This is a genomic window from Dendronalium sp. ChiSLP03b (genome assembly GCF_034531165.2).
Taxonomy (GTDB): Bacteria; Cyanobacteriota; Cyanobacteriia; order Cyanobacteriales; family Nostocaceae; genus Dendronalium; species Dendronalium minutum.
The window spans coordinates 1-57,671 of sequence record NZ_JAVRBR020000043.1; the positions used below are offsets into that span (position 1 = coordinate 1).

Consider the following 57,671-nt stretch of genomic DNA (forward strand, 5'->3'; position numbering starts at 1 on the left):
CGTTTTGTTCCTAAAACCCTGGTTTTAGGGTGTAAGGGTGTGGGGGTGTAAGGGTGTAGGGGTAGAAGAAATGATGATTAGAGCGTTAGTTTTATAGTCATTACTCATTGCTTGATTAAAAACCTACACTTGTGAGGGGGAGCCACTGCGGTCTTGGGGTTTCCCCAAGTGGAGTAAGTGGCGTGAGACGCTACGCGACCGAGCGTCGGAGGGTTTCCCTCCGGAGCCACTCTGGTCTTGGGGTTCCCCCCGTTGTAGGCGACAGCCTTCCCGCAGGGTAGAAAGTGGCATCAGGTGACTAGCGTTAGCGCTAAGGAAAGGGGAAGAACTTTGTTTAATTTCTTTTCCCTTCTCCTCTACTTTCCTGCTCCTTTACCTCCTCATTCTCCCATTTCCTACCTTTTCTAGATAGAAGTTGCTAGCTAGTCCCCATTGCATTACCAGCTAAATACGCTGTTGTCCAAGCGCTTTGAAAGTTAAAACCCCCCGTGATGCCATCAATATCTAAAATTTCTCCGGCAAAGTAAAGATCGGGAACTAATTTACTTTCCATCGTCTTGAAGTTGACTTCTTTAAGGTTAATGCCACCACAGGTAACAAATTCTTCCTTGAAAACTCCTTTGCCACTGATTAAATGTTCTCCCTGAGTGAGTTCTTGCACTAACCGATTTAATGTTTTGTTAGATAGTCCTGCCCAACGCTCTTCTAGAGTAATACCTACACGGGCGATCAGATATTGCCAGAGGCGGTGAGGTAGGTCAACTCCACGATGCAATGCGATCGCTTTGTTTGCCCATTCAGTCTTAACTGCTAAGATTTTTTGCCGCACTTGTTCTTGCTGCAAATCAGGCAGCCAATTGATTGATAATGTAGCTTGATAGCGGCTTTCGTGCAAAAATCTTGCACCCCAAGCAGAAAGTTTCAGCACAGCTGGGCCACTCAAACCCCAGTGGGTAATTAGCAACGGGCCTGTTTGTTCTAGTTGGGACTTTTCTGCAACAGACAACCGCAAGCGCACGGGGTTGACGCTAATTCCAGCTAAAGCCCTCAGATGTTGGTCAACAATGTTGAAGGTGAATAGCGAGGGCACAGGCGATTGAATTTGATGACCAAATTCTTGGGCTACTTTATAACCCACAGGATTGCTTCCTGTGGCCAACAGCAAGCGATCGCACTTTATAATCTCTCCCGACTTCAAAATAATCTCAAATTGATTGCTCAGTAGTCGCTTTACTGACACTACAGCTGCTGCCGTCCAAATTTCTATACCAGCAGCCTTAGCAGCATTCATCAGACAATTCACAACCGTTTCTGAACTATCTGTAATCGGAAACATCCGTCCATCAGCCTCAGTTTTTAGCGGTACTCCATGGAGAGCAAACCAAGTGACTGTATCTTTCGCTTGAAAACGAGTGAAGGCACCCTGCAAGGCTTTTCCGCCTCTGGGGTAATTTTGCACCAACCCCGCTGGTTCAAAGCAAGCGTGAGTGACGTTGCAGCGTCCTCCACCAGAAATGCGAACTTTAGCCAGTGGTTGACGACTGGCTTCGAGTAAAATGATTTGGGCGTGAGGATTGATTTCAGCACAAGCGATCGCGCCAAAAAATCCAGCCGCCCCACCCCCAATAACTACAATTTTTAACGGCAGCAAGTTCAAAAATGTCTCTTCTATAGCACCTACTTTCTAGGCTAGCCGTTATCTTTACACTTCTGCTGGTTCAAATTGATCTTTTGTCGCGCCGCAAACTGGACATACCCAATCTTCTGGTATCTCTTCAAAGGGCGTTCCTGGCTCTATCCCACTATCAGGATCGCCTACTTCTGGGTCATAAATATAGCCACAGACAGTACACTCATACTTTTCCATGTTCCTTTCCCCTGGTAAATTGTTGGCGTTACTTCACTACCTACCATATAAGTAGTCATGCAAAATTAAATATGCATTGTCATTGCGAGTGTAGCGAAGCAAAACGAAGCAATCGCAAGGGTTTGTGATTGCTTCGTTTCGTTTGCAATGACATAGATATTTTTGCATACCTACTTAACCTTATAACTATGAGTTAATTAGTTAATGTTTTAAATATGCTATTTCTAACGCTTGCGAAATTAAAAACGCCACCAAGTTCTTTGAGCGTAACTGAGAATCCCTATAGCGATCGCCCCCAATAATAATAGCCAAATCACTCCGCCCGGAACAAATGTGAGAATACCAAAGCCTCTGAGTACCCAAACGGCTATTCCTATGCCCAGAAATACACCAAAAGCCTGGGTTAATATGCGGTTTAAAGAAGATTGTTTCATTTGGTTTCCCTCTTGATTCCCAATTTACTACTTTTTATGTTGATTAGATAAAGTTACTGTCAGACGTTTAATAGTATAAAAAATACAAACAACAGCTAAAAGTTTTTCCCTCCAAAAATAGAATTCTCCAGAACTCCAATATCTATAATTAAATACACCTTGCATATCAGATGATGTTTGTGCCATTCTAGCTGTTACAAATGTAATTTTTCATTTAAAAGTGGTGCTATTTTCAGGACTGCTTAAGTATAAATTCTATTAATTGTTACAATAAATACATATTTTTACAGTAAAAATCTTGAATATTTTTTTAAATAAATCATTGGTTCCGGCGTGTATATTAGACTGGGACTAAAATTTAGTGGGTTGGACTTGCTCCCGTTTAATGGTTTGCACTTTCAACCTTTTCGACCTTAGAAGGTGGATATAAGTGAGGAGTAACTAAAATCAATATGTCTGCGTCTTATATTTCAAACTCAATTATCGTAGGTTCGGATATGACTTTGAGTCATGACAAGCAACGGTTACTCATGCAGGGTGAAATTTTGGTGCAAACGCAATCGCATACAGCTTGGGGTGGCGCTGTTACAGCATGCATGTATTTGCCCCTAGTGCGATCGCAGGTATGGCAGCAACTAACTGATTACCCTCGTTGGGTACAATATTTTCCTGACATCACCAAAAGCGAAGTTTTACATAGAGGTGAAGTCAAACGTCTGTATCAAGCTGCACAAAAAGCCTTTTTATTTTTCACCGCTCAAGTCGAAATTTACCTTAATGTCGTGGAAGTCCTTGGACAACAAATTCAATTTCGGATGGAAAAAGGGACTTTTCTGGATTTTACAGCCAATATAGAGCTACAAGATTATGGTAACGGCACAATGCTTGCTTATAATGTGCAAGCAACGCCTAATATACCGATACCTTCACTTTTCATTCAACAAGCTATGAACTTGGAGTTGCCTACAAATATGCGAAAAATGCGACAAGTTTTGTGTAAGCCTCCGACTAGTACCGAAAAGCGGTAGCTACAAATGAAATAAATAGAGTGTTACTAACTTTCAAGTTAGTAAATCTTAACACTCATACAGTCGTGTTTCTTCAGATTCCATTTTTCTATTAGCTTTGTTGTAATTTGCAACAAGATGCAAAAACCCTGCTCAGTCTTAAGCAAGGTTTTGTAAAGTTTTGTGCTAAAAATTTTCAGTTTTTTTGTTGACTTATCTTAAAAAACGCTCATGATCGTGATGATGCTAAAGCTGGTTATCGCGATCAAAGCACCCATCACTATAGATACGCCCAGTGTATTGGTAGATTTTGAATTGTTCATTTTAGTAAAATTCCTTAATTTTAATGATTCTAATAAACATATCAGTAGCAGTATAAATATCTATAAAAGTAGAGTAAAACTTAAATTAATGTAAATATTCTTAGTAAAGACTGTGGTGTTTGCTTACAAATAGGTTGCAAATATCCTGAAATCAATTAAGACAAAGTCAAGTATTAGTATAATTTAACACTTATTGAGTTACCTAATTTACGTATAGAGTTAAGGACAGCGTCAGGTAAAAGGCAACACCAGGGTCAAGGGGTAAAAGGAAAGGCGAAGAACTTTGTTTAATTCCTTTTTTCCTTGCCACCTGTCCCCTTAATGTAGCGATCGCCGAACAAAATAATTACCTCATATCCGAGCGGAATACGCGCCTTTATAGGGTAAAATCAAGTTTAATCAAGGTAAAAACAATTTGACCGGAAAATTATCATGACAGCTTCCACGGGATCTAGAAACCAAACCACTAGTTTTGACTTAGAACTATTAAATCAACAGTTTGAAACTGCCACTCCGAAAGAAATCCTGGCATGGTCTATAGAGAATATCCCCACAGGACTGGTGCAAACTAGTGCCTTTAATGTGGATGACATGGTAATTACTAATATTCTTTACAGCGAACTCAAGCATCCAGTTCCTGTAATCTTTCTCGACACCTTGCACCACTTTCGTGAAAGCCTAGAACTAGTTGCTAAAGCCAAAGAAATCTATAACTTAGATTTGAAAACTTACAAGGTTCCAGACGTAGATACCCGCGAAGCCTTTACTACTAAATACGGTGAAGCACTCTGGGATAAAGATATTGCTCAATTTCACCAAATTACAAAAATTGAACCACTACTACGGGGTTTAGATGAACTGAACACTGTTGCTTGGATTACCGGTCGTCGCCGCGACCAAGCAGTAACCCGTGCTAATATGCCTATCTTTGAATTAGATAGTCAAGGTCGGTTGAAAATAAATCCCATAGCTACTTGGACGCGCCAAGATAGCTGGCCTTATGTCGCTGAACATAAAGTAATTTACAACCCTTTGCACGACCAAGGTTATCCCAGCATTGGTGATGAACCCATCACCACCAAAGTAGGTGAAGGTGAAGACGAACGCGCCGGACGCTGGCGGGGAAGTAATAAAACAGAATGTGGAATTCACATTTAATTTAGTCAAAAGTGCAAAGTCCAAAGTCAAGAGCGACAATATTAACTATTGACTATTGACTATTAACTCATATGATTAAAATCCTCCACCTCTCCGACATCCATATGGGAAGCAGCTTTTCCCACGGACGAATTAATCCGGCAACAGGATTAAACACACGGTTGGAGGATTTTGTCAATACATTATCTCTGTGTATTGACCGATCGCTGGCAGATGCCGTGGATTTGGTAATATTTGGTGGCGATGCTTTTCCTGATGCAACACCACCTCCTTACGTGCAAGAAGCTTTTGCTAGCCAGTTTCGTCGTCTCGTGGATGCCGATATTCCAACAGTGCTGTTGGTGGGCAACCACGACCAACATTCCCAAGGACTAGGGGGAGCGAGTTTAAATATTTACCGCACCTTGGGAGTGCCGGGCTTTGTAGTAGGTGATAAATTAACCACTCACCACATATCAACTCGCAACGGCAAAGTACAAATTATCACTCTTCCTTGGCTGACGCGTTCGACACTCATGACTCGCCAAGAAACTGAAAGTTTGTCTCTGGCAGAAGTCAATCAGTTGTTAACTGAACGCTTGCAAGTTGTCTTAGAAGGCGAAATTCGCCGTCTTGACCCCGATGTGCCAACTGTGCTTTTGGCTCACTTGATGGCTGACAATGCTACCTTGGGAGCAGAGCGCTTTTTGGCAGTGGGCAAAGGGTTTACGCTACCCCTATCTTTGCTGACGCGACCGTGTTTTGATTATGTAGCGCTGGGACACGTCCACCGCCATCAAAATTTAAATAAATCCAACAACCCACCAGTTATTTATCCAGGAAGCATTGAGCGAGTAGATTTTAGCGAAGAAAAAGAAGACAAAGGCTATGTGATGATAGAACTGGAACGGGGTAGTGTGAAGTGGGAATTTTGTCCCTTACCAGTTCGGACTTTCCGTACAATTGAGGTGGATGTCTCGAAAGCAGACGATCCTCAAGCTGCATTAATGAAAGCGATCGCTAAATATGATATTCAAGATGCTGTAGTGCGGTTAATTTACAAACTCCGCTCCGAACAGTTGGACATCATTGATAACGCTTCTCTACATACTGCTTTAAATTCAGCTCACACCTATACCATTCAGCCAGAATTGATAAGTCAGCTAGCTCGACCCCGTATTCCTGAATTAAGTGCCAGTAGTAGCATTGACCCCATGGAAGCATTGAAAACCTACTTGAATAATCGTGAAGACCTCAAAGACATAGCAGCATCAATGTTAGAAGCAGCAGAAAAGTTACTCACAGATGATGTGGAAATTTGGCTAGAAGCAACAACTCATGAGCAGCACTGAAAAAATCCTGCAATAGGTTCTTAAAAAAATACTGGCTTACCAAAAATGACCAAAAACGCCAATTATTAATAACTGCAATCACAAATTTTGCAGACTATACACTTGTTTCTCGGTTAAACACATAGCAATACCTTTTTCATAATAGGCGGCTTCGTTGATGAAAACAGGATAAACTGTGGATGTGCCTTCATAAGCGATCGCTTTACCATCCAAAGTTAAAAATATTGGCTCGCCAGGGTTGAGTGGTTCATAATCCTGAAACTGAAGCTGAGGATGGATCATCGCTTGAATTTCTCCATGCTCGTTTCTAGGATAATCTATCGCCCCCACATATTGATAGTATGTCAGTGTATTATTGGTTTGTGGAATTGAACCTTGATTGTATCTTTGCAAATAATTCAGAACGCTATAAATTAGTTCCTCTGTTTTTTGAAACCATTCTGCATTCAAGACACCTTGAGCTACAGGCCCAACTTCAATTACCAAACCCAATTCGCACAGAGAACGGAGAAAATTACTTCCTTTTTCGGGTTGTGTGTAACAGACCTTCACCTCAGGATTTATTGAACTCAGATAAGCTGCTAATTGCAGTAGCAATGGATGATGGCTGCCTAGTATAATACTCAGCCCCATGTTTGCCGTTGTACTATGTAAATCAATAATCAAATCTACCTGAGAATTGCTTGTTTGTCCTAGTATTTGGTATATGGCTTTTGCCCGGATATCTTCATAGCTAGAGAGTGTACAATCTAGCAAGTTTTCAATGAAGAAACAACGATTTAAATCCTTGTCAATATAACGTTTACCTGCCGCAAAAGCTAGGGGATTACCCAATAAAGTGAGAGTTTCAAAGCTGGGTCGTTGAATCAGTGCGGGAATCTGTTCAAACTTTTTAATTAGGTATGCTCCTGTAAATTCGTTACCGTGAGTTCCACCAACAATGGCAACTCGATTGATTTTATTCATAATAGCGATTCCTTCTCCTGTAGAGACGGACTATGGCGCGTCTCTACTATTGACTGTGGTTGTCCCCAGAGAATTCGCTCCTGTTTGTAAATGGCAATTCCTGGTTTAGCTCCTTTGGGTTTGTAGACATACTTTGGCTGAGTGTAAACTATTGGTACTCGATCGCTTTGTCGAGCGCGACTGTAGTAGGCGGTAAGATTGGCAACGAATTGCAAATCAGTGGTGTCTGGAACAGCGCCAGGTTCTAAACGTAGTAGCACATGACTGCCAGGAATTTCTTGAGCGTGGAACCATAGGTCATAATCCCCAGCTACACGAAACGTTAATTGGTCATTCTGGCGATTGTTACGACCGATTAAGACTTGAAAGCCATTAGGGGTGCGGTAATTATGAAAGTTGGTGCTAGCAACTTCGTTTGTGCTACGACTGCGGTATTCTGGGTCTTCTAGATATTTTTGTCCAATTAGCTCGTCGCGGATTTCTTCCAAGGCCTGCAAATCTTCTACTGTTTGGTAGTTGTCTATTTGAGCGATCGCAGCTTCTACTTGTTCTAAATACTCGATTTCTGTCTGCACTTCCAAGAGTAAAGGTTCGACAGCAACACGAGCGCGTTTTAGCTTTTGATGTTGTTTGTAAAAGCTTTGAGCATTTTGTACAGCATTTTTATCTGGTTGGAGAGCGATCGCGACTGGCTTGCCTGTTTCAAAATCAGGGAGGATAATCTCCTTCATCCCTGGTTCCCAGTTTTGCAAGTGAGCCATCAACAAATCAGCTTTTTGGCGATAATCATCTGCTCGATCTGATTGCTGCAAACGATCTGCAAAGGTTTGACCCTTATTCCGTAGTTTTACCAGAATATTATTTAATTTCTGACTCAGCTGATGACGTAATTGAGAGAATAACTGTTGATTGAGCCGATCGTTATAATACTTGTTGAGTAATGCTTGGATGTTTTGTGCTGACGCAACTGCACCCCAACCCATGACAGTGTATCCATCTCCAGTCCAAGCTGGTTGAAACTTATTTAAATCCAAAGCTTCCAGCCATTCCTGCCATCGTTCAAACAGCCTTTGCCAGTCGTCAGGGTTGAGGGTGTCGGTGGTGGTTTCTGGTGCTAAATTGGCTGCGAGCAACATGGAGTCTACCAGTGCTGCACTCAAGCCGCTATAACTTTTTAATAACTGACGCTTAATTGCTCCTGGTACTAAGCTTACCCGTTCTTGCCAGCGTTCTTGAGATTCACTCAAACTGGGAACAGGGCCAGTGAGTTTGGGTGGTGTTTCGTAAGGTTGTCCGGTTTGGATGGGACGGACGCTAGACTGTTGCTGACTAACTTGATGGGCAGCCGTGATAATTAGATTGCTGGCATCGGTGAGGATGACATTGCTGTATTTGCCCATAATTTCTACATATATATGATGTAGAGCGCTTTCTCCAGGACGACGGGCAAATTGTAAATCAATAACGCGCTCCCAAGGTGCGATCGCTTCAATTGCCACCAGCGCCAAACCACCCAACTGGTGTACTAGTTGTTGGCTGAAGGTGAAAGTATCTGGCGATCGCGGTGGCGGTTCGCCAATGCAAATGCGTGCAGCTTGAGGATGCCAGGAAATCTCTAGCCAACCCCGTTGTTTCAGGGTACGTAATGCCACAGCAATCGTGTAGCGATCGCGTTGATAAACCTGTTCCAGACGGGACGGTAGCCAGTTAGCGCGTAGTTCGCTACAAGCAGCTTTAAGGGTGGTTAAGTCAACTGGTTGCACAACAATTAGCCATTGGCGTTCAAACTTAGATGCTCAGTATATGCTATCTTGTCTAGCTCCGTCTGGCATAACTTAAAGAAGGCAGAGGGCACAAGGCAGATGGCAGAAGGTAGGCGGACAAGGGAAAGGCTTCGCCTTGGGTAAGGGGAAAAGGAATTAAACAAAGTTCTTCCCTTGCCTTTTAACCTTTACCTCTTTATCTTTTGCCTCCTGCCCTCTGCCCTCTGCCTTTCTTGTTAAAATTTGGGACAAATCGAGTGTATAAAATAAACGATTGTTGATGACTATTTTCACTGTGGAGCTTGTCTCACCGCTCTGGCAAAACTCGCTAGATATGGCCTTGGAAGTCTGGAAAAAATGGCTGGATCTGGGGTTTGCAGTTGTACCAAAAATTATTTGGGCTATTGGTATTCTGTTCTTGACGCGCTTGGCGATGAATTTCATCGGTCGCTTTTTGCGTAAAGCTCTTGCTCGTACTGAGCCAACCCTACGACATTTCCTGATTCAGGCAGCTGAAATTTTAACTTTGTTGAGTGGTGCTGTTGCTGCTCTCAACCAGGTGGGAATTCAGACAACCAGCATCGTCGCAGTTTTAGCAGCAGCGGGTTTGGCGGTTGGTTTAGCGTTGCAGAATACTCTTTCCCATTTTGCTGCTGGGGTAATCATCATCAGTATGCGTCCCTTTGAAGTCGGAGATTATATTGAAGGGGGAGGAGTTGCCGGGGTAGTGGATGGAGTTGGCATTTTCTCCACCACATTGATAACGCGAGACAATGTGCAAATTACAGTGCCGAATGGTCTATTGTTTAGCGGTACGCTGAGAAATACTAGCGCTTTGGGTACACGACGGGTTGATTTAGAAATTGATATTGGCGATCGCCCAATAGAAATGACTATTACTCACTTATTGACGCTGGTGCAATCCCATCCTTTAGTTTTGGATCGACCACCACCAACCTGTGACGTTACCTCTATCTCTCCTACTACTACAGTTTTGTACCTGCGTCCTTGGTGTACTGCTGAAGACTACGATCGCGTGCGATCGCAGGTTTTACAACTTGTTAAAGAAGCGTTGCGGGAAATTCCCGATACTGACAATCCTATGCAGTGAAGAGTAGATAGTTAATCACAAAAAGGAAAAGGAAAAACAACAGATTGCTGCTAAATTCCTTCTTCCTTTTTGCTTTTAACTATTAAAAACCTCTACTACTCCTTACTAGACAGGGTAAGGACGTTACTTAGTCAGCAATAATTTGGCTTCTTTAACTGGTTGCTGCAAAAATTGATTGTAAAGTTCGCTTAGCTGATTTGCCACGCCATCCCAGCTAAACTTGGTAACGACGCGTTTTCTGCCAGCTTTACCCAATTCGTCTCGCCATTCTGGATTGACGAGAATTCGGTCGATGGCAGATGCAAAGGCAGCTATGTCTTGTGGTGGTGCCAATAAACCAGTTTCTTCGGGAACCACGGTAAACTGAAGTCCTCCAACATCACTGGCTACTACTGGTGTGCCACTTGCCATCGCTTCAATCGCCACGAGTCCAAAGGGTTCGTAGTGACTGGGAACAACGCAAACATCAGCAGCCGCGTAATAAGTTGGCAAAATTTCCTGACTCAGACGACCGGGAAGGGTGATAAAGTCACTCATCCCTAATTCAGTAATAATGCTCTCAATGCGATCGCGCTCAATTCCATCGCTATTACCTGGAGTGCTACCACCACCAATAATTAGCCGCAGGTTGTTAGAGGCACGTAACTTAGACTCATTGATTGCACGCACTAAGGTTTCTATACCTTTGCGCGGGTCAAAACGTCCTACATATAATACAAGCTTGGCTTGTTGGTCAATTCCCAACTCCAATCTCGCTGCTTGTCGGTCAATCGAGCCAAATCGCTGAATATCCGTACCGCAAGGAATGATATCAATACTACCTTGGGTGGAAACGAGCGATCGCATGTGTTCTTTTTCTTGCGGACTTGTGGCTACAATCCGTTCTGCCGTTTCCAAAACTTCTTTTTCCACTGCCAATCGCTGACTGGCAATCAGAGGAATATTTTCTATCGTATTATACTTGACTGCTCCTAAAGAGTGGTATGTGTGAACTTGTTTACTTCCTTGGATTTTCTTCAACTGCATACCTACCCAGCTAGAGTGCCAGTAGTTTGTGTGAACCAAATTATATTTAACGTCCTCTTCTTTTTGGAATTTGAGAAGATTTTCGACAAATTCTGGTAAATAGCTAAAAAGATCATCTCGCGGTACAAACTCAAGGGGACCAGCTTTAAAACGAATGGTTCGACAATTTTGACTATGTTGAACAATTGTGTCTTGCTCTGCACTCACTTTGCGGGTAAACATATCAACTTGCCATCCCAGCCGCGCTAGTGCTTCACCCACATGACGCACATAAACATTTTGTCCTCCAGCTTCTTCCTTACCAATTTCGATCGCCGGATCTCCGTGGACGGAAATCAAGGCAATGCGTTTTTCAGTGGTAGAGTTCATAGTTTGTGTGTTGCTGATTGTAACAAGGTATCCGATGGTTCCAAGTGTGCTAGGCGCAAACTTCACCCAATTGTTGAGGAATCTTGAGTAATCTTTATTTTAGTTTAGTATGTTAAACATTTTTATATATCCCCTACAATATTTATACTTTTTATTCAGTATTTATATTTAATCTCTTTATATGTAAATTGCTATATTTGTATCTAATGCTTGTGGTAGATGAACTTCTATTTGATTAATGGTATGTACGTAAATGAGTTTTATGTTTATACAATTTATACATTTGTTCAGATATTTTTAAAGTGAAATTTCTAAGTAATATTACTATTAAAAGTTAAATATAAGTATTTTAAGTAAATTCTCCACGCCTAAATAAAATGCAAATTAAAATAAAATTTCCTGGATTTAGAGCAATTTTATAACTATGGCGATTAACTTTATCTTGTTTAAAAAGTAATTATTTATACTTGAAATCAATAAATGTATTTTGTAGTTTATAATACTTTTGATATATCAGTTACATTTACTTTTCAGTACTAATATTTAATGTAAACAAAGATGAAAATAATAGAAAAGACAACATATAAACATAGAATTGGCTGATGCTCGAAATAGCATTTTGTAAAAAAAGTTACATATAAGGTCGGACTAAAACTAAAATCCCCCTAAGTCTCATAACAAAAAATGCTAGGACTTAGGGGGATTTAGAGGTTGCCTGTTTTTGTGCCCTTTTTTATGCAAAGGACACAAAGGCAGCTTTTAGCGAGAATTGAAGGTTATTGTATTAATAAGTTTTACTTTGCCCTCACCCTGGTGGTTCGGACTCTGGAAGATTTAGACATGCCTAGCTTTGTTGAACAAATGCGATCGCAAATGTAAATGTTGGCATAACTTTGGTCAGCTTCCGCCTGCTTTGCATAAACAAAGTCACTACACTAAGTTTTTTAGTCGCATTGGACTAGCAAGACAAGCTACTGCTAGTTAAACCCACATTCCGTAGCTGCGATCGCATTTACAACAAGGGACATAAACACCCTTTGATAGCTAATTAGATAATTACTGCTAATTAAAAATTAAAAATCAGAATTTTTTGATTTTTAATTTTTAATTGTTCTCTCCACTTAGTTTGTGGCTTGTGCAGCTAGCATCTGCTTCAGCTTTTCTAGTTCAGAAGCCCAACGTGGGTCTGGACGAATAGCATCTGAGTCAGCAGTTGTAGCGCTTTCGCGACCACCGCCGCCACGCCGAGATTTCTTAGAGCCTTTATCTCGACGATTGCTATCTTTATTTGTGTTAGGAGCAGGGTGACTACTACTTTGATTAACAGCTTTGGGGGCTTGCTCCTCGTTCTCATCACCTTTTGTCCGAGGTAATGCCTTCTCTAGTTTGATGGGAGTGTCTTTGAACAATTGACCATTATACTTTTCAATAATCTGATCTGCTTGTTCGTCATTGTTAACTGTGAGAAAACCGAAACCACGGCACTTGCCGGTTTTCCGGTCTTTGATTAGTTTCGTAGTGACAGCATCGCCTTCTTCTGCAAAAACTGCTTGCAGGTCTTGACGATCTATTTCTTCTTTTGGCAAATTGCCTATATATAGGCGAACGGACATGAACTATACCTCCAGAGTTGAATTAACAGGCAAGGCAAGAAAACAATCACTTGGCTTTGGCTTTTAAATAGATGCTATTGACCAAGATTGCCATCAACCAATTTTTTTACTCCAAACTGTTAACCTATACAATACAGTTTTTCGTCGGGATCAAGCTTGTTTAATACAAAAGCGCATACAACGCTCAGCTAATACCACCTTAATTCTAAGAATTGTAAACCTATTAGCCTACTGTCTGCCACAGTAAATATTTTTTTCAATGCTCTTGCCCGCAGAATTAAATACCATTCCTTACATTACCACGGTATTTTCTACGTAGCTAGTTCAGCGCATACATTTCCGACAATAGTATTATCGCATCGTAGCATAAAGTACATTTTTTTCTCAAGAGTGAATATTGGAAACAAAAACCAGCCAATGGCTGGTTAATTTACTGCTGTGTTGGGAGGATACAAAAGATAAACTGGCACGAACACTTGATTGTAAGAACAAAGCTATAGTGCTGAGTTATGCCATTTTTTGAGTATGTAAATAAATGTAACACTTACCAAGAAATTTTGCAACATTTGTTTACATTTTGCTTTGTCAGTTGTCCTGATTTTGCTAATGACTACTGACTAACCCATGAGGAAAATGTATGCACCCCAAGCCTGCGCTGCAACTGCCAAAACAGTAGACCAAATAGGATGAGGGCTATGAATTGTTTTACCACTTTGAGTTTGCAGCGTTTGGATGTCAATCCAGGGTGTAGCTCCTCGGCGGAACCAGCCTGTAACTGTAATCTGCCGACCAATAAAATCTTGGAGATTTCCTGACTGCCCCAGCCAGGAAATATGGTGTAGTTTCACCAAACCTGTATTGGACTGTAGAATTAAGTCTTGTGCTAAAGAATTGCTAGTACCCTGACGACCTAATAACTTGCCGACAAGATGTACCTGAATACTATCAATGGGGATAGTAGCTGGATTAGCTAACAGGTTGGGCAGTAGGTCATTAGTTTGTACGTTGGTAGTTTTGATGTCTGGAAAAAAAGAGTTCATCCGGATCACCATACCAATGCTAAAGCCAATTAGTAGACAACCTGTCACAAATGACCAGTCTTCGTATATCCACTTTAAATTTAAAAACTTGAGTGAGAAAGCAGTTTGCCAAAGCAGCCAAATCAGACCTGCAAACAAAAAACCCAAAGGAACGCCTAAAAAAGGAGCGGTTTGTAATAAGAAGGATTGACGCGTCACCTTTAAGGACTGTTGGCTCAAGGATTGTTGGCTAGTCAGATGTAGTTCGGTGTCTATATGCCAGTGTTGGGCTATTTGACACAGGCGTTGGATGCGATCGCCAATTAAAGGATGGGTATTATTAATCGCTAACCAGCGGCGATAGGGATTGAGATTGTCCCAGGTCAAAATAGATTCAAAGGTCAAATAACCCGCAACGCTACCCAAAGAAAGGCTCTGTTGATAACCTACTGGTGTCAGGAGATTTAAGCTTTCCAACTGCCAACTGGTGTGTTCTGTTTTTTGAACATCACCAGCAATGCCAATGGCGATTTTGAGTAAGGCACGAGTTAAGGCATTGGGATTACCAGTAATTTCGGCTGCAAGGCGATCGCTATAGTAAAGCCGTAACCGCGATAACCATAAAGCCGTACCAGTTAAAAAACACCAAACTCCATAAAAGAGGCTAGCCAAAATAGTGAACGGTCCGCGCCAGATTTTATTTGTCTTGTCTCCCCACTGCGAAACTTGCTGATACAACCTGTAACTTGGCAGCGTTACCAGCAGCACCAAAGACATGACCACAAAATCCAAGTGAGCAATATGCCCTAACTGAGCAGCATAGATTGTCGCAATTTCATCATCTGCCAGTTGTTCTAAGAGTCCTTGACTGACCACAATCCGGGCATTACGGGGTAAATTCCCATAAGTTAAAGCTATTGGCGCTGCTATTGGTAAAATCCGCAGTTTCGGCATCGGCCAATGACGCTGCTGGCAATAGCGGTGTAGTACCCGACCTGTCTCACGACTGTGGTTATTCAATACATCCTTGTGTAGCTCTCGCTGACCATAAGAAGCTAATAGCCAATCTAGTAACCAGGGCGAAAGCACAACCAAGACGAACAAAACTATCAGTAATAAATGAGTAGGGTTGCGGTATAAAAGTTGTACAGGCTCCAGGTATGGTAATTTGACTAAAGTGTAGTTAATTAACCCCATTGCAAACTTAATTATTTCCCGCAGCACCCAAAACAGAGCAATGAATGTTCCTGCCGCCAGTAAACGCAAGGGTATCAAGTTGGGCTTACGCAAAGGCTGCCATACTTTGGCGCGTTTTGCTTGCCGCCAATAAATGCCGAATTCTTTAATTTGTGTGTAGCCTGCACCTAAGAAGCCACCTGGTGGCATGGCAGGTTTTTCAATGAATGTTTTTTGGAAACTTCCAGGTGGTACAGCGGTTGAATTGCGGGGAGTTACGGCTGCTACTTTTGTTTTTTGTGGTTTCGTCTGTGATGCCGCAGCGACTTGGGGATTACCTGAGCGTGAATTATCAAAAGCAACAAATCCAGTTTCTAAATTTTTTGATTCTTTGTTTTTTTTGCGTTTTGTCAAGTGTGTGAGAGCGCGTTCTGCCCACTCTTTAACTTGGGGATTCTGGCTGTCAATGAGACTCTGACACAGGGCGATCGCCTTATCAGCTTTGCCACTGCGCGCATAAGCCATCACTAAACCAACCTTTGCTTGCAAGCTAGCAGTTCCATTGCCCTGGCTAATGGCTATAGGCTCTAGTTGAGCGATCGCTGTTTGGTAATTTCCTTGCTTGAGGGCAATTAAACCAGCCTCCAAAGACGATTCGGCATGTGAAGGCATAGAAATTCTGGCACTCCAATCTCTTTTAATTCATGGTTTTGTAAAAGCGCATTCAGATCCCTGACTGAATAATTCGTAATTGCTAATTCGTAATTCGTAATTGATGGAGAACCACTCAATTTACTTATTGACGGATTAACTGCGCCTCGCCTAACAAGTGAATTATTCTTCCACTGGTTGTTGACCGGATACCGGGGCGATCGCGCTTAACTTTAACTCTGGATGATCTCCCTGTAACTGTTGGCAATTCCATTCGTTGCGGAATAGCAATACTGGGCGACCCATGCTGTCTTTGACTGTGGTGGTGTTAAATATACGTCCCACCTGATTCAAAGCTTCCCAACCACCTTCAACCCAACGAGCAACACTGTAGGGCAATAATTCTAGCAGGGTTTCTACACCATACTCATTTTGTAAGCGAAACTGCACCACTTCAAATTGCAACTGACCCACAGCTGCGAGAATTGGATCGCGCTTGGCTTCATCATTGGAATACATAATTTGCACTGCACCCTCTTCACGCAATTCGGAAATGCCTTTTTGGAATTGCTTAAACTTTGAGGGGTTAGGGTTTCTAAGAGTCGCAAAAAGTTCCGGTGAAAAATACGGAATTCCTTCATATTCCAGCTTTTGCCCCGTGTAAATTGTATCGCCGATTGCAAAAACCCCTGGATTGTTCAAACCGATCACATCACCCGGATAAGCTTCATCAATCGATTCCCGTTCTTGAGCAAAGAGTTTTTGCGGGCGAGACAGACGCACTACTTTGCCAGTTCGGGCGTGATTCACTGTCATATCTTTTTCAAACTTACCAGTGCAGACCCGGACAAATGCCACGCGATCGCGATGTTTGGGATCCATGTTCGCTTGCAGTTTGAAGACAAACCCAGAAAAATCAGGGTAGGTAGGGGGAACTTCGCCAACGCTGCTGTTATGAGAACCGGGTTTAAGGGCGTAATCTAGGAAGTACTTGAGGAACAACTCTACCCCAAAGTTCGTCATGGCGCTACCAAAGAAAACAGGTGTCATTTTTCCTTGATGTACCAATTCCAAATCTAGTTCCGGCCCGACTCCTTCTAAAAGTTCTAAATCATTTTTCAGTTGGTAATATAAATCTTGTTCCAGCAGTTCTTCAATTTGGGCATCACCCAAATCTACTGTGGTATCGCGGGCTTCGCGGCTACCATGAGCGCTGCGTTCAAATAGGTGAATTTGTTGCATGTTCCGATCGAATACACCTTTAAAGCGATCGCCCATGCCAATGGGCCAATTGACTGCATAGGTTTGCAACCCTAATTCTTGCTCAATCTCATCTAACAGTTCTAGAGGTTCTCTTCCCGGACGGTCGAGTTTATTTACAAAGGTAAAAATGGGTAGACCCCGCAACTTACACACTTCAAATAACTTGCGAGTTTGGGGTTCCAAACCTTTAGCAGCATCAATTAACATCACTGCGTTATCAGCGGCAGCAAGAGTGCGATAAGTATCTTCGCTAAAATCTTGGTGTCCGGGTGTGTCTAGTAAATTGATCTGACAGTTTTGGTATTCAAACTGCAACACAGTGGAGGTAATGGAAATTCCCCGTTGTTGTTCCATTGCCATCCAGTCTGAGGTAGCCTTGCGCTGTGCCCTACGTGCCTTGACTGCCCCAGCTTCGTGAATTGCCCCTCCGTAGAGTAATAGCTTTTCTGTGAGTGTCGTTTTACCCGCATCAGGGTGCGAAATAATCGCAAAGTTACGGCGAAGTTCAACAGCTTTATGAAGTTCTGACTGAAGTTCAGTTGACATAACTGTATTTGTTTGCTTGAAAATTAACTTAATTTTTCTACTCTAGCGAGTCTTTTAATCTTAAAACAACGATGCTCGCGATCGGGTTGCGTGCAACCAACAAGCTGACACAGATTTGTACTCAAACAGTGTAACTAAGGCATAAAGAGACAAAAGCAGGAAAAGGTAAATCTCCCAAAATTTCAGTTCAAAGTTGAGATACCATAGCAATTCGTTTTGATTTATAAACTGACTTGTGTAGGTAGGGAGTGGGGAGTAGGGAATCTGTCTTTTCGATTTGTACGGAGTTTTTTCAAAAATCAAATACGAGTTTTATACTAAAATATCGATCCAGTAGTCAAAAAAGTAACCTCTTAGGCTATTTATTTAGAAAGGCTAAACATTAATTCAATATTTCGCAACATTTATGATAGCGATCGCTCATAAAATCTAATTTCTTTATTATTAATTTGCTCGATTTTTAATATAGTTATTTTAGTGTCCACACATGTATGTCAGCCAAGCTGTAGAATACGAAATTGCCCCACAATTTCAGCAAGAGTAGGGCAAGGGACAGTTAAGCACTGTTTGTAGTCTGTCCGACAGCAGCAGCATTTTGCCCTGCTTTTGTGACGCTTTATCTTGTGTCCATAGCGTTGTTTTTCTTTACAAAAATTTATGTTTCCAATACATCGACCCCGCCGTCTACGTACCAATTCCCAACTGCGCCGGATGGTACGTGAAACTGTATTGACAACAAGTGATTTAATCTACCCGCTTTTTGCCGTTCCAGGTGAGGGAATTGCTAAAGAAGTAAAATCCATGCCTGGAGTTTATCAACTGTCGGTGAATAAAATTGTCGAAGAGGCAAAAGCAGTTTATGACCTAGGAATTCCCGCGATTATTTTATTTGGTATTCCTGCTGATAAAGATGTCAATGCCACTGGGGCTTGGCATGATTGCGGTATTGTGCAAAAAGCAGCGACTGCGGTGAAAGAAGCAGTACCAGACTTGATTGTAATTGCTGATACTTGTTTGTGTGAGTATACCAGTCACGGTCACTGTGGTTATCTGGAAGTTGGTGATTTGATGGGACGGGTTCTCAACGACCCAACCCTAGAATTATTGAAGAAAACAGCAGTTTCTCAAGCAAAAGCTGGTGCAGATATCATCGCTCCTTCTGGAATGATGGATGGCTTTGTGCAAGCAATTCGTCAGGGTTTGGATGAAGCTGGATTCCAAGACACGCCGATTTTGTCTTATGCTGCTAAGTATGCTTCAGCTTACTATGGCCCGTTTCGGGATGCAGCAGAATCGACGCCACAATTTGGCGATCGCAGAACTTACCAAATGGACCCAGGTAACGCCCGCGAAGCCATCAAAGAAGTTGAACTGGATATAGCCGAAGGTGCTGATATGCTCATGGTCAAGCCAGCTTTGGCATACATGGATATTATCTGGCGCGTCAAGGAAGCGAGTAATTTACCCGTTGCCGCTTATAACGTTTCTGGTGAGTATTCTATGATTAAAGCTGCTGCTCTCAACGACTGGATTGATGAAAAGCGCGTGGTTCTGGAAACTTTAACTGGGTTTAAACGGGCGGGTGCTGACTTGATTTTGACCTACCACGCGAAAGATGCAGCGCGATGGTTGTCGGAGTAAGCTAGACAGTTGAATAATTTATTAATAAATCTCACGCAGAGACGCGAAGGCACAGAGTTTTTCTTTGTGTTTTGGTGTTTGGGCGTGAGATTAGGGACTTCCAACTAAAAAAATATCCCATCGCTTTGGTGAGCAGGGGAAGCAGGGGAGGAAGAATCTCATAATCGTCTTCGCTCTTACAATTGAATAATTTAATTTCTGGAAGTCCCTTATTATATGTTGGCTATTTTTTCAGCGCAGCTACTAGCTAAGATTCCTAAAATTTTATTGACATCTTTCAGATAATATTCACTTAAGTCAATCTGAATAAATTGCTCTTCTAATTTTAAAAATTGCCAAATAATTCTAGTTGTGACAGTTCCATAAATTGTCAAATTTTCATTACCTACTCGTTGTTAAATATTCTTGCTGCCAGCATTTCTGCTACACATTGTCCTAAACCAGCAGGAATATTTTCTTTTTTAGCTTCCACAATCATAATTACTAGCGCAGTAATTATTAATCTTTCTGGAGAGTAGTTTTGGAGCGATCGGGAGAATTTCAAATATTCCTATTCTGCCATTGTTTAGGGTCGCGTTTGACATGAAACCAGGCAATAATAGTAATTACATCTTCTTCCCAAATATACATCACTCCATAAGGAAATCGACGTATTAAAACTCGTCGTACTTGTCGATACACTTGAGGATAAGCTAAAGGGTTGCGTCCGATTAATGCCAAACTGCTATCGACAGCACGTACAAATTCTGAGCCTAATCCAGAACTACGTTGCTCATACCATTCAAAACCATCTTGGATATCAAGCTCTGTTTCTGGGCTAATAATTAACTGATAAATCATTAAGAAAAACCCAGTCTTTGCTTAACCTCTTCCCAGGTTGAACCCTGGTTTGGGTTTTGACGATGTGTTTCTAAACGTCTATCTAATTCTTGTTTTTGCGCCTCACTTAGATTTACTGCATTAGTATCAGTCAGAATGCTATCCCATAAATCCTCTGCAAGTTGTATTCGCTCGGATACACTTAATTGGGAAATATCAACCTTTAATAGGGGATGCATAGTTATTTGCTATTTTTGACTAACATCTACAATTTTAAGTCGATTTTTTGCTGGTCATCCCCCTCATCCGTCTGTCAGGAAGCGCGAGAACAAGAAAATCAGACTTTGCTGAGTAACTTCACCCTCTCAACTGAGAAGCCAAACCAACACCTTAGACACCTATCGTGCTGCGGCTGAGAAAGCAGACGCAGAAGCCAAAAAGTCAGACACAAAAACAACACTCATTACTCAAGTTATTGCTAAACACGAAGAAGCCCTCAAGTATTGGCGTTTAACAAAAGACCCCCAAAAAGCTTTACAAAGCTATCAAGAACAACTTCCTCTATATCAGGAAATGGGCTTACTTGCTGAACAAGCCCAAAGCCTCTACAACATCGCCAAACTGCAACGCCAAAATAACCAATTGCAAGCAGCCCTCACCGAGATAGATAAAGCGATCGCAATCATCAAAAACATCCGCCAAGAAGTTACAAGTCAAGGCTTACGTACTTCCTACTTCGCCACGGTAGAGGATTATTACAAGTTCTATATCGGCCTGCTAATGCAGTTGCACAAAAAAGACCCATCAAAAGGATACGACGCATTGGCACTGAATATCAGCGAGCGAGCGCGCGCCAGGGGTTTGGTAGAATTGTTGACCGAAGCTCATGCAAATATTCGTAAAGATATTGACCCCAAACTTTTACCTATTATGTCCTCGCTTTGTATTCTGGTTGGAATCGAGTAAATGGACTGAAATTAAACCGTGCAATTAAAATATCTCGTATAGAAGCAGCTGTGCATGAAAATTAGAGAGTAGATGCGTAGTGGAGACGTTGCAATACCACGTCTCTACAAAGGTTATCAGCGGTGCAAAATATCTTAGTCTAAACCGTATTTGGCTATCAATTTTATAAAATCTGGATTGCTGGATAGTTGAACTGCCAACATTGGCAGTGCTAAAACAGTATAACCGTTTATTTGCTGTTCAGATAGCAGATTTTGTCCGTGGTAGTACAGAAATATAAACCTCCCTTGTTTGCCAGAGTGTGAGGCGATCGCTTATAAAAGAAGTATAGTTAATAAATTTTTTGCAATTGACTCTAAATGTCAATTGATTTAATAAACAAACTTAAGTTTTCAAGGGGAGCATGAGATATGGATATGCAAGTCCTGAGAGAGCGTGCGGGGCTTAGCCGTGCAGAGGTTGCCTTCAGGCTTGCAATCAGTGAAACCAGTGTCCGCAACTGGGAAGCTGGGCGTACTGAACCCACAATGACACCGAAAAAATATTTAGACGCTTTGCGTTTATTTAAATGCACACCTGAAGAATTGGCTGCTGCAAGCGAAAAGTCAATCAATCAACGACACAAACGCAAACCAGGCAGACCCAAGCGCTTTCCAGACGATCGGGTAACTCAGGTAACTGATTCTCCAGTTTGCAGCTGATAATATGCTTTGTGAAAGTTAGAGCCATCGATAAAATCAATCAAATCTAAATTTGTGCGCTTTGTGTGCTTGCATCTTCCAGTACGGGTAGTTGCTAGCTGACTAGTACTTGACAGAAATTAATTTTTACCTTGTCAAGAACATTTTTTCCCTCCAACGCCGAGAAACCAGCAAAGTGGCTTAATTAATTAAGTAGTTAACTATATATACGCTTCAGTAAAATTACTATTTTTTTCATTTTGGGAACAGCTTTGAATGTGATTTTGATATAGTTATGTCGGTAATTACTCCCTACTAGCGGCATAACAATTAGATAGACAGAGAAAATAAGGAAGAATCTTTTTACCTTTAATCTTTTGTTTCTCTGTAACTGGAGCAGTTGATTCAGACAACCCAATTTCTAACTAGTGCGATCGCTCACGGTATTGACCGCAGCGGCGCGATAAGATTCTAAAACAATAGTCGTACTAAAGGTCTAAATGGCAGAAACACTATTCTTCAACGCTCTGCGGGAAGCCATTGATGAAGAAATGGCGCGTGATTCCAGTGTGTTCGTTCTTGGTGAAGACGTAGGTCACTATGGCGGTTCCTACAAAGTTACCAAAGACCTATACCAAAAGTATGGCGAACTCCGAGTTCTGGACACTCCCATTGCTGAAAACAGCTTTACAGGCATAGCAGTGGGAGCAGCAATGACTGGATTACGACCGATAATTGAAGGCATGAATATGGGCTTTTTGCTCTTAGCCTTTAACCAAATATCTAATAACGCTGGAATGCTGCGGTACACTTCCGGCGGTAACTTTAAAATACCAATGGTAATTCGAGGTCCCGGAGGTGTAGGAAGACAGCTAGGAGCAGAACATTCCCAGCGACTGGAAGCTTACTTCCAAGCTGTTCCTGGTTTGAAGATTGTTGCCTGCTCTACACCTTACAACGCCAAAGGACTGCTGAAATCGGCTATCCGCGATGATAACCCAGTGTTGTTCTTTGAACACGTTCTGCTTTACAACTTAAAAGAAGATTTACCAGACGAAGAATACCTGCTGCCTTTAAATAAAGCAGAAGTTGTGCGTCAAGGAAAAGATGTCACAATCCTCACCTACTCACGGATGCGCCATCATGTACTGCAAGCCGTGAAAACTTTAGAAAAACAAGGTTATGACCCAGAAGTAATTGACTTGATATCACTCAAGCCACTAGACTTTGACACTATCGGTGCATCTATACGCAAAACCCATCGAGTAATTATCGTAGAAGAAGGCATGAGAACTGGCGGTATCGGAGCGGAATTAATCGCCTCAATTAACGATCGCTTATTTGATGAATTAGATGCGCCAGTGTTGCGGCTTTCTTCCCAAGATATTCCTACACCTTACAACGGCAACCTAGAGCGATTGACAATTGTTCAACCAGAGCAAATAGTCGAAGCTGTGGAAAAAATGGTGGCGATGCGCGTGTAAAAAGAACTGAAGATTAATGGCGTTAAGAGTTATGAGTCAAAACTATTACTCATAACTCTTAATTTTTACCTAAGTAATAGTACGCTATCATATCCTTTAATCAAAAAAAGTTATGGTATGAAAAAACAAGGCTCATTACTAACCTTGATTTTATCTCAGACAATTGCGGCAATCCCTTTGAGTTCTTGTACAGTTGACTCAGACAAAATTTTAATACCCTTACCGAAAATCAAAGAACCAGTCCTAGCCCAACGAATGTTGGAAAGTACAGTACAGTTAGAATTCCGCACTCAAAAGCCGGGTACAGAAACGGAATTGTACGCACTTCAAGTATCAAGAGCAGAATTGAAACTTAAACAACAAACTTTGAGAAATAGTACAGATAAAGCAGCGATCGCCAAAAATCTAGCAGAATTACAAAAAAATAATCAAGCGATCGCTCAATTATTTACTAGTACAAATCCGCCACTCACAAACAGATATATCAAAGATGCTTATGCTCAACCCAATCAAAACAAATATTGGGATATTGCGATTGGGTTCGACCAAAAGGGTAGCGAACTATTTGCCCAAGTCACGAAAAGTCTAGCTGGCACGGGACGTAGCTTAGGTATTTTTCTAAACAACGAACTCATCAGTTCTCCCGTAATCAGTCAAGCATTTGCAGCGACAGGAATTACTGGTGGCCAAGCTGTGATTACAGGCAAGTTTACCGCCCAGCAAGCTAATGACTTAAGCGTACAGCTACGCGGTGGAGGTTACCAGTCCCAGTAAAAAGTAAAGTTCTCCCTCCTAATTGATAATTCATAACTCAATCAAAGAGCGTTATTATAACGTTTGTCAGTTACGAGTTATGGTTATGGTATGCAAAGACAGCGATCGCTATTAGCCTTGATTTTAGTCTTGGTAATCGCCGCCGTTGTGGCGATTGTCAAAATTCCCGTACCCTTGGGACTGGACTTACGCGGAGGATCGCAGCTAACAATTCAGGTCAAACCAACGCCGGAAATTAAGCAAATCACCCAGCGAGAATTGGAAGCCGTGAAAAAAGTCGTCGAAGGTCGAATTAACGGCCTTGGCGTTTCAGAACCAGTCATCCAAACTATTGGTACAGACAAAATTTTAGTACAACTGCCAGGGGTCAACGACCCCGAACAAGCGGAACGCGTACTTGGAGGTACAGCACAGTTAGAATTCCGCACCCAAAAGCCAGGCACAGAAACCCAACTGTTTGCTTTTCAAGCATCACGAGCCGAACTGAAAGCCAAGCAGCAAGAGTTAAGAAGCAGCAAAGACCAAGCTGCAATTGCCAAAAATCAAGAAGAGTTGCAGAAAAATAATCAAGCGATCGCTGAATTATTTGAAAGCACCAACCCACCTCTATCTGGTAAATTTCTCAAAGATGCCTACGGCGAACCCACCCAAGGCAACAACTGGAATGTTGCCATTCGCTTCGATCAAAAGGGTGGTGAACTGTTTGCTCAATTGACAAAAAATCTTGCAGGTACTGGACGCAGCATTGGTATTTTTCTAGACAATGAACTAATCAGCGCTCCTGTAGTAGGGCCAGAATTTGCCGCTACTGGGATTACTGGTGGTGCAGCCGTGATTACAGGTAGGTTTACGGCACAACAAGCTAATGACTTAGGTGTGCAGCTACGGGGTGGTGCATTACCTGTACCAGTAGAAATAGCAGAGATCCGTACTGTTGGCGCAACCTTGGGTAAAGATAGTATCACTAGCAGTATCTATGCTGGGGCCGGAGGTCTAGCTTTGGTATTAATATTTATGGTGGTGTACTATAGACTACCAGGACTGATTGCCGACATCGCGTTATTGATCTATTCTTTGCTGACTTGGGCAAGCTTTGCTTTATTAGGTGTAACTTTGACCTTGCCAGGAATTGCCGGTTTTATCCTGAGTATTGGCATGGCAGTAGATGCGAATGTGCTAATTTTTGAGCGTACCCGAGAAGAATTACAGGCGGGCAAATCCCTGTATCGTTCTGTAGAATCAGGCTTTTACCGTGCTTTTTCCAGTATTTTAGATGGCAACGTTACCACAGTTATTGCCTGTGCTGCACTATTCTGGCTGGGGGCTGGTTTGGTGAAAGGCTTTGCCCTCACTTTGGCTTTGGGCGTAGCAGTGAGTATGTTTACCGCAATTACCTGTAGTCGCACTCTCATGTTTTTAGCAATTTCAATTCCCGCACTGCGAAAACCAGAACTTTTCTCTCCAAACGTGCCAGCCTCAAATAAGGCAGAGGTGGCTCGATGAAACTAAGTATTAACAAATCGCGATCGCTTTGGTGGACTGTTTCTGTTGCCATCACCCTCGCTGGTATCATCTCAATGGTGATTTCTTGGCAAAACCCCAGCATCAAAGCACCACTACGTCCCAGCTTGGATTTTGTCGGTGGTTCAAGATTGCAGTTTGAACGAGATTGTACCAAACCAGGTAACTGCGACAAGCCAATTGATATTAATGTCGTTCGGGAAGTAGCAAAAGCAGAAGGATTAGGCGATAGCAGCATCCAAATTGTTGCTGATAAAGACACAAAAGCAGAAAACGGCATATTGATTCGCACAAAAAATTTGGATCGCGACCAGCGTACCAAGTTGCAAAATGCCCTAAGCGAAAAAATCGGTGCTTTTGACGAGCAAAAAAACCAAATTGACACTGTTGGCCCTACTTTAGGGCAAGAGTTGTTTACCTCTGGTATCATCGCCTTAATCGTTTCCTTCGCAGGCATTGTTATTTACTTAACCTTCCGCTTCCAGCTAGACTATGCCGTATTTGCTGTTGTCGCTCTGTTTCATGATGTGTTGATTACGGCCGGAATATTCTCTATTTTGGGTTTGGTACTGGGGATTGAAGTAGATAGTCTCTTCATCGTTGCCCTACTAACAATTACAGGTTTTTCGGTCAACGATACAGTGGTGATTTACGATCGCATTCGAGAGACACTACAAACAAATCCCAACCGCCCGATTGCTGACATTGTAGATAATGCCGTCAACCAAACTTTAGCTAGGTCAATCAACACGACCTTAACAACCTTACTGACATTGTTTGCTATCTTTCTGTTTGGGGGCGAAACTTTGAAAAACTTTGCCTTAGCTCTAATTATTGGCTTCACAGCCGGAGCTTACTCGAGTATTTTCATCGCCAGTACGCTTCTAACTTTATGGCGAGAACGCACGGGCCAACCTACAGTAGTAGCAAGCGCTGAGTCCATTGATACATCTACTACTTCCCAGGATAGTTAAGCTACCTTTGTATTACATAATTGCGTGAAAGCATCGTGTAAATTCCTGACCCAGACGTTGTAGTTTTCTTTCGCTATGGATCGACCCGAACAACCGTCAATCTCTAACAAGACTGAGAATACTGACCCATCTTTTGCCCAACAAGTACAAAAGCTACATCAGCTGACAGTATACGGCAGATGGTTGTTCGTCATTTGTTTATGGCTCACCATTGCGCCTATTTGCTTGTGGAATTTACGCTCAGAAATCACGCTTTGGCGGCAATACTTCACTTGGGTGGCAGTACGCTACGGACTCTTCTATCATCCACTGTCTACTCTAGGTTTAGCATTTTGTATCGGTATGACAGTTGCTGTTTTAGTTTGGCAGAGTCGAAATATTCTACTTGGGTTACCACCCGAAGAACAGCAGCGTTTAGAAAAACAAGTTTGTCGAATACGCCAGCAGGGATCGACTCATCCTCTGTGGAAGTGGGTTTGTCATGAAATCAAGACTTAATGAAGAAATTCTCAAATAGTTGTATATAGATATACGCATTCAGTATTTTATTAGCAAGATATGACTTAATATGACTTAACAATAATAAAGATACTGCCAAAATTGGGTGTCTACAAATGAACTATTCTCAAATTCAATTTCGCGATCGCCACTCTGAAATTGACCTTTACCAACTCCAAGAATTATTCAATATTTCAGCTTTCTGGGCAAAAGGGCGTAGTATCGAAGATTTGGGCATAGCTATTGCTAACAGCGACCCAGTAATTTCTGTCTGGGATGGAGACAAACTCATTGGCTTTGCCAGAGCTACTTCTGATGGCATCTATCGTGCCACTATCTGGGATGTTGTGATTCACCCAGACTATCGTGGTATTGGGCTGGGAAGCAAATTAGTGGAAGCTGTCTTGAGTCATACTCGTATGAAGTGGGTTGAGCGCGTGTACTTGATGACAACTCACCAACAGGAATTCTACAAAAAAATTGGTTTCCAGCCCAATAGTAGTACCACAATGGTGTTATGTAACCAATCTAAATTTAGTTCCCTTTCAGCTACAGAGATTCAGCTTCAGGAAACGCTAGGGGGATAGACATTTGCAGCCTAGTATAATTATTGGTCTGTTCATTAGTAGCTAGAGGCATGATTTCTAGCTTTCCTCCCATGACTTCCAAGAGAGTTTGATTGAGTAATAGCTTCATTCCTGCTGAAAAAGCGGGGTTCTCATCATTATTGTGAGGAAGCATCTCTTCAGATTTGATAATGTCAATCGACTCACTATCGGGTAAAGCGTCAACTGGCACATCCAAGCAAATGCGAACAGTCTTATTTGTAGGTGAAAGGCTACTGGAAATATGGATACTGCCTTCCTCCATTTGAGCAATGGCAGTGTCTACTAAACTGACTAATACTTGTCGCAGCCAGCGGTGGTCTGCCAAAACATAAATTCCTGGGTCGGGAAGTAACACCCGCAAAGGAAAATTTCGATTTGCCGCCAGCATATAAGTTAACTGATTAACTTCCTGCAAAACTTCAGCTAGGGATCGCGGCTGAATATCTAATTTGTTAGTACCGTGTTCTGTTCTAGCAATACTGAGAATTTCATCGATCAGATGTAGCAATTTTAGTGCCTTCTCGTGAGCTTGGGTAATAAATTCTCGCTCTTCAGCCGGATCTTCACACAGATCCGACAAAATTAACTGATGTAAGCCAATTAGACTATTGAGGGGCGATCGCAATTCATGAGTCGTCCGCGCTAAAAAACCTGCTTTAAATTGGCCCATTTCCTGTGCCATTTGGTACGCTAGCTGCGTTTGCTCGATCTGTTGCAGGAGTTGTGGCATGTGCTGTTGCTCTGCTGGTGCTACTGGGGACGAGCTAGAAGCGGCATTTGACGACCGCGCAAATAACCAACGAACACCCATCCCCACTACCAATCCTGCTCCTAGGTATACCCAGTTGCTCCAATTCATAATTTGGCGATTATTAACTTGTTAATTAACCACAAGGGAACAAAACAAAGTTCCGGATTTTTCAATTTATCTGTTTCTAGCCTTAGTTGATGATTTTTTTGTTTCTTGCCTACGATCGAGAAAACAAAATTATAACTACGATTTGTCTTTATTAGTCTAAAAATATAATACTCATTCAATTAACGTGAGTTCAACGAACTCACGTTAACTGTATTATGCAATTGACTAAAATTCAACGATGTCGTTTCATTTTTGCTTGTTGTTCTGGGGTTAAAATTGCCTGCATTTGTTGTCTTTGAGCGCTGAGAAGTTCCTGAACTTTTTGTTTTTGATCTGCTGAGAGATCGAGCGATCGCAATGACCTCAATGGCGATCCACGACCATCTTTGTTCGCAGCTTTAAATTTTTCTTGTTGCTCGGCAGATAACATAGCGAGTATTTTCGCTTGAGTTTGCTCTCTTATCTGTTTCATTTGTGCTTTTTGATTGTCAGTTAAATTGATATCCGATCTTTTCCCTGGAGACGCACCAGTGGGAGACGATAATTGACAACCAGCAGTAAAAATTGCGATTATAGCAGCACCCAATAGCAGTTTTAAATTAAATTTATACTTCATGAATACATCTCCTAAATATAATTAGCTGTTGGCTGTTGACTGTCAACGACCACTGCAACATTTATGCAAATTAACCGCGCTTTCGCTGATTAAGGCTGATTGATATTTATTATTAATGCTCACTTTTGGACAAATTAATTCAGACAAAAGTCATACTAAACACATGACTTTTGTCATGAATTTAAACTGTAATTACTTCGGTAAATAGAGTATTAACATTCCTATCGATGCTAACTAAGAGCGTTGGCTCCTTTGCTTTTTGACTTAATGATTGTGACAAATCCCTTGGTAGAAACGCGCCATGAAGCGTCTATGGGTATAATTGGACCGCGCCTTGACGCAAAATTTGCCAATTCATTCCTGTCCATTTAGCAACAGTCGATGGTACGCTAATCCCTGATACACCTTGAAATTCTGTAGCTACCACCAAAACTTCAGGAAACTGAGCTTCAATTTCTGCCATCGTTGATAAAGGCGGTTGACCTGAAAAATTAGCACTAGTGGTAGCAAGAGCGCCTGTTTGCGCCAAAATAGTTTGAGCGATCGCACTATCAGGGACTCGGATACCAATTGTTGTTGGATCGGTAGGGTTCATTTCTTGGGGTACGCGTTGGCGCAGCCCGTCGGAGACATCGCTTGCTGGCAAAACTAACGTCAGCGCTCCAGGCCAATATTTGCTTACTGTTTCTTGCCAAATTTTATACTCATTCTCGCTACCTTTGACATAAGGCCACAAATCCTCTGCGCTAGCTGCCATCAAAATCAAAGGTTTATCCTGACTGCGTTTTTTCGCAGTAAAGATTAATCCTGCCTTTTCTGGTAAAGTTGCAAGTGCAGGAACGGTATCTGTGGGAAAGCTCACCAATAAGCCAGCGCGTGCGCCAGCTATCAGAGCTTCTAAAGAAACTTGAGTCATATTTAAGAAGTTAGAAGTTAGGAATTTACAATTATTTCACAACTCCTCACTCAGCACCGAACAGAGAGCAAAGCGTTCAATTCCAGCTAAATCAGCATGAATTTGAATATTGCCATAGGTTCCTTGCTTTTGCAAAAGTTCGTGGACTGCATCCGCCTGTCCCGCCATCATCTCAATCAGCCACACGCCACCAGGTCGTATGTAACTGGGAGAGATTTCTATCAAATGGCGGATGCAATCTAAACCGTCAGTACCACCATCCAGAGCTAAGTGTGGTTCATGGTTAACTACTTCTGGTTGCAGGGTAGGCACGGTATTGGTGGGAATATAAGGCGGGTTAGACACCATGCCACTGAATTGGCCTTTTAAGCAGACCAATGGTTCCCACCAAGAACCTTGATAAAAACGCATCCGTTCGGCAAGACCCAAATTATGGGCATTGATCTGGGCGATCGCTAAAGCTTCAAGACTGCGATCGACTGCATGAATTGTCGCTTCTGGCAATGCGTCTGCTAGTCCCAAAGCGATCGCCCCACTTCCCGTACCCAAATCTGCCCAGTATCCCGATCGTAAAGGCGGATTTGCCTCATTGTTGGCTGCGGCGATCGCAGCTAAATCAATCAAGCACTCTGTTTCTGGTCTAGGTATCAAAACCGCACTCGAAACAGCGATTTTAAATTGTCGCCAAGGTGTGACTCCAGCAATGTACTGCACTGGCAAACGCTCATACAATCGCTTCTGCCATAGATGGTATAAATCTTCTAAAGGCAACTTCATTTGAATTTGAGGTCTTTGTTTAAAAGACTCCAAACGTATTGCCAAACGATCTAACCCAGCAACCTCTAAAAGCAGCCAATCTACTTCAGATGGCGGGACATCATGAGCGATCGCGGCTTGGAGTGCGTGATTACGCCACTGCCAAAGTTGTAAACCGGAAACTACCCTTGGCTGTTGTGTCATGTCTTAACGTTGTTGCAGCTTCTGTGGCTGTGAATTTACATTCAAGGCATTATCCCTAGGCAGGGTCTTAATATATTCTCTAGACTCTGGGGATGGTACTAAAACAACCTGACTCAGCAAGACATCATTTTTATCCTGGAAGGTTTTAATAACTCCATCTATATCTGTCACATGAATATCAGCTTTGGGATAATTTCGCTTCACTTGGTTTAACAAATTTTGTGCGTCTTGCTTACTGAAAAATAGAGGAATTACTTTTTGTGTTTGAGATGTCGATTTAACTGTTAAATACCCTCTATTCGATGACAATCTAATCACAAAAAGAGGTACGCTTTTGAATCGATCTACTTTTTTACCGTTTTGACGGAGTAATTCTATTGCTTCTTGAATTTCTCGGTCTACAGCTTTAAAGGCGAATACAAGACGGTTTGGCTGATTTTCTGTTTTTTGTTGTTGCTGATAAATAGCTCCTAGTGGTACAGCTGTTATCTGTAGGCTTTTTACCAATTCTTCCATCTTTGGATCTTTATTTTTAGCATTCCGCAGTTCATTGATAAAAGTCTGAGCGTCTTGGCGACTTAAATAAACACCAGTCACCGAACCACCTTTTTTACCATCTTGACGCTCTGGCAAGGAACGAGTCAATGGGAATCTTTTTTCGTTAGTAATAATATATACAGGTACTGAATCTAACTTTTGTTTTATTAATTGTTCCCGAACAAACAAGTCATCTGGTTGAAGTTTTGTCACTTTTGGTGCAGACAAACTAATACCCATATCGACATTGACTTTCGCCGATAGCCTGACAAAAATATTGATGGGAATACCTGCATTTCTACCCGACTTAACAGTAGCAACAGTGGGATTTATTTCATCAAAATTAACATCAATTGCTGGTTCAGCTCTACCATGAATGCCTATTACCTCACCTTTTTCATTAAGTACTGCACCACCACTCATGCCTGGAAGTGTGGCATTGTCATAAAATAAGGTGTAGCCACCATCAACAGATATCTGAGTAGCATTGGCAAGAATTTGCCCATCGCGGCAATCATAAAAAGGTAATTGAATTCCGGCGTTACTTTTTGGGAACCCAGTAATATAAATATTTGTCCGTCTTTTTGCCTCATCAGAATTACCCATTTTTGCAACTTGGTAATCTTTGTTGCTATTAAACTGCAAAACGGCTAAATCTACATTTTCTGACAACGCTTTCACGGTACTGTATTTAAGTTGATAACGCTGGTTATCTGGAGTGACAATTTCATATTTTAAGCTAGGGTTATTAACAACATGATGGGCAGTGAGGACAGTATAAGTATTACCTTCTCGCTTAATAATTACCCCAGAACCAGGTGTTTTACTATCAATTAATACTGTGATTTTTTCGCCAATGGTATCTACTTCTTGTTTACAGGATATTGCCTGTGCTGAGGGAGGTTGTATGAAGGCGATTGATGTCCCTATGAAGAGTGACGGGAGGATGTATTTATACTTCATAGGACTTACGTATTATATAAAAGTCTGTACATAGTGAAGATTTTCAGGCAATGAGCGATCGCTACTTATTTAATATTAATGGCCACAAGTCTGAAACCATCGGATGCCGTTAATACACATGACGTCCCATTTATACAGTGCGTAAGTCCTAAACCCATTATTTTTTAGGTGTAGCTGGAGGACGTGAATTGTTGGGATTGGCTGCTGGGGTCTTGGGTGCGTTATTTCCAGGTAGCGTCCTGATATACTCTCTTGACTCTTGAGATGGCACTAAAACCACTTGTTTCAGCCATTCATCGTTTTTCTTTTGTAAAGTATCGATAACTCCGTCTACGTCTATAACCTGAATATCAGCTTTGGGATTTTTTTGCTTCACTTGACTCAATAAACCTTGTGCGTCTTGCTTACTCAAAAATAGAGGAATCATCTGCTGATTATTAGCTGTCAGCTTAATTGGTACATATCCCTGATCTGGTGCAAATCTGACAGCAAAAAGAGGCACGCTCTTAAATTGCTCTACCTTCTGACCGCTTTGGCGCAGCAAGTCCATCGCCCCCTTGATTTCTTGGTCTACAGGTTTAAAGGCAAATACAAGACGGTTGGGCTGATTTTTAGTTTGTTGCAGTTGTTGATAAATAACTCCTAAAGGCAATGCTGTCACCTGTAGGTTTTTCACTAATTCTTCCATCTTTGGATCTTTGCCTTTGGCATTTCGCAATTCAGTAATAAAAGCCTGAGCATCTTGGCGACTTAAATAAACACCTGTTACCGAACCACCCGCTTTTTGACCGTTTTGACCATCTGGCAGAGGACGACTCAATGGTAAACCTTTGTCATTGGTAATCAAATATACTGGTACAGCGTCCAATTTTTCTTTTATTTGTTGTTCTGGCAATGCCAACACTGGGACATTTCCGATAAAAACTGTTCCCAGCAGAGTACTTCCGACTAAACCCAATGTTGCGCCCCAGCGAACTAATGCTTTCATGACTGATCCTCGCATCGATATCTACTAATTCAAACAAATTGTTGGATTTGCATAGCACCAACTAGCTTTAGTTATATAGCAATCTATTGAAGATGTGAAAAAGTCGCGATCGCCGTTAAATGCTAGCAATTAACTCTTAAAACCTGATATTTCCAAATCTTGGAGAATTGCTATAGTTAACTCTGTGATGAGATTGTGTTTTTCTCAATTTTGGCTTGCTATGCACTGCGTAATACTGTAGATGCCTATTATAGGTTGCTCTCAAGGAGGCAAAAATTTTCCCGACTGTTGAAGCGGTCAATGCCATTTTATTTGTCAATATTGGGTGACGCTACTACATAATCAATCGTTCCACTCACCACTGGTTTAATAGCTGCCATGTATGAAACCCAAGTAGAGGATTTCCTGACTGACGCGTCTAAGAGTAGAACAGCCAAAATGTACTTTCGGGTAAAATTCACAATTTAAACGTAGATTGTACCAAAAAAGTTCCAGTTAATCTTGGTTTATGTAGATAGCAAATTTTGATTTTTTTATTGGAGATATAAGAAAACCCCATATTTTTCAGTATGTCTGGGGTGTATGAATCATAAATTCTAAATCGGGATGACAGGATTTGAACCTGCGGCATCCTGCTCCCAAAGCAGGCGCGCTACCAAGCTGCGCTACATCCCGGATATATTCACTTTGGATTTTGCTGGTTTTGAGCTTAACCTAACAGCTATAGGATTTATAGCTCAAGGTATGATTACAAAACTTCGGCAAAACAGTTGAATTCTAATTTACGACGGCAGTAATGTCATCATATCAGATTTATAGAATATTGACTAACCACTTTTTACCATTCGTCTAGATAATATAAATTTTTACCCACCAGCGCTCCAAGTTTTAGTACCAACTTAGCTTTATAAATAAAGACATTTGGTTGCTTGTGGTCTGTTATGGTTTAAACCAAACCATGGTTATAGAATTTCCTTACTATAGCTGAGTTTTGTGGGGCGAGTTGCTTTGATTTGCTCTTAAAGATTAGTGCGGATACCAGAACATACCTTTAATACCTTCTGGGTCTGTCATAAAGCCCATACCGCGATAGAAATCTACAACATGAGGGTCAGCAAAGAGAGTAACGTTGCTAATTTCTTCACTCCTCAGTTTTTTGAGTACGTATTTCATCAATGCCTTGCCCAGTCCTTTACCTTGAAAGTCTGGGTGAACCACCACATCCCAAATAGTGGCATTAAATGCATGATCTGAGGTAGCACGGGCAAAACCAATGAGCCGTCTTTGGTTTCCTCGGACTTGCCACATAGAGGCTACGAGAAAACTATGCTCAATGGCTTTTTTTACTTTTCTCAAGGGACGACGCGACCAACCGACAGCATCACAGAGTTCTTCTAGTTCATACAGGTCAATATCTCGCTCCGTACTGAAAACGATGCGATCGCTATTGGCGTTAGGGTCGCCCGCAGCTGCCGCTGTATGCTCTTCAAAGCCAGTTGTCTTTGTTGCCGATACAGATTCAGGAGTACTAAACCAAGTTTTCCAAAAACCCATGCCAACGTGGTTCGGGTAGTATAACTGAATTGGTTACCACTCTCTACGAGTGTTGATTCACGTTTCACAAAGCTGATACCATCTCAATACCCATCACACTTAAATTTTTTCAGGTGTTTTCGGGATTCTCAATGGCAACAGTTTTTCACAGCGTATTTCACACCAATCATTTTCAACTTTAGCATTTTGTTGTAAAGCCTAGGAGAAATTCCCCAAAAGACGAGGATATGAGAGTGAATTATGTAAAGGATTGAGGAATGGGAATTAGGGATTGGGGATTAGAGAATAATTTGTCACAAGCCCTTATCTTTAAGAAGATATGGATATGAAAAAGAAACAATTGTGTGTAGCACTACGTGTCGATACCCAAGACGTAACGATCTATAGCTAGCGAATTTATAGTAGAGTTTCCCAGTCCCTAATCCCCAGTCCCCAATCACCAATTCCCAGGTGACAAAAGCAAGCGAGTCTTAACCAACGATGGCTTCTGGTTTAAAATCTTCCACTCTAGAACTCCTAAAGCGCTTCAACCGAGCGTTTCCCCAGTTTTATGAGCAATTTGTTAGCAGTGAAATTCAACTGCAAAATTTGCGGCTAGCCTACCGTCTCTATAAAACCAGACGCGCCGTTATAGAGTTAAAACCGGAAGGTAGCAAAAGTGCCCTGCATTTTGCCTACCGCAACCAGTCGTTTCTCCTCAGCGATATTTTTGGTGTACTGGCGGCTTATGGGCTGACTATCCACGGTCTAAGTTTATATGGTCAAATCCGACCACCGATGTTAGTTTTTATCAAATTGTTGGTATCTCGTGGCAGCAAAGCCTTGACTGAGAAAACCGCAGAAAACGTCTGCCGCGCCATTCGCGAGGCTTTGGGAGGGCGGTTTGAGGTAGAAGAGATGCTGGCAGTGGAATTCAACTTAGACACTGGCTTAGAACAAGTACAGACCGAGTTTTACGTCGATCCGGTATTTCATCTTCCTGCCCTAGTGATTGAAGCTGATAATCAACCGGGATTATTTTATAAAGTGATGTACGCCATCTGGCAGGAAGACCTGCTGGTAGTCAATGCCAATTTACTAGTTTGGCGTGGACGTACAAGGCTGATTCTGTACTTGTTGGGGCCGAATGAAAGCCTGATTCCTGAATATCTGGGTCACAAAATTGCCGAAGGCGTGCGGCAGAGATTGTTGGGTAAGTGAGTGTGCAATTAAAAATTAAAAATGTAAAATTAAAAACTTTTAATTTTTAATTTGTGTGTGTCATTCCTTATTTAGCCTTACCCCTGCTTAGGAGTACGATATAAGTATGGCAACCATTGAAATCTTGGGCGTTCCACACGCATACGAACTAACGGCTCCTACATCCTGCCCCTATGCTTTAGTGTTTATCCACGGTTGGCTAAATAGCCGTGGATACTGGCAACCTGTGATTTCTCGCTTGTCAGTAGATTTGCAGTGCCTGTCGTATGATTTGAGAGGTTTTGGTGAATCTCAATCCATGCCAGAAACTGATTTTAGTAGGGCACAAACTTCTTTAAATCTGACTCCTAACTCTAGTAGTACGCTCAACTCTTCATTTGATTCTCTTTATACTCCGGCTGCTTATGCTCGCGATTTAGTAATCCTTTTGCAACAGCTAAATATTACTAATGCTTGGCTGATTGGACATTCATTGGGCGGTACGATCGCTCTGTGGGCAGCTGCTCAAATGCCTGAGTGTATTAAAGGGGTCATCTGTATCAACGCAGGCGGCGGTATTTATCTCAAAGAAGCCTTTGAGCAGTTTCGTTCCGCAGGTCAGCGATTTTTGCAAGTCCGTCCGCGCTGGCTCTCTCAGTTACCTTTAATTGATTTGTTGTTTACTAGAACGAGTGTAGCCCGTCCCTTAGAGCGTTATTGGGCACGCCAACGAGTGATTGATTTCGTTGTGGCTGACCCAGAGGCTTCGTTGGGAACGCTATTAGACTCTACAACAGAGGAAGAGATCAATCGTCTACCCCAGCTAGTATCTCAACTTAAGCAGCCAGTATATTTTTTGGCTGGTGCTAACGACAAAGTTATGGAACCCAAGTATGTTCGCCATTTAGCTAGCTTTCATCGGCTTTTCCAATACTGTGGAGACAATGTCATTGAAATTCCCGACTGTGGACACTTAGCAATGTTAGAGCAGCCAGATGCGGTTGCTTCTCACATCCAGTCAATAGTCAATGCTCAAGAATCAGTGGTCAACAGTCATTAGTCAACGAGCAAAAGTCAAAAATCTTTATACTATTAACTCTGGACTATTGACTATCAAGCAGACTGATACAACTTCATCACTTGGGTAAGCGCTAATCTAGACTCAACGCCTAGGGTAATTGGAGATGTATGACCACGGGATAAATGGTCAGCTGCTGCACAGGCAATCATGGCGGCGTTATCGGTACAAAATTTCATCGGAGGGAACAAGACACGTAGGTTATGCTTGGCGGCAGCTGCTTGTAAAATTGTTCTCAGCCCGCTATTAGCTGCCACCCCTCCACCAACAGCAATCGTATTTAGACCGTAGTCGAGGGCACAAGCGATCGCTCTTTTGGTTAGCGATCGTGCTACGGTTTGTTGAAAGCTAGCCGCTACGTCCGCTACTGGTACTTGTCCGCCGTCTTTCTCTAATTGCTGCACTAAACGCAGTACTGCTGTCTTTAACCCACTAAAACTTCCATCATAGGGATGATATCCCCCACTGGGTAGAGAAACTTTCCCTTCTGGTAAGGCAAAGGCTTGGGGATCGCCCTCTTGTGCCAGTTTGTCAATTATCGGGCCACCCGGATAACCCAGCTTTAATAACCGCGCTACTTTATCAAAAGCTTCACCTGCGGCATCATCACGGGTCTCGCCTAAAGCTTCGTAAGTACCACAATCTTTGACATAAATTAAGCTTGTATGTCCGCCAGAAACGAGTAAGCTAAGAAAAGGAGGCTCTAAACTTGGCTCGCTCAAATAAGTGGCGTAAATGTGACCTTCAAGGTGGTGAACACCTAAAAATGGCTTTTTATATATTATTGCTAAGGTTTTGGCAGCAGTTAAGCCTACCAATAGCGCTCCTACCAGTCCAGGGGCACAGGTCGCAGCGATTCCATCAATTTGCCCCCAATCTAGTTTGGCTTGCTCCATTGCTTGAGTGATCGCTCCATTTATTGTTTGCAAGTGCTGGCGAGATGCCACTTCTGGCACTACCCCGCCATACTCCTGATGAACTGAGATTTGCGAGGCGATGATACTGCTGCAAACTTGACGATTGTTAACAATTGCAACGGCAGTTTCATCACAGCTAGATTCTATTGCTAAAACGATTGCCATTCTAGGGTCGTGCCAAATAACAACTTGTTTGAGAAGCTTTAACTTTTATTTACTTAAACTTTACTCGGTTACCGCGCAAGAGTATGATGACATGCTAGTTATACAAATAAAGACTGTACAAGCCGCTTCGTTTTGTACATAAAACTTTTTCTTTTGTAATAAAAGGAAACACTTCATGCGACGATTGTTTGCTTTGATTTTAGTGATTTGTCTTTCGTTCAGTTTTGCCCAGCCAGCGAAAGCTCTAGGGGCTAATCTTGTACCCTGTAAAGACTCTCCTGCTTTTCAAGAACTGGCAAAAAATGCCCGTAACACCACGGCTGACCCTGAATCAGGGCAAAAGCGCTTTGAGCGTTATTCTCAGGCGCTATGTGGTCCTGAGGGTTACCCCCACTTGATTGTTGATGGCCGTCTTGACCGCGCTGGTGACTTTTTGATTCCTAGCATTCTCTTTCTTTATATTGCTGGTTGGATTGGTTGGGTAGGTCGTGCCTACATACAAGCTATCAAAAAGGATTCCAATCCTGAGCTAAAAGAGATCCAAATCGACCTTGGCTTGGCACTGCCTATCATATTGTCAGGCTTTGCTTGGCCAGCAGCAGCACTCCAAGAATTTCTCTCTGGCAAATTAACAGCCAAAGATTCAGAAATTCCAGTTTCTCCCCGCTAATTCAGCATAATTCATTCATTTGTTTTGGAGACTAAACTCATGGCGGACAAAGGCGACCAATCATCCTATTTGATTAAATTTATTTCCACAGCGCCGGTGGCAACTGCTATCTGGCTGACAATCACAGCAGGTATTTTGATTGAATTCAACCGCTTTTTCCCCGATTTACTTTTCCACCCACTGCCATAAGTGGAAAATAGATTAAAGTCAGTTGAATGTGTTGTCTTTTGCCTAATATTATGTGATTGGCTTGTTCAGCCTAATTAGGTTAAATTATCAGCAAAATTAGGCTGTGAAAATATCTTTTTGAAACTCGTAAAGCTATATACAGCTTGCGAGTTTCATGCTTTGAAAGCAACTAAATTAATTTTTTTTAACTTTGCAATCAAAAAGCATCTTTGGCTACGAATATTATTAATATAAAAATGCCACCATTCTAATTTAGAGGCGAACATAAAATATGGCGCAAGCAGTAGATGCATCAAAAAATCTCCCTAGCGATCCGAGAAACCGGGAAGTAGTTTTTCCAGCAGGGCGCGATCCTCAGCAAGGCAACCTAGAAACACCAATTAATTCTTCTCCCTTGGTGAAGTGGTTCATTAATAACTTGCCTGCCTATCGTCCAGGTCTTAGTGTTGGTAGACGAGCTATAGAAATTGGAGCGGCTCATGGTTACTGGATATTTGGCCCCTTTGCCAAGTTGGGTCCTCTGCGGAATTCAGACAATGCTAACTTAGCTGGATTACTATCAGCTATAGGCTTGATTGTGCTTCTCACCGGTGCCCTATCTTTATATGCCAATAGCAATCCTCCCAAAGCACTTGCTAGTGTTACCGTACCCAACCCACCAGCAGATGCTTTTAACTCCAAAGAAAGCTGGAACAACTTTGCCAGCAGTTTCTTAATTGGTGGTATTGGTGGTGCAGTAGTCGCTTACTTTTTGACTAGCAATCTAGGACTAATTCAAGGTTTATTTGGTTAATTGAATTTTTGGTAATTGGAACTTTGTTAGTGGTTAGGGGTCAGTGAAAAAATAAACAACTGACAACTAACAACTTAAATTACTGATTACCAATCTAATTGTTGGCAAAAAAACAGAAATAACAAATGTCTGAAGGACACAAAGAAAAAGCATAGCTATTTCAGTGTGTCCTTTACTGTTTAGTCTTAAAAATGCTTGGTTGTGGTTCTCAAGAATCTTAATTATTTAAACAAAGCTGCTTCAATCGCATTGAGAGCGGTTTCAAAATCATTATTGACGATTTGAACATCAAACTCGTCGGCAGCTTTAATTTCTACTTTGGCACGGCACAGACGACGAGCGATCGCTTCTTCAGAGTCCTGTCCGCGTCCGCGTATCCGTTTCTCTAATTCCTCAAAAGAAGGCGGCAAAATAAAAATGCTGAGGGCGCTAGGAAAGGAAGTACGAATTTGTCTTGCCCCTTCTAGTTCAATTTCTAGCACCACCAACTTACCAGACAGAACCTGGTTAAGTACAGCTTCACGGGGAGTGCCGTAATAATTACCAGCAAATTCCGCCCACTCTAAGAATTGACCTTGAGCAACCAGTTGTTCAAACTTTCTGCGGCTAATAAAGTAATAGTTTTTGCCGTTGATTTCTCCAGGACGTGGAGAACGAGTCGTCACCGATACGGAATAATATAATTCGGGATGACGCTGTAATAGCGATCGCATTAAAGTGCCTTTGCCAACCCCACTAGGGCCAGTTAGAACAATCAGTTTGCCTGGAGACTGACCTTCTTTGGTAGTAGCACAACTCTGGATGGGTAAAACTTGCATCATCCGTTTAACCTGTGAATTAATCAATAAATATTATTCCTTAGTCATTAGCCTTGTGTTCGTTGCTAAAGCGAACTTTGACTAACAAATTTGTAGCACGAGTGACAGAAATGCCTAATTCACATGGTACTGCCGATGTGGTGCAAACAGGAGTGGGGCTATTGACCCACCCCCATTAATTATCTACAACATGATGCTCGCGAGAAATCACAAAGCGATTTGCTACCGTTTCTGGTTGAATCGCCGAAAGAATTACGTGGCTGGAATCAGTGATAATTACAGCCCTAGTCCGCCGACCATAAGTTGCATCAACTAGCTGACCTCTGTCCCGTGCATCGGTAATTATCCGCTTAATTGGAGCAGATTCTGGACTAACAATGGCAACTACTCGGTTAGCAGATACGATATTGCCAAAACCGATGTTAATTAACTGTATTTCCATAAAAGAACTGACACCAGATGTGGTGTACGAAGATAGGAATTTATTCCCATGTTATCCTCAAAAAATCGGAGTTACAACGCTTTAGGTCTAGCCAGCCTGAGTTTTTAAATAACCAATGCTTTTTTTAGCTATTTATCAGTAAAATCACCTTAAAATCTTCCTAAAGACACATGCAAAACCAAAAAAAGCTACTAATAAATTAAAAATGTTAGCTTCATCATGTAACTTAACGTAAGGCATGTATACTACAATTTGTAGGAGTTCATCAGTGATAGTTGCCATCGAACTAGAAAATTTATGTGAGAAGTTTACTTACAGTAAAGGTTAGGGACTCAACAGCACCCAAATAGAGATTGTCGCCGCCTTAAGGTAATTAATGAGACAATACACGATCTAGCGTTTCAGAACAGAGCAAACACTCCTAATCTCTGAAACCCTTACTAGACAAGGATATTTATTAAAAAATAGCCTAAATTATGAAACGCCCAAACCCTTAAAATTAAGGATTCTGATACTTTAGATGCGTTTGTCCTGCTAGAACCCACCATTTGTATGTAAGTGACAGATATAGCAAAATGCTGAGTAAAAACCCAGTTTCTTCAAGGCTTTGAGCAATAACTACTGTCCTAAAGGGCGTGACTACGGCTATAAATTATTTATAAGTCTTTTTCAATTCATGCCATCTTTGTTGCAGTCGCTTCAAGTCGGGAGTATGACCACCATAACGCCAGCCAACATAGGCTTGAGAAATTTCATCTATTACTTCAGCAGTTGCTGGGGCATGATGCTGGTATGAAACTTTAGCATACTCTAGCGGTGTTTGTGCTGGATGCTTGCCTAAACCTTTTTGCGCTGTCCATTGCAGCATTTTTTGATAAAGGTTTTCCATTGCTGGTAATTTCTTTAACCAACGACGATTTAACCACTCTCGCCACTGCACCCAACCAAACCAACCAAAGAAAGCTATGGTAGTAGCCAAGATTGAGCCAGTTAATAAACCTAGCCAACCTTGAGTGAATAAAGCGAAAAACCAAGCGATCGCTCTACTCACCCAACTAAATATTGTCCCAAAAATATTGTTCAACAAACCAGTTACCGGAGAAGGCAACCACCCTGCAACCCACTGCCAAAACTGGCGCAGCACGCTAAATGTTTGAGTATCTTCAATTGAGGGTGGAATCAGAGGATGGCCGGGAATTGGATCGAAGGTAAACCAGCCATACTTGGGGAAGTAGACTTCTGTCATGGCGTATGCGTCTGTATTTTTGACAACATACATTCCTGTAAACGGATTAAATTCTCCAGGACTAAAGCCTGCTACCAACCGCGCTGGGATACCAACGGAACGCAGCATTACTGTGAGAACTGTCGAGAAGTGGTCTGGATAACCGCCTTTATACTTAAACAAAAAAGCTTCTACGAGGTCGTCTTTTTCTCCCAAGTAAGGCAAATCTAAGGGATTTTCAGGAATTGAGTAGTGTTGTTTAAGGTACTGAGCTAGGTAGAGAACCTTTTCATAGGTTGAATCCAGACTTTTTGTAGATTTTCCGACCTGTTCTCTGTTGTAATTAGTTAGAAGAATTTCTTCGGTGCGTTGCTTGACTTTTTCAGCAATTTCGGGTGGTATTTGTAAATAATGATTTTTAATCTGCTGCGGATAGTTATTAGCAGCTTCTCCTAACAAAGTCCGATCGCGGTATGGTACTTCCGAAATCACAGTGTAAGTAAGGTCTTCAGATAGTCCCACAGGCGATCGCAACCCATTCTCTTTATCAACAGCAAGCATCGGTGTAGGAAAATAAATTTCTTTGGGATTAGCCATCGCTGGAATCAGGTTAGGCAAATCCGACACCATTGTGTAAGTCTGCACTACCTCTTGGGTTTTAACAGATATAGCTGGTAGAGGTAGATAAATTTGGTAAGACCAAGGCGATCGCTTGAGAGTGGTAACATCCTCATTGCGGGAAACTTCCCATCCTTTACCGGTATAGCGATCAAATGCCAGTACTCGCCAAAATCCCTCAGCCTGCGATCGTACCCGCATTACTACCTTGGGTTTCATCTCTCCCCGCAGGTTTTGGTTAATCTGGCTATTAAAACCGTAATAAAAACCGTTATCCAAACGTCCTGCTTGACCATTTTGGCTTTGTCCATTACCACTGCCTTGATTATTCGCATTGCCTTGACGGACATAACCGGGATTAATAATGCTACGACCTGTAAAACTGCCTTTAACTTCAATGGGAGAACTTACAGGAAACGTCCGCAATTGATAGCCAGGAAATCGGGGTAAAACAGCAAAAATTGCTAGTCCCAGCCCGACAATTATCATAAAACTTAAAACTAAAAATTTAAAATCAAAAATTGCAGAATTCTTCTTATTTAATTTGTCATTTTTTATTTTTAATTGTTGCAAGCCGAGTTGCGAACGGTAATTTAATACTAAAGTCGGCAATGCGATCGCTAAAAATAACAGTAGCACTGGAGCGAATGCTAAAGTTTGGCTCAATGTTGCTGCGATACCTAATAAAATCAACCCTATAACTATTGAATAACCCAAGTCCTTGCGGCGGGGCGTATCAAAACTGTGGAGTATTTGAAGTTGAATTAATAACTCTGCCAACGCCAGCCGCGTATCATTCAGTTCTCCTAGCAATCGCCCAAAGAAAGCACCCAGTGCTATTAACATTCCTATGGCGATACAGAATTTAACTGGAACATTGGCATTGCGACGACGGTAATAACTCCAAACCGCACCTACTACACTCAGTGGCACTGCCCAAAGACTAAATGTAGTCTCAGCAGCAATATCCGTCGCCACAATTCCAATAATTACCAACGCTAGCACTAGCACTCGCAAGGGAATCGAATCTTCCACTTCCGAAAAAGGCGACTTTTGCATATTTTGCCGCCAGCGATCGCTCAAAGGTAGAGGCCAAAACTGATTAATCCTGGTTAAGTTAAACATTTAGTGTAAGCAAAGCGATGTAGTAGATGCTATGAACACAATGTTTGGCACGTAAACTGACCCTGCTTACATCTGTTATTTTTCGGGAAGTCCTTCTAATACCAATATTGGAGTTGAGATTTGGGATTAAAAGTCTATTTTAGAAATCTCAAACAAAACTATCTTTGCTCATTTGGTATAAGAAAACAGGAACTCCCCGAAGGAAGCCTTTGGGAGTCTCAATGTCTTGTACATGTGTCTTTACGATTACTGGTTATCGTCGAAACCGCTAACGATCTTTTGTTAATAAAGTAGAAACCCTAACGATCGGTTATTAAAAAACGATAGGTTCAAACCACAACCATCATCTTATTTATTGGTGTCGGTTGACCTGGAATGTTAGCGGTGAAAATTTCGCTTAAATCGTGGGATTAATCACAAACAACAACGGCTTTCGATCTAGTTCTGGAAACTCGACTTCCAAAGTATAAATCGGGTTTGGGTGCGGACAGTGTAATTCTACACTCAAGCATCCTGGAGTCGAAGACTTCGCTGTTGCTCGATTACCACTTCCTTTGAGCTTTAAAGTACCTTTAGCGGGTAACTCAGCGTGAACATGCAGTTGTGTCACCTGACCCTGAGACTGATATTCTACTCTCAACGTCAGAGGACCCGCGCTGGTTAACCATTGTTTTTCAACCACTGGCTGGGATGGTGACACTGGTAGAGTCAGACTTTCTAGCAGCTGTTTAGCCGCCAGCAGCGACAATGCCATCTGTTGACGCGGTTTTAGATCGGAGTAATCGCTCTGAATATTGGGCATTGTACCCAAGGCATCTACAGACCGATAGGTACTTCTCAGTACCAATCCAGCGATGTCGTTGAGTGTCTGGGACTCGTTAGGGAAAAAGCCCTCAACTACTTGAACTAATTTCGCCCCTAGCGGCAGTGAAGATGTGAGCAAAGCTTGGCACTGTTCTAGCAATTCCCGGAAAACTCTCTCCGGTAGGGGAATGGGCAGACTCAGCTTTGATTGCTGCGCCATCCACCCCCAAGCAGGGCCTAATGCTAGCGATCGCTCTTCTACGCAATCTGGGTACTCTACTAATTGTGATTCCCAAGGGAATAACGGTGGGTGGTTCTCGATTTGGATTTGTAACCGACGCTTGAGGACGGCCTGGAAACGTTCTTGCACAGTAGGAATTTCTCCCAATTGAAAGGTTTGGGGGGTTCCTTCCAAGTCTTGCTCGCCATTTTTTGACATAGCTGCTTCCTTGGTTGGGTTGTCCGCCCCTTCAATGCCCTCACTTTGTACCAAGTTTTGCTCGTGGGTATCGACATTATCTGCCAGTACCCAAGCGAGTAAATGGTTTTGTAAGGATTCTGAGTCACTATTCATGAGTAGATGCACCCGATCCGGACACTAAGGAGTTACGAATTTCCCAAGCTTGTTCTAGGATCTTAAACCACCGTTTCTGAAGTTGTGCTGTTGATATCCCCAAAGTTTTGGCAATTTTTTCGTCAGGTTGCCCTTGTTGCTTCAACTCTAGTAAAGCCCGTTGTTTATCGTCCAACTGTGCTGTGTATACTTGCCATTGCTGGGGAGTTAAGCCCAAATTGGTATGCAAAGAGGCTTCCAGCCACTCATGAACTAATTCCCAACGATGCAATAAGGCAAACCGAATTAAATGATATTTAAAGCGCTGCTGTAAGTAATCTCTCTGACGAGGGGTTAAACCTAAAACCGCCTCGATTTCCTGTGTGGACAGGTCTTGGAGGCGGAGGGCGAAGTAATCAGCGCAATCGGATTGTTGCCGTTGTTCGAGATAATCCATTAATTCGGTAACTACAACGGAACGCAAAGTGTCTTCTTCTGGTTCAGGTGCTGCTTGCGTCGCCATTGTTGAGCGCAATTGCTGTACTGCTGGCTCTTCCCAAGAACCGTCGGCTTCGTTGCTGCTACCTTCTGCGGCTTGTTCTATGTCTACGCTGCTTTCTGGGGGTTGCTGTTGGGAGAAAGTTTGCGCGCGCAGAATAATCAACTGCTGCTGACGGCCTGGTAACGGAATCCGCCGCTTGCCATAGCGCTCCGTAAATGCCATGTATTCTGCTAATTCCAACAGAGTCTGGGGACGATAGGTGGGACCAAGTTGATTCTCCCGCCGAAAAGCGTTCAACGCCTCCAGATAAAAACCCTGTAGGAAATCTTCAATAATAGTCAACCGCCCTTGATAGCTCAGTTGTCTTTGAGGAGGATTAATGTAACGATAAATAATTGCACTCAAAGTACTGTGCAATTCCACCCTGCCCCGATTAGAACCCAACTGATAGTACCTCAGACACTGTTGCAGCCGATGTTTGGCTAAGGTCATTGCTGAGTTTTCGATAGCACCGGAAGCTTGGATACGTTTACTCTCACTGCAAATCCGGTATACTTCGGTAGTAATTCGTGTAGCCACATCGTGGCAATTCTGGGCTGAAGCTTTGGTTGACTGTTGAAGCTCCTGGGATAGGAGTTGAAAGATCGCCTCCACGCCGATAGAAATTTCTCCCTGAATTGTTACGGTTGGAATTGTTGCGGTTGGAATTGTTGCGGTTGCGGCTGAATTCATAGTCTCGGTTTTCAAAAGACCCTAACATGCTTAAATACAACCTGTACGACCGTGGGTATTGGCTTTTTGGGTTTTGCGTATAAGCTAAACGCAGAGGCCAATCCTGCGTTTAGGATGTGGCTTATTTTATTGTTCCCAAATCTGATGGGATTTTTCACATTTTGATAGATGTTATTGCCATTACCCAGGAGTCATTTACAAGTCATTATGGATTTAGAAAAACAAATTCAATTGCTTATTGACAATGCACCCCACGATGGTATAACACCACATTTTGTCGCAGCAATTGCCCCTGCACTAAGCGCGATCGCCCAAAAATTACGCCACTCCCAGTACTATATTCTCCAAAGTTTGGAGGGCAACTGGGTTTTAACTACATTGAGCAACCGTGCAAATCCAGGATTGGAAAAGCGCGTGATTTACGCTTTTTCTACCATACAGGATGTTTCCCTAATTCCATCTGCTGGGCTTGACCCTCAAATCCTAGCGAAAGCTCTTCCTGTAACCCATATTTTGTTCCAATTGGTAGCATTAGAACCCGTAGATAGTATCGTTTTTTTGGAAACGCCGGGTACGACCACTCATACTGTAGAAGTTCAGCGAGATGAATTGCAAAAACTCATGCAACAACAGATAAAAGCACAGCTTAAGCCTAGACAGATACCCCCTGATATTGCATAAATAAATTTTGGAGTTTGGATTTATTAGATACAGTCCTAAATCCAAACTCCAAAATTTGAAATATCAAATCTAAAATTTAAAATTGTTTAGTAAAGCCGACTCAATACATAGTCAGTCATGTTAATCAATGCTTGGAGAGATTCGGAGGGTGGAAGAGTTGCCAGATGTTCTGCTGCTAACTTGCCATGGTGAGAAGCTAGTTCCCGTGCCTGTTGTATACCTTGACTATCTTGAATTAGTACCAATGCTTGCTCTAAATCACCTTCTTGGGCAAACTCTCTATCAATCAGAACTTCCAAATACGGTTTTTCCCCTAAAGCGAATAAAACGGGTGCAGTCAGATTACCACTTTTGAGGTCAGATCCTGCTGGTTTACCCAAGGTATCAGTTGTACTGGTGAAATCTAAAATATCATCCACAATCTGAAATGCTAGACCAAGATGACGACCATAACCATATAAATGTTCAGCGGTTTCTTTTGAAACTTCACTCAGTAACCCTGCGGCTTTGGAACTGTTGGCAATTAATGAGGCTGTTTTGTAATAGCTCTTTTTTAAGTAAGTTTCAATCGAGATGTTAGCGTCAAACCGATTCAATCCCTGCTGTATCTCCCCAGTAGCCAAATCCATAATGACTTCTGAAAGCAGTTTCACCACCTCCAAGTTGTCCAGATTTGCCAAGTACCAAGATGATTGGGCAAAGAGAAAATCTCCTGCTAGTACGGCAATGCGGTTACCAAACAAACTATGAACAGTAGGTACACCACGTCGCATCTCTGATTCATCTACCACATCGTCATGCACTAAGCTGGCGGTGTGAATCATTTCCGTGATTTCTGCTAGACGGCGGTGACGCGGCGTAATATCTTGTTCTAACATTGTTGCCCGCGATATCAGCAGAACAATGGCTGGTCTGATACGCTTTCCCCCAGCTCCGAATAGATGTTCGGCTGCTGCAAAGAGAATGGGGTGGCGATTTCCAACTAGCTGTTTTAAGTTATCTGCTAGTAGTAGCAAGTCTGCTTCCACAGGGGTAAACAGGGAGGTGGCTGGGGTCATGGACGGGCGGATTCTGGCTTAGGTTACGAAATTTTACATATCCTATATTCATTTTAAGATAACGCTGTGCCAGCGCAAAATTTTGATTAGAGAATACTCGCTCATACTAATTTTAGATTTTACGAAAAGTTGAGCCAGCCTCTCATAGGAGAAACCACGCCAGATGCGACCCTGTAAGAAGCCCTGACGTTTGTTGAGTTAAGAGTTAGGAGAAAACGCAAAGAGAGGAAGACGCGGTGAGGAAGTCGCAGTCTTAGATGCCAGTTTGGTTCCTGTCGAGTCCGTTAGCGCAGCGAAGCGCGAGTCTTCTCCCAAGGGGAGACGCTACGCGAACGAGCGTCAAGGCTGTGCCGACTTGAGAGAACTGGCATGGGGTTCCCCTGGTTGTAGCAACTGCCGTCAAGTAGTATAAGACCTAGAGCGTTAGCGAGTTCTCTAGCGTCACAAGTGTCACTTGCAAACTCGTGCAGCTAAAGCAGAACCCAAAGAGTAGGTAGACATGGGGAAAGAACTTTCATGTCCCCTTGTCCCCAGTCCCTAGATATTTAGTGTTTTGTAATCTGTTTTTTCCAAACTTAGAAAAATAAAACTTACTTAAGTATTTCCCGAACTACGATTGTCGAATGTATTCTAAAATACTTTATATAAATTAATTCAAACCATTTATTATGAAGCTAGATGTATGTTCTTGTCAGCAATTTATTTTGAGCAATAAGCATTAAAATTTACATTAAGTACGATACATTAACATTTATTTTTTGTCTTAACGATTACATATTACACATTGGCTATTTTGAAGGTAAGACTAAGTTCTCTCAGCCTTGTGTTTAGCCATTTAGAAAATTTGAAATTTAGTCTCCAGGTAGGCTTAAAATTCGGTGTCGTTATGTTACGCTAAAATATAGGAATTTTAAATTTTTCAACTACTAATCTGCCAACAGTAAATCGCTATTTAGTGAAAATACTTAGGTAGTGTTACTAGCTAGAATAACTTGTCGCTGTAAGTTGGAGTTAAAAAATTGCTTTTTTAACTTTTGTTTATGGCACAATAACCTCTATGGATAGAGTCATGGGGTATCCTTTAAAGGATTCGCTACACGCTTTTAGTATGCGTTGAGCGACTAAACATACCCTAATCTATAGAGGTGAGTTTAAAAATAATGCAGACTAGGTAGACTGCTGAGGAGTGCAGTTTAAAATTGTCGTTTGGCAATCTAACTGCTGTCGGATGTGTGGTCTGCACGAAACTCAAACTATTAATAATTTCAATGACCGAAGAGAATATACCTCTACGGGAAAGTTTGTTATAACAATCCACCGGCCATCAAGAATGTACTTGATTTGGTTGAGGTTTCATTAATTTTACGAAATTTTATATCTTTCTGAGAAAGGTGGTGGTAAAAAATGATTTACGGGAATATGCCTATGATGATTTTTATTTTAGCTACTGGATATTTGTTCACTGTCTATCTATTATTAGCACTGGCAAAACGAACTAGGCAAAAAACTGTCCCTAGGAATTTCCCTACGGCATCCCAAAAGAAACACCAGCAAGAGTTAGCAGTAACGCCAAAGGTGAGCGAGGTAGTCAATAGTCAATAGTTAGGAGTTATGAGTTATTAATTTAAAACTCCTAACTCCTAAACAGCAGTTACTATCGTGCGGGAAGCCCCCAAGACCACTCTGGCTCACCACGCAAAGCGCGTCTACAAGTCGGCAAGCTAACGACAGTCGCACGCCACTTGCACGGCTGCCGGGAAACCAGTCCAATGTAGTGTCTCTTCAAGTCGGGCAACCCTTTCGGTTGTTCCTTATGGGGGAAAGCCCCAAGATCGGACTGCCTCACCACGGCGCTATCTTTCCAACACACTAACTCCTCCTAACTTTTTAAATAGTCTTGTTGAAGTTGGGATGCGGTATCAGGAAAACCCACGACTTCAACCATTGGGGTATGCCCTAGCCACTGTACTCCAGACTGAGCGAACTGTTGTGGGCAACCACTGACGACAAAGCGAGTTGGTAATGGGGGATAAGTATTATTTAATCCGAGCAAGTCTAACTCTTGGGCACAAGCTACTACGGTTTGAACGGCTGGGTCAACGAGTTTAACTTGAGGAGGCAGAAGCGATCGCAGTACTGGAGCCAGCAGGGGATAATGGGTACAGCCATAGACTAAAGTGTCAATTTCTTGCTGTAGTAAAGGCTCTAGATAAGAGCGTGCCACCTCAATAGTATAGGGGTCGTCAATGCGATTTTGCTCAACGAGTGGCACAAACTCCGGACAGCTGACTTGCCAGACTTGGACATTGCGATCGATTTCAACAATTGCATTTTTGTAGGCATTACTTTTGGCAGTTGCTGGAGTAGCAATCACACCAATACGCTTGCCTTGCTGCACTGCTGCTCTAGCACCTGGAAGGATGACACCCAAAACAGGCATGTTAAATTCCTGTCGCACTATTTCTAGAGCTAGAGCAGAACTAGTGTTGCAAGCCATAATCACCATTTTGACGCGTTGCTGTTGCATCCAACTGAGGATTTCGCGCGCAAACTGTAAAATTTCGGCTTTGGAACGAATTCCATAAGGAAGTCGAGCTGTATCTCCAAAGTAAACTATTGATTCATTGGGTAATTGCCGATAGAGTTGTCGCAGTACCGTTAACCCACCCACACCACTGTCAAAAACGCCGATTGGGGCACGTTGAGGTTCTTTATCCGAAAAATCGTAAAGATTACCGTCAAAGATGGAAGATGAATACACAGGCAGATATTGATTGAGGTTTTTGGAGTTTAAAATACAGAATTTAGCAGACAATTTGCTAACTTACCACTAAATTCTGTACGCCAAAGAAGTCTATATATCACCTCTTTAATTAGCAATTTGTACTACATTTTTACTTTAGCTGCACTTTTATCTTTGCTTTAAGTATTTGAGGATACCATAAGCGATCGCCTCTGCCATTCGATTTTGGTACTCCCGTGTTGCCAACCGGGGATTATCTTCCCGACCAGTCATATACCCTGTTTCCACTAAAATCGACGGCATAGAACTTTTCCTCAGAACGTAGAATCTAGCTTTGCGCGTTCCTCTGTCCTTGATAGTGTCAATACTCTGGAGAATGTTATTGCGAACCACTTCAGCTAAAGCATATCCACTATCGTAATAATAAACTTCTAATCCGTTGACATCAGGACGGTTATCAACCGAATTGGCGTGAACGCTGATAAACAAAGTCGCATTCGCTCGCTCGGCAATGTCTACCCGTCCCTGAAGTTCTACGAAAAAGTCCGAATCCCGCGTTAGCACTGCTTGTACGCCATTTTGCTCTAAAATTGACGCTATTCTTTGACCAATAGGTAAGACTACATCCTTTTCTAATAGTCCACCCAAACCAGGCGCTCCGGAGTCTTTACCTCCATGTCCGGGGTCAATGACTACTACCACTTTCCCTGTTGGAACTGAGGTACGCGGTCTTGGTTGGGATACAGGAGGATTGCTGGCGATCGGATTTGGTGATGTTAGGGGCGGTAAACCAACTGGTGGTGTTATTTGACGAGAGCGCTGTAATTGTAGAGCCAATAATTGGTCGCCGACTTGATTAAGTTCACCAATTTGCACTCCCGCTGCTGGTTGGACAAAAATAATTACTGTATCAGGCGCTTGCGATTGCAGGCGTACCCGCAGGATAGGGCTATTGGCATTAAGAGCAGGGCCTGCAACTCTGGGAGCTAACTTAGCATTGGCAATAGCGATGCGGAACAAACCATTAGATCTATCCCAGCCACCAGTAGCCGATAGAGTTTGGTCAGTTCTAATCAGCAGTTGCGTACCATTACCAGTCAGTTCCACAGACTCAATGGTTGCTGGTGAGTCAGTATTAGATGATATGGGGCTGGGGTTATTATCCCTAGGCAAGCTGACAACACGACTGTTGGGCAGAACCACAAATCCACCAACACTACTAGTGGTTGCCCGCCAGTCTGGACTATTTTTTTCCACCTGCAACGTCATCCGAACAGTTGGTTGTCTGCTTTGCAGTTGGGTGAATTGGATGCGGCTAACACCAAAACGATTAACAGATAAATCCTGTTGCTCCAAACTTGGCGACAAAGAAGCACCAGAAATATCAATATTTATTATCTTCTTATCCTGAGTACGATTTACCTGAATTTGCGGACTACCACCGTTAGTACGAACGAAAAAGCCATCACCTGTAACTCGTAAGTTCTCAATTTGAGTTACTGCTGCTACAGTGTTGACCATTGGTGGCTTGTTAGTTGACCTGTCCGAGCCTGTTGTCACCACATTGTAAATATTTCTTGGGGAGAGTGCTGGAATAGATGTTCTTCCAGTTTCTGGAGATGTGGTAGGTGTTGGCTGTACTGCTGTTTCTGTTGACGAGGCTACTCCCTCAGTTTCTGGAGTTGGTAATTGTACAGTCCAGCGACTGGCAGTTGAGCCTACAAATTGAACCTTATTCGGGTCTAGGGTATAGCCAGGATTGAGTTCAACGACGATGCGCGTTGTTTGGGGGTCGAACTGCCCGACACGGATAGCCCGAATTGCTCCACTTTGCTGTTGTGTTAATTGTGGACGGCCAAATGTAGTCCCTGGCAAATCAATTACTAGACGTGTAGGGCTGAAAACAAGTTGTGCTTGAGGTTGAACACCCTCGGAAGTATTAATCTCCAAACGGTTTTGATTGGCATCAAAACGCCAAGATTCCAGTCTTCCTGCCAAAGCCGGCGACGATAGTAAAAAGATAGTTCCAATAGTACTCGGTAGTAACCAGTGTAATTTCACAGTCTTTGCTCCTGATTCGCGTTCATAGGAATCGTTAATATCTCGACATATTGGTAAATCCTCACACCGTCACTGCCCTAACTTTAGCTTTGATAGGAAGTTCGTAGATGCAGTTGCAACTATCCGCAGGGGCGGTGGCTGTCACCAATCAAAACTTCCTTTGCAGCAAAAGAATTTTGTGCTGGTATTAAAGACACAGCTAATGGCGTAAAATTTTAGCACGCCCCTTTGATTTTGCCATGCTGTTATGGCACAAAAATTCTACCCACACAGCATTAGATCGCATTAAACAAGAGCTAATCAGAATTAACCGCACATAGTCAATCCCAGTCAATGACATTGAGAATCAAGCAGGGATTGGTGCTAGTTTGTTTGATTGCTTGTAATTGATATACCGATCGCAAAATTATCACTCTTGTCAACTTTTGTAGTTAAGCTGGCGACACCCAACCATGAATATTGTTCCCAATATTTATGGGTGGGTATACCTAGTGGTAAAAGATATTTAGGATTATGGATTTTTATGAGTCTGAATGATGTCAATTCTCTCCATGGCAGCAATAGTCGTGTAATTACCGTAATCAACGACGACTAAGTTGGATAAAAGTGGCACAATTTAGGTGTCTTTTGCGAACTCTTTAAACCAAAATTACTTATTTTCGTCCTAGGTACTGGAGGACACCGCGAGCGATCGCCTGGGCCATTTGATTTTGGTAAGCAGAGGTTTTTAGCTTCGCAACATCCTCCCTACCAGTTAAATAACCTGTCTCTACAAGAATAGAGGGCATGGAACTTTTTCTGAGAACATAAAATCTTGCTCGCCGCACTCCTCTATCTCTAATATTTAGACTTTGGAGAATGTTCTTATGGACAATACGAGCTAAATTCAGACCACTGTCGTAATAATATGTTTCCAAACCACTAACATCCGGACGACCGAGACCTAACGAATTGGCGTGGATGCTAACAAATACATCAGCATTGACTCTCTCTGCCATCGCTACTCTTCCTTGAAGACTGACGAAATAGTCAGAATCCCGTGTCATCACTACTTGCACGCCGTTTTGCTGCAAAATCTGTGCCACCCTTGCGCCAATAGGCAGGATGATATCCTTCTCGCGCACTCCGCCAATACCAACTGCACCAGAGTCTTTGCCACCATGTCCGGGGTCAATGATTACTACTACTTTTCCTCTGGGAATTGGGCGCGTTCCTGGCTGGGTTATGGGCTGGGGTCTATCCGTCGGGTTTGGTAATTGTCCTTGGAGTGGGGGTAAAGGCAGTGTTCCGGGGATTGTGCTCAATCGACGAGAGCCTTGTAACTGTAGAGCCAAAAGCTGATTGCCTTGGTTGAGTCGCCCAATTTGTACTCCCGCTGCTGGTTGAACCAAGATAACCACAGTATTAGGTTGTTGCGTTTGTAGGCGCACCCGGAGAATGGGACTATTGGCATTCAAAGTAGGGCCTGTAACTCTCGGATCTAACTTCGCATTGGCAATAGCAATCCGAAATAAACCAGAGGATCTATCCCAGCCACTGGTAGCAGATAAAGATTGGTCGGCTCTAATCAACAGTTGCGTACCATTACCAGCCAGTTCTACAGACTGAATTGTTGCTGCTGAGTTGTTAGGAGAAACGGGTTGTGGCTGATTATTTTCTGAGTTGTCTGAATTATTGTTGCCGGGCAATGTGACAACACGACTGGGCAGAACCACCAAACCACCAGCACCACTGTTAGTTGCCCGCCAGTCTGGACTATTTTTGTCTACCCGCAAAGTCATGCGGACAGCTGGTGGTCGGGTTTGCAGTTGGGTGAACTCGGCGCGGCTAACACCGTATTTGTTAATAGGTACATTATTTCCCTGCGCTAGTTGTGGTGCTAAAGTTGCGCCAGAGATGTCCATAAAAATAGTAGAGCGATCGCGGCTGCGAATTACGCGTACCGGAGGATTACCGCCATTGGTATGGATGAAAAATCCATCTCCTGTTACTTGTAATCTCTCAATTTGAGTTGTCGTTGTAGCGCTGACAGTATTTCTAGAGGACTCTGGTTTGGCATCAGAGCCGATAGTCACCACATTGTAAACATTTTCAGGGCGGGACTCTACTCGTTCTGCTTGTGGTTTTGGTAATTGTACAGTCCAGCGACTGGCAGTTTTGCCTACAAATTGCACCCTCTTCGGGTCTAGGGTATAGCCAGGATTGAGTTCAACAACGATGCGTGTTGTTTGGGGGTCGAACTGCCCAACACGGATAGCCCGCAATCCACCACTTAGCGGTTGTGTTAACTGTGGACGGCCAAATATAGTTCCTGGCAAATCAATTACCAGACGTGTAGGGTTGAAGACAAGTTGTGCTTGAGGTTGAACAGCCCCCGAAGTATTAATCTCCAAGCGGTTTTGATTGGCATCAAAACGCCAAGATTCAAGTTGTCCTGCCAAAGTCGGCGACGATAGCAAGACGATAGTTCCAATAGTACTGGGTAGTAACCAGTGTAATTTCACAGTCTTTTCTCCTGATTCGCGTTCATGGGGCCGCCAATATTTCAACATCTCAAAATATTGGTAAATCGTCACACCTTCACCACTTAAATCTTTAGCTTTGATATTTTCTTTGATTTTTATGCTGGTATCAAGATGCAATTAGTTGCATAAATTTTTAGTATGGCCTCTAAAATTCTGCTTTACTATCAGCGCATAAAAATTCTACCTGCACAGCATCAAATGCAACAAAAATATCATCATAATTAATCGTATTCAGTCAATCTCAGGTAATGATACTTGACTTAAGTCAATGATTAGTGTTGAGTTGTTTGATTGTCGGCGAGCAACATCCTGCATAAAAAATTTCAACTACTTCCAAGATGATGGGACAATTGCAGGTATTATTTCCTAATTACCGAAAAAATGTCTAAAAATGTCTAAATTGGAACTGAAAGATGGGATATGACTGGCAACAAACATTGCAAATACTAGTAGTAATTAAACAAAAACTAATTCAGGGACGCAGAGTTGCAGATAGAAGTTTCCATTAACAATTGCAAAATCTCTTAAGTGGGATGAAGAGTAAAGGGAGTAGGGAAAGCTTCGCTGGTAAAAGGGGAACGGGAAAAGGGAAAAGGAGAATATCCGTCCTTTTGCCTTTGCCCTTTAACCTTTTCCCTTTGACTCCTAACTTACTGAAGAAGTACCCTGCAAAGATTTGTCAGACTCACGTTTGATTAATTATCTGTAGAATCTGGTATGGCTTCTCGACTTCCTCCATCATTTGAGGTCGACAATATCGACTGAGGTGGTTCTATTGCCACCGATGTCCCAGACACACCGTCTAAAATCAATTTCTCTGAGTCTTGTACCACGTTGTTTGATTCTGGAAATACGAAACGTAACAAGGGGGGAGCTAAAAAGGTTGTAAGGATAACCATCATGATAATTGCTGCCCCTAATGGTTTAGAGAGAACGCCGCTGGCAGCACCAACACCAGCAAATACTAATCCAACTTCACCCCTAGGAATCATCCCCACGCCAATCGCTAACCTGTTAATTTCAGGTTGACCAAATACACTCAAACCTGTGATTACTTTACCGATAATGGCTACTGTAATCAGGAAAATTGCCATAATCAGTCCTTCTCGATTCTCAGGAATTGCTGGGTTCAATACTCCCAAATCGGTTTTTGCCCCAACAGTTACAAAGAAAATCGGCACTAACATGTCGGCAATGGGAATAACTTGCTTTTGCAGTTCCTTGCGCTTATCGGTTTCCTCTAGGACTAAACCCGCTGCAAAAGCTCCCAGAATCGCTTCTAACTGGATAACAGCAGCAAGGTATGCCATCACAAAAGCGAAGATAAACGCTGGTATCACTAGTTCGCCACGTGTCTTGAGTTTATCAGCGATCGCCACAAAGGATTTATTGAAAACATTGCCTAGCACGATCGCACCCAACAGAAAGCCACTAGCACTGATAATCAGATAAATGACTTTGCCTACGTCTACAGCACCTTCTTTAGCTAAACTGGCGACTACTGCTAAGACGATAATTCCTAAAACATCGTCAATCACAGCAGCACCCAGAATAATTTGCCCTTCTTTAGAATTGAGCTTTCCTATTTCTGACAAAACCTTGGAAGTAATACCAATGCTGGTGGCAGTCAAAGCCGCACCAGCAAAAATTGCAGGTACAGCACCGATACCAAACAAAGTCATCAAACCTACAGTTCCCGCAGCAAAAGGTACTGTCACTCCCACCACTGCTACAACCGTTGCTTGAATACCAACTGCCATCAGTTCTTTGAGATTCGACTCTAAACCAATCTCAAATAGCAGGATGATCACA

The 57,671-nt window shown here is 42.4% G+C and carries 53 protein-coding genes, 1 tRNA gene and 1 pseudogene (1 of these 55 running past the window's edge); 22 read left to right on the forward strand and 33 right to left on the reverse strand.

The annotated features are described in order from the left end of the window. Window positions 1-123: 123 nt before the first annotated feature. From RMY31_RS10670 to RMY31_RS10685, 4 genes are all read right to left on the reverse strand, one after another. The gene (locus RMY31_RS10670) at window positions 124-291 is read right to left on the reverse strand and encodes a hypothetical protein (RefSeq protein WP_322660154.1); all 168 of its coding nucleotides are present in this window, start codon (window positions 289-291) and stop codon (window positions 124-126) included. 127 nt (window positions 292-418) lie between these two features. Then, window positions 419-1,651: an NAD(P)/FAD-dependent oxidoreductase gene (locus RMY31_RS10675; protein WP_322660192.1), complete on the reverse strand. Its 1,233-nt coding sequence runs from the start codon at window positions 1,649-1,651 to the stop codon at window positions 419-421. 51 nt (window positions 1,652-1,702) lie between these two features. After that, window positions 1,703-1,867: a rubredoxin gene (rd, locus tag RMY31_RS10680; RefSeq protein WP_322660152.1), complete on the reverse strand. Its 165-nt coding sequence runs from the start codon at window positions 1,865-1,867 to the stop codon at window positions 1,703-1,705. A gap of 239 nt (window positions 1,868-2,106) precedes the next feature. Beyond that, window positions 2,107-2,301, reverse strand: a complete 195-nt coding sequence (locus tag RMY31_RS10685) for a hypothetical protein (protein ID WP_322660150.1) — start codon at window positions 2,299-2,301, stop codon at window positions 2,107-2,109. Between the two features lie 452 nt (window positions 2,302-2,753). Between RMY31_RS10685 and RMY31_RS10690 the strand changes: the two genes are divergently transcribed. From RMY31_RS10690 to RMY31_RS10700, 3 genes are all read left to right on the forward strand, one after another. Further along, window positions 2,754-3,329: an SRPBCC family protein gene (locus tag RMY31_RS10690; protein ID WP_322660148.1), complete on the forward strand. Its 576-nt coding sequence runs from the start codon at window positions 2,754-2,756 to the stop codon at window positions 3,327-3,329. 734 nt (window positions 3,330-4,063) lie between these two features. Beyond that, on the forward strand, window positions 4,064-4,789 hold the full coding sequence (cysH, locus tag RMY31_RS10695) for a phosphoadenosine phosphosulfate reductase (protein ID WP_322660146.1): 726 nt from the start codon (window positions 4,064-4,066) through the stop codon (window positions 4,787-4,789). A gap of 71 nt (window positions 4,790-4,860) precedes the next feature. Further along, on the forward strand, window positions 4,861-6,120 hold the full coding sequence (locus RMY31_RS10700) for an exonuclease SbcCD subunit D (protein ID WP_322660144.1): 1,260 nt from the start codon (window positions 4,861-4,863) through the stop codon (window positions 6,118-6,120). Between the two features lie 78 nt (window positions 6,121-6,198). On the opposite strand, the gene RMY31_RS10705 is transcribed toward RMY31_RS10700, so the two are convergent. Next, the gene (locus tag RMY31_RS10705) at window positions 6,199-7,086 is read right to left on the reverse strand and encodes an aspartoacylase (RefSeq protein ID WP_322660142.1); all 888 of its coding nucleotides are present in this window, start codon (window positions 7,084-7,086) and stop codon (window positions 6,199-6,201) included. Continuing rightward, window positions 7,083-8,849, reverse strand: a complete 1,767-nt coding sequence (locus tag RMY31_RS10710) for an NFACT family protein (RefSeq protein WP_322660140.1) — start codon at window positions 8,847-8,849, stop codon at window positions 7,083-7,085. The genes RMY31_RS10705 and RMY31_RS10710 overlap by 4 nt, the downstream gene beginning before the upstream one ends. Before the next feature lie 280 nt (window positions 8,850-9,129). Between RMY31_RS10710 and RMY31_RS10715 the strand changes: the two genes are divergently transcribed. Then, window positions 9,130-9,960 (forward strand): mechanosensitive ion channel family protein, encoded by an 831-nt coding sequence (locus RMY31_RS10715; RefSeq protein ID WP_322660137.1) that lies wholly within the window; start codon window positions 9,130-9,132, stop codon window positions 9,958-9,960. Between the two features lie 123 nt (window positions 9,961-10,083). Here the strand turns inward: RMY31_RS10715 and RMY31_RS10720 are convergent, their stop codons facing one another. Next, window positions 10,084-11,355, reverse strand: a complete 1,272-nt coding sequence (locus RMY31_RS10720) for a glycosyltransferase family 1 protein (RefSeq protein ID WP_322660134.1) — start codon at window positions 11,353-11,355, stop codon at window positions 10,084-10,086. A 735-nt stretch (window positions 11,356-12,090) separates the two neighbouring features. Between RMY31_RS10720 and RMY31_RS10725 the strand changes: the two genes are divergently transcribed. After that, on the forward strand, window positions 12,091-12,234 hold the full coding sequence (locus tag RMY31_RS10725) for a hypothetical protein (RefSeq protein ID WP_322660132.1): 144 nt from the start codon (window positions 12,091-12,093) through the stop codon (window positions 12,232-12,234). A gap of 242 nt (window positions 12,235-12,476) precedes the next feature. Here RMY31_RS10725 and RMY31_RS10730 read toward each other — a convergent pair whose 3' ends face one another. The 3 genes from RMY31_RS10730 to prfC form a co-directional block, all read right to left on the reverse strand. Continuing rightward, complete coding sequence (locus RMY31_RS10730) at window positions 12,477-12,968, reverse strand: RNA recognition motif domain-containing protein (RefSeq protein WP_322660130.1); 492 nt, start codon at window positions 12,966-12,968, stop codon at window positions 12,477-12,479. Between the two features lie 617 nt (window positions 12,969-13,585). After that, the gene (locus RMY31_RS10735; RefSeq protein WP_322660128.1) at window positions 13,586-15,835 is read right to left on the reverse strand and encodes a M48 family metalloprotease; all 2,250 of its coding nucleotides are present in this window, start codon (window positions 15,833-15,835) and stop codon (window positions 13,586-13,588) included. Window positions 15,836-15,997: 162 nt separating this feature from the next. Beyond that, a complete protein-coding gene (gene prfC, locus RMY31_RS10740; RefSeq protein ID WP_322660125.1) occupies window positions 15,998-17,623 on the reverse strand; it encodes a peptide chain release factor 3 in 1,626 nt (541 codons plus the stop codon). Window positions 17,624-18,280: 657 nt separating this feature from the next. Between prfC and hemB the strand changes: the two genes are divergently transcribed. Then, window positions 18,281-19,264, forward strand: a complete 984-nt coding sequence (gene hemB / locus RMY31_RS10745; protein ID WP_322660123.1) for a porphobilinogen synthase — start codon at window positions 18,281-18,283, stop codon at window positions 19,262-19,264. Window positions 19,265-19,649: 385 nt separating this feature from the next. Here hemB and RMY31_RS10750 read toward each other — a convergent pair whose 3' ends face one another. The 3 genes from RMY31_RS10750 to RMY31_RS10760 are packed head-to-tail and all read right to left on the reverse strand — an operon-like array spanning window position 19,650 to window position 20,322. Next, window positions 19,650-19,808: a hypothetical protein gene (locus tag RMY31_RS10750; protein ID WP_322660121.1), complete on the reverse strand. Its 159-nt coding sequence runs from the start codon at window positions 19,806-19,808 to the stop codon at window positions 19,650-19,652. After that, window positions 19,805-20,104, reverse strand: coding sequence for a type II toxin-antitoxin system RelE/ParE family toxin (locus RMY31_RS10755; protein WP_322660119.1), 300 nt, complete (start codon window positions 20,102-20,104; stop codon window positions 19,805-19,807). Before RMY31_RS10755 ends, RMY31_RS10750 begins: the two co-directional genes overlap by 4 nt. Beyond that, the gene (locus RMY31_RS10760) at window positions 20,104-20,322 is read right to left on the reverse strand and encodes an addiction module protein (protein ID WP_322660117.1); all 219 of its coding nucleotides are present in this window, start codon (window positions 20,320-20,322) and stop codon (window positions 20,104-20,106) included. Before RMY31_RS10760 ends, RMY31_RS10755 begins: the two co-directional genes overlap by 1 nt. Before the next feature lie 334 nt (window positions 20,323-20,656). Between RMY31_RS10760 and RMY31_RS10765 the strand changes: the two genes are divergently transcribed. The 8 genes and pseudogenes from RMY31_RS10765 to RMY31_RS10800 all read left to right on the forward strand — a co-directional run bounded on the left by RMY31_RS10765 (window position 20,657) and on the right by RMY31_RS10800 (window position 27,567). Next, window positions 20,657-21,049, forward strand: a complete 393-nt coding sequence (locus RMY31_RS10765) for a hypothetical protein (RefSeq protein ID WP_322660115.1) — start codon at window positions 20,657-20,659, stop codon at window positions 21,047-21,049. 410 nt (window positions 21,050-21,459) lie between these two features. Then, window positions 21,460-21,750 carry a helix-turn-helix domain-containing protein gene (locus RMY31_RS10770; RefSeq protein WP_322660113.1) on the forward strand — a complete coding sequence of 97 codons (291 nt, stop codon included), beginning with the start codon at window positions 21,460-21,462 and terminating at the stop codon, window positions 21,748-21,750. A gap of 479 nt (window positions 21,751-22,229) precedes the next feature. Next, a complete protein-coding gene (locus tag RMY31_RS10775; protein ID WP_322660111.1) occupies window positions 22,230-23,213 on the forward strand; it encodes an alpha-ketoacid dehydrogenase subunit beta in 984 nt (327 codons plus the stop codon). Window positions 23,214-23,402: 189 nt separating this feature from the next. Then, window positions 23,403-23,989: pseudogene (locus RMY31_RS10780) on the forward strand (SecDF P1 head subdomain-containing protein); the annotation flags it as partial. 88 nt (window positions 23,990-24,077) lie between these two features. Next, entirely contained in the window at window positions 24,078-25,490 is a 1,413-nt protein-coding gene (gene secD / locus RMY31_RS10785; RefSeq protein WP_322660190.1) for a protein translocase subunit SecD, read from the forward strand. Then, a complete protein-coding gene (gene secF, locus RMY31_RS10790; RefSeq protein ID WP_322660107.1) occupies window positions 25,487-26,482 on the forward strand; it encodes a protein translocase subunit SecF in 996 nt (331 codons plus the stop codon). The genes secD and secF overlap by 4 nt, the downstream gene beginning before the upstream one ends. 75 nt (window positions 26,483-26,557) lie before the next feature. Beyond that, a complete protein-coding gene (locus RMY31_RS10795; RefSeq protein ID WP_322660105.1) occupies window positions 26,558-26,980 on the forward strand; it encodes a hypothetical protein in 423 nt (140 codons plus the stop codon). 116 nt (window positions 26,981-27,096) lie between these two features. Then, window positions 27,097-27,567 (forward strand): GNAT family N-acetyltransferase, encoded by a 471-nt coding sequence (locus tag RMY31_RS10800; RefSeq protein WP_322660103.1) that lies wholly within the window; start codon window positions 27,097-27,099, stop codon window positions 27,565-27,567. Here RMY31_RS10800 and RMY31_RS10805 read toward each other — a convergent pair. The 9 genes from RMY31_RS10805 to RMY31_RS10845 all read right to left on the reverse strand — a co-directional run bounded on the left by RMY31_RS10805 (window position 27,530) and on the right by RMY31_RS10845 (window position 34,981). Beyond that, a complete protein-coding gene (locus RMY31_RS10805; protein WP_322660101.1) occupies window positions 27,530-28,447 on the reverse strand; it encodes a HAMP domain-containing sensor histidine kinase in 918 nt (305 codons plus the stop codon). The two genes, RMY31_RS10800 and RMY31_RS10805, sit on opposite strands and share 38 nt — an antisense overlap. A gap of 232 nt (window positions 28,448-28,679) precedes the next feature. After that, on the reverse strand, window positions 28,680-29,063 hold the full coding sequence (locus tag RMY31_RS10810) for a Spy/CpxP family protein refolding chaperone (RefSeq protein ID WP_322660098.1): 384 nt from the start codon (window positions 29,061-29,063) through the stop codon (window positions 28,680-28,682). A gap of 310 nt (window positions 29,064-29,373) precedes the next feature. After that, window positions 29,374-29,979, reverse strand: a complete 606-nt coding sequence (locus tag RMY31_RS10815; RefSeq protein WP_322660096.1) for an L-threonylcarbamoyladenylate synthase — start codon at window positions 29,977-29,979, stop codon at window positions 29,374-29,376. Window positions 29,980-30,015: 36 nt separating this feature from the next. Then, the gene (gene prmC / locus RMY31_RS10820; RefSeq protein WP_322660094.1) at window positions 30,016-30,939 is read right to left on the reverse strand and encodes a peptide chain release factor N(5)-glutamine methyltransferase; all 924 of its coding nucleotides are present in this window, start codon (window positions 30,937-30,939) and stop codon (window positions 30,016-30,018) included. Between the two features lie 3 nt (window positions 30,940-30,942). Next, window positions 30,943-32,439 carry a trypsin-like peptidase domain-containing protein gene (locus RMY31_RS10825; RefSeq protein WP_322660091.1) on the reverse strand — a complete coding sequence of 499 codons (1,497 nt, stop codon included), beginning with the start codon at window positions 32,437-32,439 and terminating at the stop codon, window positions 30,943-30,945. A gap of 157 nt (window positions 32,440-32,596) precedes the next feature. Beyond that, window positions 32,597-33,427: a Tic22 family protein gene (locus tag RMY31_RS10830; protein ID WP_322660088.1), complete on the reverse strand. Its 831-nt coding sequence runs from the start codon at window positions 33,425-33,427 to the stop codon at window positions 32,597-32,599. Between the two features lie 308 nt (window positions 33,428-33,735). Then, window positions 33,736-33,888 carry a hypothetical protein gene (locus RMY31_RS10835; RefSeq protein WP_409877833.1) on the reverse strand — a complete coding sequence of 51 codons (153 nt, stop codon included), beginning with the start codon at window positions 33,886-33,888 and terminating at the stop codon, window positions 33,736-33,738. A gap of 140 nt (window positions 33,889-34,028) precedes the next feature. Then, window positions 34,029-34,102 (reverse strand) — tRNA-Pro (locus RMY31_RS10840). 351 nt (window positions 34,103-34,453) lie between these two features. Beyond that, complete coding sequence (locus tag RMY31_RS10845; RefSeq protein WP_322660086.1) at window positions 34,454-34,981, reverse strand: GNAT family N-acetyltransferase; 528 nt, start codon at window positions 34,979-34,981, stop codon at window positions 34,454-34,456. A 480-nt stretch (window positions 34,982-35,461) separates the two neighbouring features. Between RMY31_RS10845 and RMY31_RS10850 the strand changes: the two genes are divergently transcribed. Together RMY31_RS10850 and RMY31_RS10855 are read left to right on the forward strand one after the other, a co-directional pair. Further along, window positions 35,462-36,181, forward strand: a complete 720-nt coding sequence (locus RMY31_RS10850; RefSeq protein ID WP_012410214.1) for a hypothetical protein — start codon at window positions 35,462-35,464, stop codon at window positions 36,179-36,181. A gap of 106 nt (window positions 36,182-36,287) precedes the next feature. Continuing rightward, window positions 36,288-37,220 (forward strand): alpha/beta fold hydrolase, encoded by a 933-nt coding sequence (locus RMY31_RS10855; protein ID WP_322660084.1) that lies wholly within the window; start codon window positions 36,288-36,290, stop codon window positions 37,218-37,220. A 53-nt stretch (window positions 37,221-37,273) separates the two neighbouring features. Here the strand turns inward: RMY31_RS10855 and tsaD are convergent, their stop codons facing one another. After that, window positions 37,274-38,320, reverse strand: a complete 1,047-nt coding sequence (tsaD, locus tag RMY31_RS10860; RefSeq protein WP_322660082.1) for a tRNA (adenosine(37)-N6)-threonylcarbamoyltransferase complex transferase subunit TsaD — start codon at window positions 38,318-38,320, stop codon at window positions 37,274-37,276. A gap of 175 nt (window positions 38,321-38,495) precedes the next feature. Between tsaD and RMY31_RS10865 the strand changes: the two genes are divergently transcribed. From RMY31_RS10865 to RMY31_RS10875, 3 genes are all read left to right on the forward strand, one after another. Beyond that, a complete protein-coding gene (locus RMY31_RS10865; RefSeq protein ID WP_322660080.1) occupies window positions 38,496-38,990 on the forward strand; it encodes a Photosystem I reaction center subunit III in 495 nt (164 codons plus the stop codon). A 39-nt stretch (window positions 38,991-39,029) separates the two neighbouring features. Continuing rightward, complete coding sequence (psaJ, locus tag RMY31_RS10870; RefSeq protein ID WP_322660078.1) at window positions 39,030-39,179, forward strand: photosystem I reaction center subunit IX; 150 nt, start codon at window positions 39,030-39,032, stop codon at window positions 39,177-39,179. Window positions 39,180-39,450: 271 nt separating this feature from the next. Beyond that, window positions 39,451-39,972 carry a photosystem I reaction center protein subunit XI gene (locus RMY31_RS10875; RefSeq protein ID WP_322660076.1) on the forward strand — a complete coding sequence of 174 codons (522 nt, stop codon included), beginning with the start codon at window positions 39,451-39,453 and terminating at the stop codon, window positions 39,970-39,972. Window positions 39,973-40,193: 221 nt separating this feature from the next. On the opposite strand, the gene gmk is transcribed toward RMY31_RS10875, so the two are convergent. From gmk to hetZ, 5 genes are all read right to left on the reverse strand, one after another. Then, a complete protein-coding gene (gmk, locus tag RMY31_RS10880; RefSeq protein ID WP_322660188.1) occupies window positions 40,194-40,793 on the reverse strand; it encodes a guanylate kinase in 600 nt (199 codons plus the stop codon). A 172-nt stretch (window positions 40,794-40,965) separates the two neighbouring features. Then, window positions 40,966-41,232, reverse strand: coding sequence for an extracellular matrix/biofilm regulator RemA (remA, locus tag RMY31_RS10885; protein ID WP_214436168.1), 267 nt, complete (start codon window positions 41,230-41,232; stop codon window positions 40,966-40,968). A 652-nt stretch (window positions 41,233-41,884) separates the two neighbouring features. After that, window positions 41,885-44,200 (reverse strand): DUF3488 and DUF4129 domain-containing transglutaminase family protein, encoded by a 2,316-nt coding sequence (locus RMY31_RS10890; RefSeq protein WP_322660073.1) that lies wholly within the window; start codon window positions 44,198-44,200, stop codon window positions 41,885-41,887. A gap of 397 nt (window positions 44,201-44,597) precedes the next feature. Beyond that, window positions 44,598-45,578: a PatU gene (locus RMY31_RS10895; RefSeq protein WP_322660071.1), complete on the reverse strand. Its 981-nt coding sequence runs from the start codon at window positions 45,576-45,578 to the stop codon at window positions 44,598-44,600. Next, window positions 45,571-46,791, reverse strand: coding sequence for a heterocyst differentiation protein HetZ (hetZ, locus tag RMY31_RS10900; protein ID WP_322660069.1), 1,221 nt, complete (start codon window positions 46,789-46,791; stop codon window positions 45,571-45,573). Before hetZ ends, RMY31_RS10895 begins: the two co-directional genes overlap by 8 nt. A gap of 207 nt (window positions 46,792-46,998) precedes the next feature. Here hetZ and RMY31_RS10905 point away from each other — a divergent pair, with 207 nt between their 5' ends. Next, on the forward strand, window positions 46,999-47,472 hold the full coding sequence (locus RMY31_RS10905; RefSeq protein WP_322660067.1) for a hypothetical protein: 474 nt from the start codon (window positions 46,999-47,001) through the stop codon (window positions 47,470-47,472). Between the two features lie 86 nt (window positions 47,473-47,558). Here RMY31_RS10905 and sds read toward each other — a convergent pair whose 3' ends face one another. After that, complete coding sequence (gene sds, locus RMY31_RS10910) at window positions 47,559-48,530, reverse strand: solanesyl diphosphate synthase (RefSeq protein ID WP_322660065.1); 972 nt, start codon at window positions 48,528-48,530, stop codon at window positions 47,559-47,561. Window positions 48,531-49,934: 1,404 nt separating this feature from the next. On the opposite strand from sds, the gene RMY31_RS10915 reads away from it, so the two are divergent. Further along, window positions 49,935-50,132 (forward strand): hypothetical protein, encoded by a 198-nt coding sequence (locus tag RMY31_RS10915; RefSeq protein WP_322660063.1) that lies wholly within the window; start codon window positions 49,935-49,937, stop codon window positions 50,130-50,132. Window positions 50,133-50,409: 277 nt separating this feature from the next. Here RMY31_RS10915 and murI read toward each other — a convergent pair whose 3' ends face one another. Both murI and RMY31_RS10925 read right to left on the reverse strand, forming a co-directional pair. Further along, window positions 50,410-51,291: a glutamate racemase gene (murI, locus tag RMY31_RS10920; RefSeq protein ID WP_322660186.1), complete on the reverse strand. Its 882-nt coding sequence runs from the start codon at window positions 51,289-51,291 to the stop codon at window positions 50,410-50,412. Between the two features lie 150 nt (window positions 51,292-51,441). Next, window positions 51,442-53,334: an N-acetylmuramoyl-L-alanine amidase gene (locus RMY31_RS10925; RefSeq protein WP_322660061.1), complete on the reverse strand. Its 1,893-nt coding sequence runs from the start codon at window positions 53,332-53,334 to the stop codon at window positions 51,442-51,444. A gap of 415 nt (window positions 53,335-53,749) precedes the next feature. Here RMY31_RS10925 and RMY31_RS10930 point away from each other — a divergent pair, with 415 nt between their 5' ends. Next, complete coding sequence (locus tag RMY31_RS10930; protein ID WP_322660059.1) at window positions 53,750-53,929, forward strand: hypothetical protein; 180 nt, start codon at window positions 53,750-53,752, stop codon at window positions 53,927-53,929. A 58-nt stretch (window positions 53,930-53,987) separates the two neighbouring features. On the opposite strand, the gene RMY31_RS10935 is transcribed toward RMY31_RS10930, so the two are convergent. Both RMY31_RS10935 and RMY31_RS10940 read right to left on the reverse strand, forming a co-directional pair. Beyond that, window positions 53,988-55,838 carry an N-acetylmuramoyl-L-alanine amidase gene (locus tag RMY31_RS10935; RefSeq protein WP_322660185.1) on the reverse strand — a complete coding sequence of 617 codons (1,851 nt, stop codon included), beginning with the start codon at window positions 55,836-55,838 and terminating at the stop codon, window positions 53,988-53,990. Between the two features lie 716 nt (window positions 55,839-56,554). Then, window positions 56,555-57,671: the 3' portion of a cation:proton antiporter gene (locus RMY31_RS10940; protein ID WP_322660057.1), read on the reverse strand. 362 nt of this gene lie beyond the right edge of the window; only the last 1,117 of its 1,479 coding nucleotides appear in the window; its start codon lies beyond the right edge, outside the window; it ends in the stop codon at window positions 56,555-56,557.

Excerpts from the sequence above, each read along its gene's own strand:
- sds (WP_322660065.1), bottom strand. The coding sequence starts at position 48,530 with ATGACCCCAGCCACCTCCCTGTTTACCCCTGTGGAAGCAGACTTGCTA.
- RMY31_RS10850 (WP_012410214.1), top strand. The coding sequence starts at position 35,462 with ATGGCTTCTGGTTTAAAATCTTCCACTCTAGAACTCCTAAAGCGCTTC.
- RMY31_RS10845 (WP_322660086.1), bottom strand. The coding sequence starts at position 34,981 with ATGGGTTTTTGGAAAACTTGGTTTAGTACTCCTGAATCTGTATCGGCA.
- RMY31_RS10770 (WP_322660113.1), top strand. The coding sequence starts at position 21,460 with ATGGATATGCAAGTCCTGAGAGAGCGTGCGGGGCTTAGCCGTGCAGAG.
- RMY31_RS10700 (WP_322660144.1), top strand. The coding sequence starts at position 4,861 with ATGATTAAAATCCTCCACCTCTCCGACATCCATATGGGAAGCAGCTTT.
- RMY31_RS10875 (WP_322660076.1), top strand. The coding sequence starts at position 39,451 with ATGGCGCAAGCAGTAGATGCATCAAAAAATCTCCCTAGCGATCCGAGA.
- RMY31_RS10795 (WP_322660105.1), top strand. The coding sequence starts at position 26,558 with ATGGATCGACCCGAACAACCGTCAATCTCTAACAAGACTGAGAATACT.
- remA (WP_214436168.1), bottom strand. The coding sequence starts at position 41,232 with ATGGAAATACAGTTAATTAACATCGGTTTTGGCAATATCGTATCTGCT.
- RMY31_RS10830 (WP_322660088.1), bottom strand. The coding sequence starts at position 33,427 with ATGAAAGCATTAGTTCGCTGGGGCGCAACATTGGGTTTAGTCGGAAGT.
- RMY31_RS10905 (WP_322660067.1), top strand. The coding sequence starts at position 46,999 with ATGGATTTAGAAAAACAAATTCAATTGCTTATTGACAATGCACCCCAC.
- psaJ (WP_322660078.1), top strand. The coding sequence starts at position 39,030 with ATGGCGGACAAAGGCGACCAATCATCCTATTTGATTAAATTTATTTCC.
- RMY31_RS10825 (WP_322660091.1), bottom strand. The coding sequence starts at position 32,439 with ATGAAGTATAAATACATCCTCCCGTCACTCTTCATAGGGACATCAATC.
- RMY31_RS10895 (WP_322660071.1), bottom strand. The coding sequence starts at position 45,578 with ATGAATAGTGACTCAGAATCCTTACAAAACCATTTACTCGCTTGGGTA.
- RMY31_RS10865 (WP_322660080.1), top strand. The coding sequence starts at position 38,496 with ATGCGACGATTGTTTGCTTTGATTTTAGTGATTTGTCTTTCGTTCAGT.
- RMY31_RS10755 (WP_322660119.1), bottom strand. The coding sequence starts at position 20,104 with ATGATTTATCAGTTAATTATTAGCCCAGAAACAGAGCTTGATATCCAA.
- hemB (WP_322660123.1), top strand. The coding sequence starts at position 18,281 with ATGTTTCCAATACATCGACCCCGCCGTCTACGTACCAATTCCCAACTG.
- cysH (WP_322660146.1), top strand. The coding sequence starts at position 4,064 with ATGACAGCTTCCACGGGATCTAGAAACCAAACCACTAGTTTTGACTTA.
- RMY31_RS10685 (WP_322660150.1), bottom strand. The coding sequence starts at position 2,301 with ATGAAACAATCTTCTTTAAACCGCATATTAACCCAGGCTTTTGGTGTA.
- RMY31_RS10915 (WP_322660063.1), top strand. The coding sequence starts at position 49,935 with ATGATTTACGGGAATATGCCTATGATGATTTTTATTTTAGCTACTGGA.
- RMY31_RS10775 (WP_322660111.1), top strand. The coding sequence starts at position 22,230 with ATGGCAGAAACACTATTCTTCAACGCTCTGCGGGAAGCCATTGATGAA.
- prmC (WP_322660094.1), bottom strand. The coding sequence starts at position 30,939 with ATGACACAACAGCCAAGGGTAGTTTCCGGTTTACAACTTTGGCAGTGG.
- RMY31_RS10855 (WP_322660084.1), top strand. The coding sequence starts at position 36,288 with ATGGCAACCATTGAAATCTTGGGCGTTCCACACGCATACGAACTAACG.
- RMY31_RS10720 (WP_322660134.1), bottom strand. The coding sequence starts at position 11,355 with ATGAACTCTACCACTGAAAAACGCATTGCCTTGATTTCCGTCCACGGA.
- prfC (WP_322660125.1), bottom strand. The coding sequence starts at position 17,623 with ATGTCAACTGAACTTCAGTCAGAACTTCATAAAGCTGTTGAACTTCGC.
- RMY31_RS10735 (WP_322660128.1), bottom strand. The coding sequence starts at position 15,835 with ATGCCTTCACATGCCGAATCGTCTTTGGAGGCTGGTTTAATTGCCCTC.
- RMY31_RS10805 (WP_322660101.1), bottom strand. The coding sequence starts at position 28,447 with ATGAATTGGAGCAACTGGGTATACCTAGGAGCAGGATTGGTAGTGGGG.
- tsaD (WP_322660082.1), bottom strand. The coding sequence starts at position 38,320 with ATGGCAATCGTTTTAGCAATAGAATCTAGCTGTGATGAAACTGCCGTT.
- RMY31_RS10815 (WP_322660096.1), bottom strand. The coding sequence starts at position 29,979 with ATGACTCAAGTTTCTTTAGAAGCTCTGATAGCTGGCGCACGCGCTGGC.
- RMY31_RS10690 (WP_322660148.1), top strand. The coding sequence starts at position 2,754 with ATGTCTGCGTCTTATATTTCAAACTCAATTATCGTAGGTTCGGATATG.
- secF (WP_322660107.1), top strand. The coding sequence starts at position 25,487 with ATGAAACTAAGTATTAACAAATCGCGATCGCTTTGGTGGACTGTTTCT.
- RMY31_RS10760 (WP_322660117.1), bottom strand. The coding sequence starts at position 20,322 with ATGCATCCCCTATTAAAGGTTGATATTTCCCAATTAAGTGTATCCGAG.
- RMY31_RS10670 (WP_322660154.1), bottom strand. The coding sequence starts at position 291 with ATGCCACTTTCTACCCTGCGGGAAGGCTGTCGCCTACAACGGGGGGAA.
- RMY31_RS10890 (WP_322660073.1), bottom strand. The coding sequence starts at position 44,200 with ATGTTTAACTTAACCAGGATTAATCAGTTTTGGCCTCTACCTTTGAGC.
- rd (WP_322660152.1), bottom strand. The coding sequence starts at position 1,867 with ATGGAAAAGTATGAGTGTACTGTCTGTGGCTATATTTATGACCCAGAA.
- gmk (WP_322660188.1), bottom strand. The coding sequence starts at position 40,793 with ATGATGCAAGTTTTACCCATCCAGAGTTGTGCTACTACCAAAGAAGGT.
- RMY31_RS10705 (WP_322660142.1), bottom strand. The coding sequence starts at position 7,086 with ATGAATAAAATCAATCGAGTTGCCATTGTTGGTGGAACTCACGGTAAC.
- RMY31_RS10730 (WP_322660130.1), bottom strand. The coding sequence starts at position 12,968 with ATGTCCGTTCGCCTATATATAGGCAATTTGCCAAAAGAAGAAATAGAT.
- RMY31_RS10765 (WP_322660115.1), top strand. The coding sequence starts at position 20,657 with ATGGGCTTACTTGCTGAACAAGCCCAAAGCCTCTACAACATCGCCAAA.
- hetZ (WP_322660069.1), bottom strand. The coding sequence starts at position 46,791 with ATGAATTCAGCCGCAACCGCAACAATTCCAACCGCAACAATTCCAACC.
- secD (WP_322660190.1), top strand. The coding sequence starts at position 24,078 with ATGCAAAGACAGCGATCGCTATTAGCCTTGATTTTAGTCTTGGTAATC.
- RMY31_RS10800 (WP_322660103.1), top strand. The coding sequence starts at position 27,097 with ATGAACTATTCTCAAATTCAATTTCGCGATCGCCACTCTGAAATTGAC.
- RMY31_RS10715 (WP_322660137.1), top strand. The coding sequence starts at position 9,130 with ATGACTATTTTCACTGTGGAGCTTGTCTCACCGCTCTGGCAAAACTCG.
- RMY31_RS10725 (WP_322660132.1), top strand. The coding sequence starts at position 12,091 with ATGCAAAGGACACAAAGGCAGCTTTTAGCGAGAATTGAAGGTTATTGT.
- RMY31_RS10810 (WP_322660098.1), bottom strand. The coding sequence starts at position 29,063 with ATGAAGTATAAATTTAATTTAAAACTGCTATTGGGTGCTGCTATAATC.